This window comes from Salinicola sp. RZ23 (genome assembly GCF_003206675.1).
Lineage (GTDB): Bacteria > Pseudomonadota > Gammaproteobacteria > Pseudomonadales > Halomonadaceae > Salinicola > Salinicola endophyticus.
Window position 1 is genome coordinate 114,095 of the sequence record NZ_PZJK01000017.1, and the last position, 56,596, is coordinate 170,690.

49 protein-coding genes (1 of these 49 only partly in view) are annotated in these 56,596 nt (G+C 65.8%); 31 read left to right on the top strand and 18 right to left on the bottom strand.

The annotated features are described in order from the left end of the window. From DOM67_RS17460 to rsd, 4 genes are all read left to right on the top strand, one after another. A protein-coding gene (locus DOM67_RS17460; protein WP_198651852.1) for a Tex family protein crosses the window boundary here: on the top strand, positions 1-875 show its final stretch. It extends 1,480 nt beyond the left edge of the window; the window shows 875 of its 2,355 coding nt (coding positions 1,481-2,355); its start codon lies off the left edge, out of view; it ends in the stop codon at positions 873-875. Between the two features lie 211 nt (positions 876-1,086). Next, on the top strand, positions 1,087-2,715 hold the full coding sequence (gshA, locus tag DOM67_RS17465; RefSeq protein ID WP_110678280.1) for a glutamate--cysteine ligase: 1,629 nt from the start codon (positions 1,087-1,089) through the stop codon (positions 2,713-2,715). Between the two features lie 70 nt (positions 2,716-2,785). Continuing rightward, positions 2,786-3,331: a disulfide bond formation protein B gene (locus tag DOM67_RS17470; protein ID WP_110678282.1), complete on the top strand. Its 546-nt coding sequence runs from the start codon at positions 2,786-2,788 to the stop codon at positions 3,329-3,331. A 90-nt stretch (positions 3,332-3,421) separates the two neighbouring features. Next, positions 3,422-3,934 carry a sigma D regulator gene (rsd, locus tag DOM67_RS17475; RefSeq protein ID WP_110678284.1) on the top strand — a complete coding sequence of 171 codons (513 nt, stop codon included), beginning with the start codon at positions 3,422-3,424 and terminating at the stop codon, positions 3,932-3,934. 225 nt (positions 3,935-4,159) lie between these two features. Here the strand turns inward: rsd and DOM67_RS17480 are convergent, their stop codons facing one another. Then, positions 4,160-4,819: an HAD family hydrolase gene (locus tag DOM67_RS17480; protein WP_110678286.1), complete on the bottom strand. Its 660-nt coding sequence runs from the start codon at positions 4,817-4,819 to the stop codon at positions 4,160-4,162. A gap of 238 nt (positions 4,820-5,057) precedes the next feature. Between DOM67_RS17480 and DOM67_RS17485 the strand changes: the two genes are divergently transcribed. Both DOM67_RS17485 and ptsP read left to right on the top strand, forming a co-directional pair. Further along, positions 5,058-5,552, top strand: a complete 495-nt coding sequence (locus DOM67_RS17485) for an RNA pyrophosphohydrolase (RefSeq protein WP_110678415.1) — start codon at positions 5,058-5,060, stop codon at positions 5,550-5,552. 143 nt (positions 5,553-5,695) lie between these two features. After that, positions 5,696-7,957, top strand: coding sequence for a phosphoenolpyruvate--protein phosphotransferase (gene ptsP, locus DOM67_RS17490; protein ID WP_110678287.1), 2,262 nt, complete (start codon positions 5,696-5,698; stop codon positions 7,955-7,957). Positions 7,958-7,966: 9 nt separating this feature from the next. Here the strand turns inward: ptsP and DOM67_RS17495 are convergent, their stop codons facing one another. Continuing rightward, entirely contained in the window at positions 7,967-8,734 is a 768-nt protein-coding gene (locus DOM67_RS17495; RefSeq protein WP_110678289.1) for an NRDE family protein, read from the bottom strand. A gap of 354 nt (positions 8,735-9,088) precedes the next feature. Here DOM67_RS17495 and DOM67_RS17505 point away from each other — a divergent pair, with 354 nt between their 5' ends. From DOM67_RS17505 to DOM67_RS17530, 6 genes are all read left to right on the top strand, one after another. Further along, entirely contained in the window at positions 9,089-9,880 is a 792-nt protein-coding gene (locus DOM67_RS17505) for a sulfite exporter TauE/SafE family protein (RefSeq protein WP_110678290.1), read from the top strand. A 36-nt stretch (positions 9,881-9,916) separates the two neighbouring features. Next, positions 9,917-10,723, top strand: a complete 807-nt coding sequence (lgt, locus tag DOM67_RS17510) for a prolipoprotein diacylglyceryl transferase (protein WP_110678292.1) — start codon at positions 9,917-9,919, stop codon at positions 10,721-10,723. Between the two features lie 125 nt (positions 10,724-10,848). Then, the gene (locus DOM67_RS17515; protein WP_110678294.1) at positions 10,849-11,643 is read left to right on the top strand and encodes a thymidylate synthase; all 795 of its coding nucleotides are present in this window, start codon (positions 10,849-10,851) and stop codon (positions 11,641-11,643) included. Then, positions 11,640-12,203: a dihydrofolate reductase gene (locus tag DOM67_RS17520; RefSeq protein WP_110678296.1), complete on the top strand. Its 564-nt coding sequence runs from the start codon at positions 11,640-11,642 to the stop codon at positions 12,201-12,203. The genes DOM67_RS17515 and DOM67_RS17520 overlap by 4 nt, the downstream gene beginning before the upstream one ends. Before the next feature lie 55 nt (positions 12,204-12,258). After that, positions 12,259-13,215, top strand: coding sequence for a ProQ/FINO family protein (locus DOM67_RS20185; RefSeq protein ID WP_232825305.1), 957 nt, complete (start codon positions 12,259-12,261; stop codon positions 13,213-13,215). Between the two features lie 460 nt (positions 13,216-13,675). After that, positions 13,676-14,824, top strand: a complete 1,149-nt coding sequence (locus tag DOM67_RS17530; RefSeq protein ID WP_110678298.1) for a porin — start codon at positions 13,676-13,678, stop codon at positions 14,822-14,824. A gap of 576 nt (positions 14,825-15,400) precedes the next feature. Here the strand turns inward: DOM67_RS17530 and plsB are convergent. Then, entirely contained in the window at positions 15,401-17,803 is a 2,403-nt protein-coding gene (gene plsB / locus DOM67_RS17535) for a glycerol-3-phosphate 1-O-acyltransferase PlsB (RefSeq protein WP_198651853.1), read from the bottom strand. A 191-nt stretch (positions 17,804-17,994) separates the two neighbouring features. Between plsB and DOM67_RS17540 the strand changes: the two genes are divergently transcribed. Next, on the top strand, positions 17,995-19,113 hold the full coding sequence (locus tag DOM67_RS17540; RefSeq protein ID WP_110678302.1) for a phosphatidylserine/phosphatidylglycerophosphate/cardiolipin synthase family protein: 1,119 nt from the start codon (positions 17,995-17,997) through the stop codon (positions 19,111-19,113). Between the two features lie 12 nt (positions 19,114-19,125). Here the strand turns inward: DOM67_RS17540 and DOM67_RS17545 are convergent, their stop codons facing one another. Beyond that, positions 19,126-19,824, bottom strand: coding sequence for a YecA family protein (locus DOM67_RS17545; protein ID WP_110678304.1), 699 nt, complete (start codon positions 19,822-19,824; stop codon positions 19,126-19,128). 375 nt (positions 19,825-20,199) lie between these two features. On the opposite strand from DOM67_RS17545, the gene DOM67_RS17550 reads away from it, so the two are divergent. From DOM67_RS17550 to DOM67_RS17560, 3 genes are all read left to right on the top strand, one after another. Next, positions 20,200-20,820, top strand: coding sequence for a SprT-like domain-containing protein (locus tag DOM67_RS17550; RefSeq protein ID WP_110678419.1), 621 nt, complete (start codon positions 20,200-20,202; stop codon positions 20,818-20,820). Positions 20,821-21,038: 218 nt separating this feature from the next. Next, positions 21,039-22,991, top strand: coding sequence for an acetate--CoA ligase (acs, locus tag DOM67_RS17555; protein ID WP_110678306.1), 1,953 nt, complete (start codon positions 21,039-21,041; stop codon positions 22,989-22,991). Between the two features lie 390 nt (positions 22,992-23,381). Beyond that, positions 23,382-24,047: a response regulator transcription factor gene (locus DOM67_RS17560; RefSeq protein ID WP_106418338.1), complete on the top strand. Its 666-nt coding sequence runs from the start codon at positions 23,382-23,384 to the stop codon at positions 24,045-24,047. A 247-nt stretch (positions 24,048-24,294) separates the two neighbouring features. Here DOM67_RS17560 and DOM67_RS17565 read toward each other — a convergent pair whose 3' ends face one another. Continuing rightward, positions 24,295-25,236 carry a LysR substrate-binding domain-containing protein gene (locus DOM67_RS17565; RefSeq protein ID WP_110678308.1) on the bottom strand — a complete coding sequence of 314 codons (942 nt, stop codon included), beginning with the start codon at positions 25,234-25,236 and terminating at the stop codon, positions 24,295-24,297. Between the two features lie 145 nt (positions 25,237-25,381). Between DOM67_RS17565 and DOM67_RS17570 the strand changes: the two genes are divergently transcribed. After that, complete coding sequence (locus DOM67_RS17570) at positions 25,382-26,764, top strand: L-serine ammonia-lyase (RefSeq protein WP_110678310.1); 1,383 nt, start codon at positions 25,382-25,384, stop codon at positions 26,762-26,764. A gap of 302 nt (positions 26,765-27,066) precedes the next feature. Further along, positions 27,067-27,801, top strand: coding sequence for a Crp/Fnr family transcriptional regulator (locus DOM67_RS17575; protein ID WP_110678313.1), 735 nt, complete (start codon positions 27,067-27,069; stop codon positions 27,799-27,801). A gap of 48 nt (positions 27,802-27,849) precedes the next feature. Here the strand turns inward: DOM67_RS17575 and DOM67_RS17580 are convergent, their stop codons facing one another. Beyond that, positions 27,850-28,785 carry a LysR substrate-binding domain-containing protein gene (locus DOM67_RS17580; RefSeq protein WP_110678315.1) on the bottom strand — a complete coding sequence of 312 codons (936 nt, stop codon included), beginning with the start codon at positions 28,783-28,785 and terminating at the stop codon, positions 27,850-27,852. A gap of 178 nt (positions 28,786-28,963) precedes the next feature. Between DOM67_RS17580 and DOM67_RS17585 the strand changes: the two genes are divergently transcribed. Continuing rightward, on the top strand, positions 28,964-30,073 hold the full coding sequence (locus DOM67_RS17585) for an S-(hydroxymethyl)glutathione dehydrogenase/class III alcohol dehydrogenase (protein ID WP_110678317.1): 1,110 nt from the start codon (positions 28,964-28,966) through the stop codon (positions 30,071-30,073). Between the two features lie 240 nt (positions 30,074-30,313). Beyond that, complete coding sequence (fghA, locus tag DOM67_RS17590; RefSeq protein ID WP_110678320.1) at positions 30,314-31,171, top strand: S-formylglutathione hydrolase; 858 nt, start codon at positions 30,314-30,316, stop codon at positions 31,169-31,171. Between the two features lie 306 nt (positions 31,172-31,477). On the opposite strand, the gene ssuD is transcribed toward fghA, so the two are convergent. The 4 genes from ssuD to DOM67_RS17610 form a co-directional block, all read right to left on the bottom strand. Then, positions 31,478-32,662, bottom strand: a complete 1,185-nt coding sequence (gene ssuD, locus DOM67_RS17595) for an FMNH2-dependent alkanesulfonate monooxygenase (RefSeq protein ID WP_110678323.1) — start codon at positions 32,660-32,662, stop codon at positions 31,478-31,480. Positions 32,663-33,046: 384 nt separating this feature from the next. Then, positions 33,047-34,480, bottom strand: a complete 1,434-nt coding sequence (locus tag DOM67_RS17600; RefSeq protein ID WP_110678325.1) for an LLM class flavin-dependent oxidoreductase — start codon at positions 34,478-34,480, stop codon at positions 33,047-33,049. Positions 34,481-34,588: 108 nt separating this feature from the next. Continuing rightward, positions 34,589-35,161, bottom strand: a complete 573-nt coding sequence (gene ssuE, locus DOM67_RS17605) for an NADPH-dependent FMN reductase (protein ID WP_110678327.1) — start codon at positions 35,159-35,161, stop codon at positions 34,589-34,591. Positions 35,162-35,656: 495 nt separating this feature from the next. Continuing rightward, positions 35,657-36,583 carry a CysB family HTH-type transcriptional regulator gene (locus DOM67_RS17610; protein ID WP_110678329.1) on the bottom strand — a complete coding sequence of 309 codons (927 nt, stop codon included), beginning with the start codon at positions 36,581-36,583 and terminating at the stop codon, positions 35,657-35,659. A gap of 560 nt (positions 36,584-37,143) precedes the next feature. Here DOM67_RS17610 and DOM67_RS17615 point away from each other — a divergent pair. Continuing rightward, positions 37,144-38,382 (top strand): monooxygenase, encoded by a 1,239-nt coding sequence (locus tag DOM67_RS17615; RefSeq protein ID WP_110678331.1) that lies wholly within the window; start codon positions 37,144-37,146, stop codon positions 38,380-38,382. Positions 38,383-38,537: 155 nt separating this feature from the next. Here the strand turns inward: DOM67_RS17615 and DOM67_RS17620 are convergent, their stop codons facing one another. Next, positions 38,538-39,398 carry a class II glutamine amidotransferase gene (locus tag DOM67_RS17620; protein WP_110678333.1) on the bottom strand — a complete coding sequence of 287 codons (861 nt, stop codon included), beginning with the start codon at positions 39,396-39,398 and terminating at the stop codon, positions 38,538-38,540. 427 nt (positions 39,399-39,825) lie between these two features. Here DOM67_RS17620 and DOM67_RS17625 point away from each other — a divergent pair, with 427 nt between their 5' ends. Beyond that, positions 39,826-41,052, top strand: a complete 1,227-nt coding sequence (locus DOM67_RS17625; protein WP_198651854.1) for an acyl-CoA dehydrogenase family protein — start codon at positions 39,826-39,828, stop codon at positions 41,050-41,052. A 93-nt stretch (positions 41,053-41,145) separates the two neighbouring features. Beyond that, the gene (locus tag DOM67_RS17630; protein WP_110678337.1) at positions 41,146-42,081 is read left to right on the top strand and encodes an ABC transporter substrate-binding protein; all 936 of its coding nucleotides are present in this window, start codon (positions 41,146-41,148) and stop codon (positions 42,079-42,081) included. Between the two features lie 27 nt (positions 42,082-42,108). Here DOM67_RS17630 and DOM67_RS17635 read toward each other — a convergent pair whose 3' ends face one another. Next, the gene (locus DOM67_RS17635; RefSeq protein ID WP_110678339.1) at positions 42,109-42,921 is read right to left on the bottom strand and encodes an alpha/beta hydrolase fold domain-containing protein; all 813 of its coding nucleotides are present in this window, start codon (positions 42,919-42,921) and stop codon (positions 42,109-42,111) included. A 108-nt stretch (positions 42,922-43,029) separates the two neighbouring features. Between DOM67_RS17635 and mtgA the strand changes: the two genes are divergently transcribed. Together mtgA and DOM67_RS17645 are read left to right on the top strand one after the other, a co-directional pair. Continuing rightward, positions 43,030-43,737, top strand: a complete 708-nt coding sequence (gene mtgA, locus DOM67_RS17640) for a monofunctional biosynthetic peptidoglycan transglycosylase (RefSeq protein ID WP_110678341.1) — start codon at positions 43,030-43,032, stop codon at positions 43,735-43,737. 242 nt (positions 43,738-43,979) lie between these two features. After that, positions 43,980-44,909 carry a Gfo/Idh/MocA family oxidoreductase gene (locus tag DOM67_RS17645; protein WP_110678343.1) on the top strand — a complete coding sequence of 310 codons (930 nt, stop codon included), beginning with the start codon at positions 43,980-43,982 and terminating at the stop codon, positions 44,907-44,909. Positions 44,910-45,171: 262 nt separating this feature from the next. Here DOM67_RS17645 and DOM67_RS17650 read toward each other — a convergent pair whose 3' ends face one another. The 4 genes from DOM67_RS17650 to DOM67_RS17665 form a co-directional block, all read right to left on the bottom strand. Next, positions 45,172-46,473 carry a TRAP transporter large permease subunit gene (locus tag DOM67_RS17650; protein WP_110678345.1) on the bottom strand — a complete coding sequence of 434 codons (1,302 nt, stop codon included), beginning with the start codon at positions 46,471-46,473 and terminating at the stop codon, positions 45,172-45,174. Positions 46,474-46,532: 59 nt separating this feature from the next. Then, positions 46,533-47,093, bottom strand: coding sequence for a TRAP transporter small permease (locus DOM67_RS17655; RefSeq protein WP_110678347.1), 561 nt, complete (start codon positions 47,091-47,093; stop codon positions 46,533-46,535). A 91-nt stretch (positions 47,094-47,184) separates the two neighbouring features. Continuing rightward, positions 47,185-48,183, bottom strand: coding sequence for a TRAP transporter substrate-binding protein (locus tag DOM67_RS17660; protein ID WP_110678349.1), 999 nt, complete (start codon positions 48,181-48,183; stop codon positions 47,185-47,187). Between the two features lie 75 nt (positions 48,184-48,258). Then, the gene (locus tag DOM67_RS17665; protein ID WP_110678351.1) at positions 48,259-49,221 is read right to left on the bottom strand and encodes a LysR family transcriptional regulator; all 963 of its coding nucleotides are present in this window, start codon (positions 49,219-49,221) and stop codon (positions 48,259-48,261) included. Positions 49,222-49,513: 292 nt separating this feature from the next. Between DOM67_RS17665 and DOM67_RS17670 the strand changes: the two genes are divergently transcribed. From DOM67_RS17670 to DOM67_RS17680, 3 genes are all read left to right on the top strand, one after another. After that, positions 49,514-50,266 (top strand): 5-oxoprolinase subunit PxpA, encoded by a 753-nt coding sequence (locus DOM67_RS17670; RefSeq protein WP_110678353.1) that lies wholly within the window; start codon positions 49,514-49,516, stop codon positions 50,264-50,266. After that, positions 50,263-50,976 (top strand): 5-oxoprolinase subunit PxpB, encoded by a 714-nt coding sequence (pxpB, locus tag DOM67_RS17675; RefSeq protein ID WP_110678355.1) that lies wholly within the window; start codon positions 50,263-50,265, stop codon positions 50,974-50,976. The genes DOM67_RS17670 and pxpB overlap by 4 nt, the downstream gene beginning before the upstream one ends. A 74-nt stretch (positions 50,977-51,050) precedes the next feature. Then, positions 51,051-51,983 carry a biotin-dependent carboxyltransferase family protein gene (locus DOM67_RS17680; protein ID WP_110678420.1) on the top strand — a complete coding sequence of 311 codons (933 nt, stop codon included), beginning with the start codon at positions 51,051-51,053 and terminating at the stop codon, positions 51,981-51,983. Positions 51,984-52,052: 69 nt separating this feature from the next. On the opposite strand, the gene DOM67_RS17685 is transcribed toward DOM67_RS17680, so the two are convergent. Further along, positions 52,053-52,505 (bottom strand): DUF4174 domain-containing protein, encoded by a 453-nt coding sequence (locus DOM67_RS17685; protein WP_232825306.1) that lies wholly within the window; start codon positions 52,503-52,505, stop codon positions 52,053-52,055. Positions 52,506-52,786: 281 nt separating this feature from the next. On the opposite strand from DOM67_RS17685, the gene DOM67_RS17690 reads away from it, so the two are divergent. The 3 genes from DOM67_RS17690 to DOM67_RS17700 all read left to right on the top strand — a co-directional run bounded on the left by DOM67_RS17690 (position 52,787) and on the right by DOM67_RS17700 (position 55,756). Continuing rightward, entirely contained in the window at positions 52,787-53,704 is a 918-nt protein-coding gene (locus DOM67_RS17690; protein ID WP_110678357.1) for a MurR/RpiR family transcriptional regulator, read from the top strand. 67 nt (positions 53,705-53,771) lie between these two features. Beyond that, a complete protein-coding gene (locus DOM67_RS17695; RefSeq protein WP_110678359.1) occupies positions 53,772-55,067 on the top strand; it encodes an aminotransferase class I/II-fold pyridoxal phosphate-dependent enzyme in 1,296 nt (431 codons plus the stop codon). A gap of 308 nt (positions 55,068-55,375) precedes the next feature. Then, positions 55,376-55,756 carry a DUF4168 domain-containing protein gene (locus DOM67_RS17700; protein WP_106418321.1) on the top strand — a complete coding sequence of 127 codons (381 nt, stop codon included), beginning with the start codon at positions 55,376-55,378 and terminating at the stop codon, positions 55,754-55,756. Positions 55,757-56,025: 269 nt separating this feature from the next. Here DOM67_RS17700 and DOM67_RS17705 read toward each other — a convergent pair whose 3' ends face one another. Next, positions 56,026-56,568 (bottom strand): PRC-barrel domain containing protein, encoded by a 543-nt coding sequence (locus DOM67_RS17705; protein WP_110678361.1) that lies wholly within the window; start codon positions 56,566-56,568, stop codon positions 56,026-56,028. Between the last annotated feature and the right edge of the window lie 28 nt (positions 56,569-56,596).

Sequence of the window (56,596 nt, forward strand, 5' to 3'; positions counted from 1 at the left end):
TCGAGGATTGCGTCAACGCCGTCGGCGTGGATCTCAACATGGCCTCCAGCGCGCTGCTGTCTCGGGTCTCCGGCCTGAGCCCGATGCTCGCCGAGAACATCGTCGCGCGGCGTGACCGCGAGGGCCCGTTCCGCAGCCGGCGCGAGCTGCTCGAGGTCGAGCGCCTGGGGCCCAAGACCTTCGAGCAGTGCGCCGGCTTCCTGCGCATCATGGGCGGCGACAATCCGTTGGATGCCAGCGCGGTGCACCCGGAGGCGTACCCGCTGGTGGCGCGCATTGCCGAACGCAACGGCCGCCAGCTCGCCGGGCTGGTCGGCGACAGCCAGTATCTCAAATCGCTCAAGCCCGCTGACTACGTCGACGACCACTTCGGCGTGCCGACGGTGATCGACATCCTCAAGGAGCTCGACAAGCCGGGGCGTGACCCGCGTCCCGAGTTCAAGGCGGCCAGCTTCCGTGAGGGGGTGGAGAAGCTCTCCGACCTCGAGCCGGGCATGCTGCTGGAGGGCGTGGTCACCAATGTCACCCACTTCGGCGCCTTCGTCGATGTCGGCGTACACCAGGATGGCCTGGTGCATATCTCGGCGCTGGCCGAGAAGTTCGTCGAGGACCCGCGCCAGGTGGTCAAGGCCGGCGATATCGTCAAGGTCAAGGTGATGGAAGTGGACCTGCAGCGTCAGCGGATCGGGCTGTCGATGCGCCTCGGCGACGAGCCCGGCGCCAAGCGCGAACGACAGCCTGGCGGCGGGCGCGGCGAGCAGCGCCAGCGCGGCAATCCGCAGCGCAGCGGCCGGGGCGGCGGTCAGGGGCAGGGTCAGAACCCGAGCATGGGCGCGCTGGGCGAGGCGCTGCTGAAAGCGCAGAAGCGTCGCTGACGAAGTCGTTGGCATAGGATTAGGCGAGCTTCGGGCGCTGCGCAACGCAGCCATGCGCGCGCGCAGACCGTTATGCAGTGTTTCGTTAGCCTTGAAAGCGCTATCGCCGACTCCATAATGGGGTTTTGCTCGCGACGTATCGCTGCCGGCGGCCTTTGATGGCCGCCGGCAGCGGTGCACGGACAACGGGAGAGGCGTCTCTCCCCATCGGATGAAGGTGTTGCGCGTGTCTGATCAACTCGCCACGAACGTCGACCGGCTGATGACGCCGGCACGCAAAGGATTGCTTGGTCGTCTGCGGCGAGGCATCGAGAAAGAGGGGCTGCGGGTCGATGGCGAAGGCCGTATCGTGCCCACGCCGCACCCCTACGCGCTGGGCTCCAAGCTGACCCATCCGCATATCACCACCGACTATTCGGAAGCGCTGCTCGAGTACATCACCCCGGTCTACTGCCGGCCGGCGGATGCGCTGGCGTTTCTCGGCGACCTGCTGCGCTTCAGCTATCGCCACCTGGGCGAGGAGTGGGTCTGGCCGGCGAGCATGCCGTCGCGCCTGGCGGGCAACGAGAGCATTCCGATCGCCGACTACGGCACCTCCAACGTCGGCACCATGAAGCACGTCTATCGCAAGGGACTGGATCTGCGCTACGGCCGCATCATGCAGTCGATCGCCGGGATCCACTACAACGTCTCGCTGCCGGAGGACATCTGGCCGCTGCTGCAGTCGCTGGAGGGGCGCGAGGCGGAGTCGCCCAAGGGGTATCGCTCGGCGCGCTACTTCGACCTGATCCGCAACTTCCGCCGCAACAGCTGGCTGCTGCTCTATCTGTTCGGCGCCTCGCCGGCGCTGGACCGCAGTTTCCTCGGCGCCGCCGGACTGGATGGGCGCTGCGACAAGCTGAAGCCCTGGCAGGGGGACGGCGAGACGCTCTACGCACCCTATGCCACCAGCCTGCGCATGTCCGATCTGGGTTACCAGAACAAGGTGCAGTCGCAGCTCAAGATCTGCTTCAACTCGCTCTCCAACTATGTCGGTACGCTGCGCCACGCGATCTCCACCGAGTGGCCGGACTACCAGCGAATGGGGGTCGAGGAGGGCGGTGAGTGGCACCAGCTGAGCGCCAGCATCCTGCAGATCGAGAACGAGTACTACAGCGATATTCGCCCCAAGCGGGTGGCGCGTCACGACGAGACGCCGACCCAGGCGCTGGAAGCGCGCGGGGTGGAGTACATCGAGGTGCGCTGTCTCGATCTCAACCCCTTCCTGCCGCTGGGCATCGACGAGCCGCAGATGCGCTTCATCGATACCTTCCTGCTCTGGTGTCTGCTCTCCGAGAGCCCGTGGATCCCCGATGAGGAGTGCGACCGCCTCGACGACAATCGTCGCCTGGTGGTCGAACGCGGCCGCGACCCGGCGCTGCGACTGCAGGTAGGTGAGCGCCAGGTAGCGCTGGCCGAGCGGGGTCACGAGATCATCGCCGGGATGCGTCAGGTCGCAACGCTGCTCGATGCCATCGAAGGGTCGGATCTGCATCTGGCCGCGGTCGATTCGCTGGCGACCCGGCTCGACGATCCCGAGTCGACTCCCTCGGCGCGTATGCTGCGCGAACTGCAGGCACACGGCGGTGAGTGGGCCGACTTCATGACCGATCTGGCGCGGCGTCAGGCCGAAGCGTGGCGCACGACGCCGATGGACGCAGCAAGGGCATCGCTGTTCGACGAGCTGGTAGAGACCTCCCATCAGCAGCAGCACGACATCGAAGCCGAGGACCAGGTCTCGTTCGCCCAGTTCATCGCCGATTATTTCGCCCGCGCACGGGAACCGCGCCCGGCGGCGTGAGTCCATAAGGCCTGGCGCGCGCGTCGGGTGGCGTCGAGCGCGAGCAGGATGGATAAAGGACATCGAGACTATGCAGATCAAGCAGTGGGCGGCGCAGGCGAGCGTGCGCCAGTGGTGTGGACTGGGCCTGGCGATGTGCTGCCTGATGATGGCGGTGGCGCTCTACCTGCAGTATGGCGTGGGCCTGGAGCCCTGCCCGCTGTGCATCTTTCAGCGCGTGGCGGTGATCATTGCCGGCTGTGTCTTTTTGGTGGGGCTCCTGCACAATCCGCGGCGCCGCGGCGGGCTCGTCTACGGCGTGCTGGCGCTGCTCGCGGCGGCTGGCGGCATCATCGTCGCCGGACGCCACGTATGGCTGCAGACGCTACCTCCGGATAGTGTGCCGAGCTGTGGACCTGGCTTAGACTACATGCTCGGCGCGCTGCCGCTGTGGGACGTAATGTCCCGCGTGCTCTCCGGTTCCGGCGAGTGTGCCGTGGTGGAAGGGTCGCTGTGGGGCGTGACCCTGCCGCAGTGGACCTTGCTGGGCTTTGCGATCATGGCGCTGGTACCTCTGGCACTGATCGTCACCCGGCTTCGGGGCAGCGCGGCGGCGCAACCGGCGGCCGCGGCCTGAGCGTAGATTGCCACGGCCAGACGCGCCGATCATGCCAGGCGCTGATAGGGCCAACGGATATTCGTGAGACACCGCACCAGGAGAGAACACATGCTGGAGCACTGCAAGACGGCACAGGAGCGCTGGGGTGGGGTCCATTCGCTGATCGATCGCTGGCTGGAGCAGCGCTACGACATGCTGGTGACCCTGGTCGACCTGCGTGAGGTGTGCGAGAGCGACCTCGACGCGGTCACCAAGGCGCGCATCGATGCCTTCAGCGAGGCGCTGATGGACTACATCAGCGCCGGCCACTTCGAGATCTACCCGCAGCTGCGCGAGGAGGCACGGGCCTTCGACGACCGCGAGGCGCTGGCGCTGGCCGATGACCTGCTGGAACGGGTCGAGAGTTCGACCCAACTGGTTCTCGATTTCGACAACGATTACGCCACCCCCGCGCGCTGCCAGCACCATACCGCACGCCTGCCGGCGTGGCTGGAGCGTCTGGGGTCGGGGCTGGTGGAGCGTTTCGGCCTCGAGGATCAGCTGATCAGCCGGGTCCACGCGGTGCACGCGCCGGCCGCCGACAAGACAGGCCCACGCCAGGCGCACCCCGTCTCCTCCTGAGTCGCGCCACCGCCCTCGCAGCCTGCCACACGCCCGCGGCGTGTGGCGCCCCCGCTCGCGGGTCTCTGCCGGTGACGGGTTTTCACGGCCGTTTCTCTCCTCCGGCTCTCACCCCTCCGGCCCTCCCCCCGGCGCACCGGCATCTCCTGCCGGCCCATGCTCTCCGATCCCATACCGCTGACCAAAGCACGGACCGTGGTGCCGATGTGCGCCGGTTCGACGGTCTCAGCCGCGCAGCGTGATCACCCGCCAGCCATGCTCTTCGGCGAGGCGACGCAGGGCGTCGTCGGGGTCGACCGCGACCGGATTGGGGACCTTCTCGAGCAGAAAGCGATCATTGATCGAGTCGCTGTAGAACCAGGCATCATCCAGGGTCAGCGCGGGTTGGCTCTCCAGCCACTGTTCGAGCCGGGTCACCTTGCCCTCACGATAGCTGGGGACGCCGGCCACGCGGCCGGTGTAACGCTTGCCGTCGCGTTCGGGTTCGATCGCGATCAGGTCGTCGACGCCCAGGCGCCGGGCGATGGGGCCGGTGATGAAGCGGTTGGTGGCGGTGATGATCAGCAGATGGTCGCCGCGTTGCCGGTGCCAGGCGAGCAGCTCCTCGGCCTGCGGCAGTACATGGGGTTCGATCTTGCAGGCCATGAACTGCTGGTGCCAGGCGTTGAGCTGCTCCTCGCTGTGCCGGGTCAGCGGTTCGAGCGCCATCGCCAGGTAGGCCATGATATCGAGCTGGCCCGCTTGATAGTCCCGCAGGTACTGATCATTGGCCTGGCGGTAGGCGTCGCCGTCGACCGCGCCCTGTTCGATGAGGAACTCTCCCCAGGCGTGGTCGCTGTCGCAGCTGATCAAGGTGTTGTCGAGATCGAAAATGGCCAGACTCAAGGTTGGCTCCCGGTAAGTCGCGATGGTGTGGCGATGGAATGGCGGTCGGGTCGCGATGGCGACGCCGGGCAGTATCGCAAACTCCTCCGCGCTTGCCCATGCCGGGGCCGGGCGCCGGGGCACCGCTGGCGGTCGGTGCCAGGACGGTGGCCAGGGCTTTTGCCCGGTAAGCTTATTGATGCGCTTTCTCGCTTTGTGGAAGAATGGTTTCAACGACAATTGAGTTAAGGTGAACTCCGTGATAGACGCCGATGGCTTTCGGCCGAACGTTGGCATCATCATTGCCAACTGTGACGGCCAACTGCTCTGGGCGCGTCGGGCGGGTCAAGAAGCGTGGCAATTTCCGCAAGGCGGTATCAAGGCCCATGAGTCACCGCAACAGGCACTCTTCCGTGAGCTGGAGGAGGAGATTGGGTTGAAGTCCCATGATGTCGATGTGGTGGCCTGTACGCGAGGATGGCTACGTTACCGACTCCCACGGCGCATGGTGCGAACGCACTCGAAACCGCTGTGCATCGGCCAGAAGCAGAAGTGGTTTCTGCTGAAGATCCGCTGCCATGACAGCCGAGTCTGCGTCGACAGCACGCCCAAACCGGAATTCGACGGCTGGCGCTGGGTCAGTTACTGGTATCCTCTGGGGCAGGTTGTCTCGTTCAAGCGCGAGGTCTACCGCCGTGCCCTGCGCGAACTGGCCCCGGACTTTCATCGTCTGGCGCTGGAGGAGGTGACCTGAAAGGTGAGGTGACCCAAACGGAGGTGACCTGAAAGGGTAACCCGCACCGGCGGGTCAGCCCGCGCGAACACCATGGCGGCCCGGCGCTAGCGGGCCGTCCCGATGCCACCACGAGGATCGCCTCGCAGACAAGAAAAAGGCCCATGCTCGATACCCTTCGCCGCATCGTTCAGGAAGTCAACGGCGCCCGCAGCCTGGATGCCGCGCTCGCCACCATGGTGCGGCGCATCCGCAAGGCGATGCGTACTGACGTCTGCTCGGTCTATCTGTTCGATCGTGAGCGCGAGCGGCTGGTGCTGATGGATACCATCGGCCTGCGCACCCAGGCGGTGGGCGTGGTGGCGTTGGGCTTGGGCGAGGGTCTGGTGGGGCTGGTGGGGCAGCGCGAAGAGCCGCTCAATCTCGAGGATGCCCCGGCACACCCGCACTTTCGCTACTTCGCCGAGACCGGCGAGGAGCGCTTCTCCAGTTTCCTCGGGGTGCCGATCATCCACCAGCGCCGCATGCTCGGCGTGCTGGTGGTGCAGCAGCAGGAGAAACGTCGCTTCGACGAGGGTGACGAGGCCTTCCTGGTGACCATGGCGGCGCAGCTCGCCGGGGTGCTGGCGCATGCCCTGGTATCCGGCGCGCTCAATCGCCGCGCCGAGCCCGACGGCCAGGCGATGTTCTCCGGGGCACCGGGCTCGCCGGGCATGGCGATCGGCGAGATCGTGGTGATCGCCCCGCCGGCCGATCTCGACAGCGTCCCCGACCTGATTCCCACCGACCCCGAGGCCGAAGTCGCCCATCTGCAGGCGGCGATCGCCCATGTACGCGAGGAGATTCGTGAAGCCGGGGCGCGTCTGGCCAGCCGCATTTCGGCCCAGGAGCTGGCGCTGTTCGATGTCTATCAGCAGATGCTGGGCGACGCGGCGCTGGGTAACGAGGTCGAGAAGCGCATCCGCGAGGGGCAGTGGGCCCCGGGGGCGCTGGCCGACGTGGTCCGGCGCCATACCCAGTATCTGGAGCGGGTCGATGACGGCTACCTGCGCGAGCGCGCCGCCGATATCCGCGATCTGGGCCGGCGGGTGCTGGCGCATCTGCAGGAGGGCAGCGAGCGGACCGCCTCCACCTACCCCGAGAACACCATTCTGGTCGGCGACGAGATCAGCGCCGCGACCCTGGGCGAGGTGCCCAAGGATCGCCTGGCGGCGCTGGTCTCGGTGCGCGGTTCGAGCAACTCCCACGTGGCGATCCTGGCACGGGCGATGGGCATCCCTACGGTACTGGGGATGGTCGATCTGCCGCTGCCGCGGATCAACGGTGCCAAGGCGATTCTCGACGGCCACCGCGGACGGCTCTTCGTGCGCCCGGATCCGCAGCTGGCGCAGCGCTACGCGCGGCTGATCAAGGAGGAGCGGGCGCTCGCCGAAGTGCTCGAGCACGAGCAGCACCTGCCCAGTCAGACTCCGGACGGCCACGCCATGCCGCTGATGGTCAATACCGGGCTCGCGGTGGATGCGGTGGCACAGCTCAAGTCGCGGGTCAGTGGGGTGGGGCTCTACCGCACCGAAGTGCCGTTCATGATGAACGAGCGCTTCCCCAGCGAGCAGGAGCAGACCCGTCTCTATCACGAGCAGTTGTCGAGCTTCGCGCCGCTGCCGGTGGTGATGCGCACCCTCGATATCGGCGGCGACAAGGATCTGCCCTATTTCCCGATCAACGAGGCCAACCCCTTCCTCGGCTGGCGCGGTATCCGGGTGACGCTGGATCACCCGGAAGTGCTGATGGTGCAGCTGCGCGCCATGCTGATGGCCTCGCGCGGGCTCGACAATCTGCGCATCCTGCTGCCGATGATCACCAGCGTCGATGAGGTGGACACGGCACTGCGCCTGCTGTCGCGGGCGCGTCAGGAGCTGGCCGAGGATGGGATCGAGGTGGCCTCGCCCAAGGTCGGGGCAATGATCGAGGTGCCGGCAACGCTCTATCAGCTCCCGGCTCTGGCCGAGCGGGTCGACTTCTTCTCCATCGGCAGCAACGATCTGACCCAGTATCTGCTGGCGGTGGACCGCAACAATGCGCGTGTCGCCAGTCTCTACGACGCCTGCCATCCGGCGGTGCTCAATGCGCTGTCGCGGCTCGCCACGGAGAGTCAGGCCCTCGAGGTGCCGGCTTCGGTGTGCGGCGAGCTGGCGGGGGACCCCGCCGGGGCGCTGCTGCTGATGGGCATGGGCTTCGACGCGCTATCGATGAATGCGCCGAGCCTGCCGCGGGTGCGGGCGGCCATCCGTCGGGTCAGTCTCGACGATGCCAAGGCGCTGGTGCAGGAGACGCTGGGCCTGCCGACCACCGCGGCGGTGCGTGCGCATTTGCGTCAGCGGCTGTCGGACTGGCAGATCGCGCACCTGCTACCGCCCCAGGACTGAGCTCTGGCGCTAAGCCGACGTCGACTCGTTCACGCGCTCTCCCAGCGGCACTCCCATGGCAGCGTAGCTACGCTCCGAAATCGTGATAGCGCCATGCGCCGCCGCGCTCACCAGAGTGGTAGCTCGGGTACCGTACGTTTCCCCAACGATGAAGATCGGCGACAGTCGGCGTTCGGTCGCCAAGCCGACGCCGGTGTCGGGCAGCTCGGTATCGGTGGCGGGGCGGTCGTCATTCATGGCCTGCCACATCGAGGCTTGCCAGTCGCTGCCGTCGAGTGCCTGTCGCAGTGCCTTCCGCGCCCGCACCAGCTTGGGCCAGGGGGTGTTCAGCGCGGCGTTGGAGAGCCCATGGAGGCCGGGTGCGACCTCGTCGAGGGTGGTCGCGTCGCGGCCATGGTGGAGTACCCAGAGCCGCTCGCCCTGACACAGCAGCAGATTGAAGCCGGCATAGCGCCGGGTGCCGGCGCTGGCCAGCGCCTGGAGCCAGCGTTGCGGCTCGGTCGCCTGCAGGGCGGCGGTCACCAGATGTCCGCGGCTGGGCGCGTTCTCGGGTGTCGCCATGTGGCCATCGCGGACATTGGTCAGGGCGGCGAAGCGCCCACCGGGGGCGGCGGCCAGCCAGGTGCCGCCGCCCTCGAGATCGCGGCCACCGAGCAGCGGTGCATCCTGCCAGTGATGCAGGGCGGCGCTGGGGCGGGCGTGGAACTCGTCGCGGTTGGCGGCGAGACGCAGCGGCTGGTCGCTATCCGGCTGCCAGTCGAAGACGATCAGACACATGGTGAGGCTCCAGCAGGGTGAGTGGTGGCAGGCGGCAGCCCCGATAGTGGCAGCCATGACAGCGGCAGGCTGGCAGCGTACCATGAGAGGGTGCTTACAAAATGTCTGCGCTCGACAATACGGCGTTGAAATCGACCTCAAAATGCTCATTTACCCCCTGTAAACTCCGCTTTTTCGGCCGATTTCGCCTTGTCTTGCCTTCGCTCGCCGAATTTGTAAACACCCTCTGAGCAGGCTATTCACTTCCCGCCCCTGGATTTCATACCCAAGGATCACCCGCATGTTTCGAGACCCGGCGCTGGTAGCGCTTCCCGGCGAGATCACCTCTTCGCTGTCTGGCCGCGGGGTAGCGCGATGCTGACCGCGGTGGTCATCTATCTGCTGGTGGGCGCCATCGCCGGGCTGCTGGCGGGCATCTTCGGTATCGGTGGCGGCATCGTGATGGTGCCGGCGCTGGTCTTCACCTTTCTGGCCCAGCAGGTCGACCCGGCGGTGACCGCCCATCTGGCGGTGGGGACCTCGCTGGCGACCATCGTCGTTACCGGCGCCTCCTCGGCCTGGGGGCACTGGCGCCGAGGTAGCGTGCGCCGCGACTGGCTGCGACTGATGATCCCGGGGCTCCTGGTCGGCGGTATCCTCGGTGTGCTGCTGGCCTCGGCGCTGCCCGGGGCGGCGCTGACGCGGCTGTTTGGCGTCTTTGCCCTGATCATGGCGCTGAAGATGCTGCTGTCGCGTCCGCCGGCCACCCAGGGGCGTCAGCCCCAGCGTTGGCCGATGGCGGCGGCGGGGGCGGTGATCGGTGGCGTCTCGACGCTGTTCGGGGTCGGCGGCGGCGTGATGTCGGTGCCGTGGCTGTCGCGCTTCACCCAGCGCATGACCGAGGCGGTCGGCACCTCCGCCGCCATTGGTCTGCCGATCGCGCTGATCGGTACGGTGACCAATGTCGTGGTGGGCTGGGGCGAGGCCGGGCTGCCGAGCGGCGCGACCGGTTTCGTGATGTGGCCGGCGTTTCTCGGCCTGATGGTGACCAGCGTGCCGATGGCTCGAGTGGGGGTGAAAGTCGCCCATGCATTGCCTGCCAAGGTGCTGCGACGTATCTTTGCCCTCCTGCTGATCGTGGTCGGGTTCAAGCTGATGCTGGGCTGACCGACGATCTCGACCCCCGCTGCCGAAGGAGCGCGCATGCTGGCCTATCCCGATATCGATCCCATCGCCGTCTCGCTGGGGCCTCTCAAGGTGCACTGGTACGGACTGATGTACGTCGTTGGCTTCGTCGGCGCCTGGTGGCTGGGGCGTTTGCGTGCCGCGCGATTAGGACTCAAGCCCGATGATATCGGCGACATGCTGTTCTACGGTGCGCTGGGCGTGGTGCTGGGCGGGCGCCTGGGTTATGCGCTGTTCTACGGGCTCGACCGCCTGATCGAGAATCCGCTATGGCTGTTCCAGATCTGGGACGGCGGCATGAGCTTCCATGGTGGTCTGATCGGGGTGCTGATCGCCTCGCTGCTGTTTGCCCGCAAGCACGGGCTGGCCTTCTTCCAGCTCACCGATTTCGTCGCGCCGCTGGTGCCGATCGGACTGGGGGCGGGACGTATCGGCAACTTCATCAATCACGAGCTGCCCGGCCGTGTCACCGATGTACCCTGGGCCATGGTGTTCCCCGGAATGGGTGGGCAGGGGCGGCATCCGTCATCGCTATATCAGTTCTTCCTTGAGGGTGTGGTACTGTTCACCATTCTCTGGCTGGTATCGCTGACCCCACGCCGGCGCGGTTTCGTTTCCGGGCTCTTCCTGGTCTGTTACGGCTGCTTCCGCTTTCTGTCCGAGTTCTTCCGTCAGCCGGACCCGCAGCTCGGCTTCATCGCCTTCGGCTGGTTGACCATGGGGCAGCTGTTGTCGCTGCCGATGATCCTGGCCGGCGTGGCGCTGGTGGTATGGTCTCGCCGCAATGCGGTCGACGATGCCCGCGCCGACTCCGCGGCCGGTTGAGCGCGCAAGGTAGCGATGCCGGCTTGGTGAAGCGCTCGATGCGCTGGAGACATGTGATTTCAAGCGCCGCCTGGACTGCGTCATCGGTCTGCGGCGCTGCTAGCTAGTGAAGGAGTGCCAGCCCAATGCGGCCTTATCTCGATCTGATGCAACGGGTGCTGGATAGCGGCATCGAGAAAGCCGACCGCACCGGTGTCGGTACGCTGAGCGTCTTCGGTCATCAGATGCGCTTCGATCTGAGCCAGGGGTTTCCGCTGGTGACGACCAAGAAGCTGCATCTGCGCTCGATCATCCACGAGCTTTTGTGGTTTCTGCGTGGCGACACCAATATCGCCTATCTGCATCAGCACAACGTCACCATCTGGGACGAGTGGGCGGATGCCAATGGTGATCTGGGACCGGTCTACGGTTACCAGTGGCGTAGCTGGCCGGCGCCTGACGGTGAATCGATCGACCAGATCGCCAAGGTGGTGGCGCAGATCCGCCGCCATCCCGACTCCCGTCGGCATATCGTCTCGGCATGGAATCCGGCGCTGGTCGACGAGATGGCGCTGCCGCCGTGCCATGCGCTGTTCCAGTTCTATGTCGCCGAGGGGCGGCTGTCGTGCCAGCTCTATCAGCGCAGCGCCGATATCTTCCTCGGCGTGCCCTTCAATATCGCCAGTTACGCGCTGCTCACGCACATGGTGGCGCAGATCTGCGGCCTCGAGCCGGGGGAGTTCGTGCACACCCTGGGTGATGCGCATCTCTATCTCAATCATCTCGATCAGGCCCGGCTGCAGTTGAGCCGCGAGCCGCTGCCGCTGCCGAGACTCAGGCTCAACCCCGAAATCGATGACCTGTTCGCATTCCGGTTCGACGATATCGCGATCGAAGACTACCACTCCCACCCGGCGATCAAGGCGCCCATCGCCGTATGAGTGATTCGACCCCCAGCAGCGCTTCGCACGTAGAACTCGATACCCCGGTGGCGATGATCGCGGCACTATCGCAGAATCGCGTCATCGGCGTGGACAACCAGCTGCCCTGGTACCTGCCCGAGGATCTCAAGCACTTCAAGGCGCTGACGCTGGGCAAGCCGCTGGTCATGGGGCGCAAGACCTTCGAATCGATCGGGCGGCCGCTGCCGGGTCGGTTAAATATCGTGATCACGCGCTCGCCGAGCTATCGACACGAGGGGGTTCGAGTCTGCCACGATCTGGCCGCGGCGCTGGCGCTCGCCGACCAGCAGGCGTTGATCGATGGCGCCGACGAGATCATGGTGATGGGCGGGGGCGAGATCTACGCCCAGGCGCTGCCGCTGGCATCGCACCTCTATCTCACCGAGGTCGCGGTCACACTGAACGGCGACGCGCACTTTCCGACGCTCGAGGACGGCCAGTGGCAGGAGATCGAGCGTGTGGCCGGGGCTGCCAAGCCGGGTCAACCGGATTATGCTTTTGTCCACTACCGCCGGGCGGGAAGCTCTGGCTGGGTTTGAACGACCTGCGTGCCCGACGCGCGGGTCGCCGCACAAGCGAGGGAGGAGTCAGGCCGTGTTGACGGAACGAACACAGGCGCTGCTGGCGGAGATCGAGCGCAAGATCGATGCCAGCCAGGCAGCGCTGGAGGCCGAGCGGGAACGCAGCAGGACGCTCGCATCGGAAAATCGCGCGCTCAAGGAGCGCCTGCTGGCACTGGCCGAACTCGACCCCATGATCAGTGGCGGCCATGTCCACCCCGAAGACCCCGATGGCGGCAGCCGGGTGCGCGGGCTGGGCAGTCTGGCCTTCCGGCGCTCACGGGCGCGGGAAGAGGGTGCCGAGGAGGCGCCGCGGCGCAGTCCTTCGCCGCTGCAGCGCCTCACTTCGACGCCATCGGTGTCACCCGAGCTGCCTGCTGAGCAGGAGGCGCGGGCTGCGCCGGAGATGTCTGCGGCACCGCAGGCGCCGGCGTCTCACGCCACGCCCCCCTCGGAGCCCGCTGCGGCGAGCGCTTCGCCATCCTCCCCGACGCCACCGCCGCAGGCGAGTGACGACGCCGCTGCAGTTTCGGATGGCGCAGGTGGCGCCGAGCCGGCAGACGGCGGTGCAGCCCAGAACACGCTGGCGTTCGGCGCCGAACATGAGGCGCCTTCGCCCCACGCGCTGCTGGCCCAGTGGTACAAGCGCTACCCCCAGGCCTTCTTCAAGGGGCATACTCGGCCGCTGAAGACCGGGATCCATCTCGATCTCTGCGCTTGCGAGCCCTGGCCCGAGAAGCTGGTGCGGCGGGCGCTGGCCTGCTATGTGCACCTGCCGCGCTATCTGAAGTCGGTGCGCGAGGGCGCGCGTCGGGTCGATCTGCAGGGGGCGGACAGCGACGTGGTCAGCGCTGAAGAGGCCAAGCACGCCAAGCGCCAGCTGGAGGCGTTGCAGAAGAAACAGCAGGTGAAGGAGACGCGCCAGCGGGCCGACAAGCTCGATCGCAAGATCGGCGAACTGCTGGCCAAGCATGGCCGCCGTGATGCCTGATTCTGGGCACCGCTCTGGCCCCAGTCACGGCATCGACGCTGCGTGGCGTGGCGTCGCACCTTTCTTCGCTCGATAGCACTTTCGTCGTATTTTGCCAGGCCGATTCGGACGCTATGGTGCGCCCGGCATGATGTGTCAGTCGCCAGGCGTCGCGCCTATGTCATTGAAATGACATCGGTCGGCGTTAGCGTAATGACGTCTCTCAGCCGTCGATGATGACGCAAAGCATGAGCGCCGGAGGCTCCACGGAAGGTGCGGCGAGCAACGAAAACAGTGTTTTTTTCTTGTTGCGTTCGCTACACGTCCAGTATATGGTTTCTCGGCGAGCATTGGACAATAACAAGGCTTCAGAGTTCCGCAGCCGTCATTCGTTCGCGTGACGAGGCTGGTTGAAGGGTACCGAAGCCGACTGCATCTGCAGACACGATCGAACAGTAAGCTAGTTAAGGAACCTATCGCGATGAAAAAGACGCTCTTAGCGACTGCTATTGCTGGTGCCCTGGGCGCCTCCGCTGCGGCTCAGGCGGCGACTGTCTACAACCAGGACGGCACGCAGCTCGACATCTACGGCAACATCCAGATCGCCTACAAGTCCATCGAGACTGGTAGCTACAACGGTGCTGGCCGTATCACTGGCTCCGACTCCGAAGACGAGCTGTTCGACAACGGCTCCACCGTCGGCTTCTCCGGCCAGCACGTCATCAACCCGGGCCTGACCGGCTACTTCAAGGCTGAGTTCGAGCACCACGCCGACGAAGAGAAGATCAGCAACGGCCTCGGTAACGGCGACCAGGCTTACCTGGGTCTGAAGGGCAACTTCGGTGACGCCCGTCTGGGTTCCTGGGATCCGCTGATCGACGACTGGGTCCAGGATCCGATCTCCAACAACGAGTACTTCGACAACACCGACTCGACTCGTGACCTGGGTGGTCTTTACGGTTACAACACCGCAGAGCGTGTTGACCGTGAAGGCGACAAGTTCCAGTACATGTCTCCGGTCTGGGCTGGCCTGCAGTTCGCCATCGGTACCCAGTACAAGGGTGATGCCGAGAACGACTTCGACGTCAACGGTTACACGAACCGTAACGGTTCTAACGCTTCGTTCTTCGGTGGTCTGAAGTACGCCGTGGGCGCGTTCTCCGTCGCCGCGGTCTACGACGACCTGAACAACTACAAGCTGCAGAACAATGCGACTGGCGACTACTCCGAAGCCAAGGCTTACGGTGTGACCGCTCAGTACACCATCGACACTCTGCGTCTGGCAGCCAAGGTCGAAGACAGCGACCTCAAGGTCAACGGTGAAAGCGGCGACATCATGCGCTACGCCGTCGGTGCGCGCTACGGCTACGCTCTGTCCGACAACTTCGCTGGTGACCTCTACGGTTCCTACCAGTACGTTGACGCTGACAAGAACGTTGCTATCGCCACCAACCGTGGTGCTGTCGACAGCGCTGGCAACTACGCTGGCGACGACAACTTCAACGAATTCATCCTCGGCGCGACCTACAACATCTCGCCGGCGATGTACACCTTCGTTGAAGGCGCCCTGTACGACCGTACCCACGACGTGGGCAACGGCGTCGCTGTGGGTGCTGTCTACAGCTTCTAAGCGATACCCGACTCGGGCGGCCACGGCCGCCCGTTCGAACGAAGCCGGCCCTTGGGCCGGCTTTTTCATATCTCTCTGTTAGATAATTCGCATCTCCTCCCCGCTGGACTGCTTCGCCGGTGTGATCGATCTCTACACCGCGACCCGCCAAATGCCATACCGCTGCCGTTGCTCCATTGGGGGCGTTATTCACCTATCATCCGGGACTTTCCCTGCGCTGAGGCAGGCTTTTCCTGGATTGTCATGGGCATTTTCGACGGCTGACGCGGACTGGATTCGACGCCTTTTATGGCGTCTTTTTGCGCCGCCTTTTCACGACCTTTCTCACCGCAGGGCGACTGTCTTCATCAGGCTAGCGGTTGCGCGTCAGAGGTAGTCGATGCTGCGCCATCACCGTGAAGAGTGCATATCGCAAACTGGTGCAGCGGCAGGGGAGCTGCCTCCGCCGCAGCCGCCTATGAGCGGGGCGCGGTGCTGGCCTGAATGGGAAAGCATCCTTTAGGGCATGTGGGTTCTTGAATGGGGTATTCAAGGCGTAGCCAAACGAGCGCGTGAGCGGAAGGGGGCCGGCCCGGCTCACTGCCGGGTGAGGCGGACCAGGCGATGGCGCAGCTCCGGATCGAACAGGGTGCGGCTACGCTTCTGGGCGCGCATCAGGGCGTCGTCGTAGTGCAGTCGCTCCTCCTCTACACGCAGCCATCCCTGCGCTTCCAGGGTTTCCAGCAGCGCCGAGAAGAGCCGCTTGTCGAAGAACTCCGGCGCGTTGAGACCCGCCAGTAGCGTCAGCCGCTCGGCCAGCAGGCGGCTGTGCTCCTCCAGCGTCTCGCGGGTCAGCTCACCGCTCGGGTAGCGCAGCAGCGAAGCCAGCAGCAGGTAAGTGCGTTCGAGTGTCGGCTGCACTGGCTGGCCGAGCAGACGCAGCTGCTCGCTGGCTTCCAGGTGACCGGGCTGGCGGCGCCACTCGTTGTCACTCTGCTTGAGCAGCCCTTCGGCGCTCAGGGCGTCGAGGGTGGCCGCCAGGTGTTGACGATGATCCGCCACTTCGCGGGCATTGAGCTCGCGAGCGATCAGCGGCCACGCCGGCGCCAGCAGGGTATCCAGCTCGTCGAGGCAGAACGCCACGTTGTTGCGGAAAGCGAAGGCCACCAGCCCGAAGTGGGTGAACAGGTGCAGCACGTTGTTGCGGTACCAGGTGAGCAGCGTGGCCTGTTCGGGGCTGGCGCTGATCAGCTCGCCCAGCGCCTGGGGGCGGCGCTGGATGAAGCCGAGCGCGACCACCTGATCGATCCAGGCGGCGGCGTCACCCGCCGGCAGGCGGCAGTGCGCGCTGCCGGGTGCGCGCTGTTGCAGCCGCACCAGCAGCGCCACCTGATGCGCCAGCAGGTCAGATTCGATGGTGTGGTGCGGCGTCGCCAGCAGGGCCATCGCCACCAGCGAGACGGCGTTGACGGTGGCGCCATCGTTGATGCGTTCGGCCAGCGTGCGACCCAGTTGCGGCACTGCGCGCTTGAGCCACTCGGGGCGCGGCTGGTCGCGCTCCGCGCGCCAGGCGGGGGCGAGGCCATCGAGGAAATCGGTCAGTGACAGCGGCTCGCCGACGTTGACCGCGACCCGGCCGTGCGGCTGGCGCAGATGTCGCAGCACATGTATCAGATCCAGCGGCGACTCCTTCTTCTTGCTGCCGCCGCGCAGCTCGCGCAGATAGGCGTTGCTCTCGAGCACCTTCTCGTAGCCGATGTAGACCGGCACGAAGGCGACGTCGCGGGTGGCGTCGCGCACGAACGAGCGCAGCGTCATCGCCAGCATGCCGGGGCGCGGGTCGAGCATGCGGCCGGTACGGGAGCGCCCGCCTTCGATGAAGTACTCGACCGGCTGGCCGCGGGCGATCAGGCGGTGCAGATATTCGTTGAATACCGCGGCGTAGAGCCGGTTGTCCTTGAAGCTGCGGCGCATGAAGAAGGCACCGCCACGGCGCAGCAGCGGACCGATCAGCGGCATGTCGAGATTGCGTCCGGCGGCGATGTGCGGTGGCATCAGCCCCTCCCGGTAGAGCACGTAGGAGAGCAGCAGATAGTCGACATGGCTGCGATGGCAGGGCACGTAGATCAGGGTGCGCTCGCCGGCGATCGCCTTGACCGCCTCCAGGCCATGCACATCGACGCCGTCGTAGAGCCGGTTCCACAGCCGTTTGAGCAGTTCGTAGAGAAAGCGCAGCACCGGGTAGGACATGTTTGACGCGATCTCGCGCGCATAGCGCTCGGCGCGCTTGCGCTCCTTGAGCGCGTTGCTGCGGTTGGCAGAGGCCGCCTCGTCGATTGCCTGGCGGACCGCCGGGCTGCCCACCACGCCCCGCACCAGGGTGCGGCGGTGCGAGATGTCGGGGCCCAGCACCCGGGCGCGTACGCGGCGAAAGTGGACCCGTAGCACGCGGGCGAGGGTGCGCTGGGTCAGCCGGGTGTGCGAATCGTCGAGCAGCGGGCGCAGGCGAATCGGCTCGCCCAGGTGGGCTTCCAGATGACGACCGTTGACGATCAGCGACAGCAGCCGCCGCAGGCGACCGCTCCAGGCCCAGTCGTCGGCGGCGAGCATCTTCCAGAAGCCGAAGTCCTTGCCCGGGGCGCGGCTCCAGAACACGCTCACCGGCACCAGCTGCACGTCCAGTTCGGGGTCCTGTTCGAGTGCTGCCAGCAGCGGGCCCAGCGGCTCGGCGCCCTGGGTCTTCACGCCGCGCCAGGTGCGCCGCAGACGCGGCAGCGGCAAACAGCTCGGCAGCGTCAGCTCGCCCAGTGCGACCCGGCGGCCGGCGTCGGGCAGGCCCAGCTTGCGGGTCAATTGGGCCACCGCGAGCTCGTCGCTGAGCGACGGGTGCGGAAGAACGTAGAGCGTGATCGGCTCGGGGTCTAGTTCCACCGGGTCGGGTTCGATCAGCCGGAAGCCGAGCCAGCGGCGCACGATGCCACCACTCAGGCGATGCCACATTCGACCTGCGCCGCTGACTGACCGCATGCGTGAAGACCTCGCAAATTCATCAGTATAGCGATATCCGCCGGTGGCGACGATGGTGCGCGGGACGGCGTCGGCCGCGCGCTGAGTGCCGTTGGATAGCGTGCTCTTTTCTGGCGCGGCAAAACGTGCGTCAATCGAGGCCGATGCAACCGGCGGGAGATGCCATGCGCGCGACATGGAAGGGCGGCAATCGCTTCGAGCTACTCCCGGAGGGCAAGCGCTTCTGGCCAGCCATGCGGGCGGCGATCGAAGGCGCTCGAGAGCAGCTGTGGATCGAACTCTATCTGATGGAATCCGGGGCGCTGGCCGAGCGCTTCGTGCACACGCTGGAGGCGGCGGTGGCACGCGGCGTGGCGGTGCGGATGATGCTCGATGGCGTCGGCAGCATGGGGCTTGCGCGGCGTGACCGCCAGCGCCTGCGCGCCGCCGGGGTCGAGCTGCGCTTCTTCAACCCGCTCTCGGTGACCCGTCTGGGGGGCAACCTGATGCGCGACCACCGCAAGCTGGTGGTGGTCGACGGCGAGGTGGCCTTCACCGGTGGCTTCGGCATCGTCGACGAATTCGTCGACGCCTGGTACGAGGTGGCGGTGCGGGTCGAAGGGCCGGTGGTCCATGACTGGATGCGGCTGTTCGCGCAGGTGTGGGATTCGCCGCTGACCCGTGGCGGACGCTCGCGGGCACGGCTCTCGCCGCGGTTGCCGCCGGCGCCGGCGAGCGCGGAGGAGGGCGCCCGCGGGCGGGTGATCTCCGGGCGTGGCCACCGCTATCAGGCGATCCGCCTGTCGCTCCACGGGCGTATCTCAACCGCGCGCCAGCGGTTGTGGCTGTGCACACCCTATTTCGTACCCACCCTGAGCCTGCGCCGGCAGCTGGCCCAGGCCGCGCGACGTGGCATCGACGTGCGTCTGCTGCTCGCCGGCGGGCATCACGACCATCCGGGCATCCGCTATGCCGGGCAGCGCTTCTACGGGCGACTGCTCAAGGCCGGGGTGCAGATCTACGAGTTCCAGCCCAACTTCATCCACGCCAAGTTCTGCGTCGCCGACGACTGGGTCTCGCTGGGCTCGTGCAACTTCGACCACTGGAGCCTGCAGTGGAATCTCGAGGCCAACCAGGAGATCGAGGACAGCGCCTTCGCCGCCGAGGTCGCCCAGCTGTTCATGCGCAACTTCGCCGCCAGCCAGCGGATCGACGCCGCCTCCTGGCGCCGCCGCCCCTGGTGGCAGCGGGTGCGCGAATGGGCATTCGGCACCGTCAACGCCTGGATGACGCGGCTCAAGTAAAGGAAGCGCGCCTCAGCGCTTGCCGCCACGCTGCCGGGCGCTCCCCTTGCGCGCGCCGCCGCGGGACTTGCCTTCGTGCTTGCCGCCCGACTTGCCCGGGCCGCGCTTGGGTGCCTCCGGCGGTACGCGAAAATGCAGGTAGAGGTCGAGGGTCAACTCCGGCAGCTGCGTGGCCAGGGCGCTGAACTGCGCCTCGTCGGCGACCATCTCGGCCATCTCCGGCTCCTCCTCGAACAGTCCCGACAGCGCCATGAAGGGCAGCAGCAGGGCGGCGACGTGGGATTCGTCCTGGGCGAACCAGGTCGTTTCATCGAGAAACACGGCCTGCATGAAGCCGGCGCACCAGTCCTCGATGGCGGCGGCCATCTCGCCGTCGTCGTCGAGGTCGGTGTCGAACGGCAGTTCCAGCCACTCGCCGCGTTCGAGAATGTCGCCGGCCTGGCGTGTCAGGGTCTCCATCAGCGTGATCACTTCGTCGCGCGCTGCCAGCTCGGCGAACGCCGGTGCCGTCTCGAACAGCTCCGCCAGCCACTGCGTCTGGGGCGGCGACTGCGGTGCCACGGCCAGTGCCACCAGGAAGCCGTGAGCGCTGATCACGTCGGGGGCCTCCTCGCCCAGTTGCTCGGGAGCGAGAAGCTCGTCGAGTCTTGCCAGGCCGGTATCGTCCAGCGGCGGATGGCTGTCGATGGCGTCATCGTGGTCGGCTGACATGGGAGCTCCTGGACTGAAGTGAAGAATCGCGGTGCGGGTGCGCTGGACGCTTCCCGTCGTTGGCGGCATTCTACCATCGGCGTCCCGCTCATCGCCTGCCCGCAGCGATCGACCCTAGGTTCTGCACGAAAAGTCAGCGAGCGTAGACAAGGCAAGGCAAAAATCGGCCGAAAAAAGGACCGGGCTGGCGTTCCAGTTTACGGGGTGTAAATGAGCATATTACTCGCTCCGCTCGCCCTTCGGGCCGTCCTTCGGACGTTCTGAACGCTGTTCAGTGAGCCTATTTTTAACGCCGTATTGCCGAGCGCAGGTAGTTTTCGCACAAAACCTAGCGATCGCCGTCATCGAAACTCAGCCATGCCACGCGACCGCCTCATGACTTCGCTCTCACCCTCATCGTGTACGCCCGCACTCGCCCCCGCCGACCCTCACGCCCTGGCGCGGCTCGACCGCGGCGCCCTGCAGCAGGCGCTGGTCGCGCGTGCCGAGGCCGCCTGGGAGCTGGCCCGGGAGGTCCACCCTGGTTTGCCGCGTCCGCGGATCTGGTTCGATCTGCGCGGCCGCAGCGCCGGGCAGGCGCACTATCAGCGCGGTGGGCTGCGCTTCAACGCCACCCTGCTCGACGAGAACCGGGTCGCCTTCATGGAGGAGATCGTGCCCCACGAGATGGCCCACTGGCTGGTGTTCCATCTCGACGAGGGGCGCCGTGCCCGCCCTCATGGGCACGAGTGGCAGCGGGTGATGCGCGGTCTCTACGGGCTGGTGCCGACCGTCACCCACCGTTTCGACGTGGCCCGGGCCAGTCCCATGCCCTATCTCTATCGCTGCCACTGCGTGCAGCCCCACCGTTTCAGCGCGCGGCGTCATGCCGGCGCCCAGCGCGGCACCCGTTATCGTTGCCGGCGCTGCCGTGGTGAGCTGGACTATGCTGGGTACGACGCCGGTGACGCGGTCGGGCTGGGTGGGGCGCAGGCGAGTAGTGGCCCCGGAGATTGACTGACCGCCGCTGGCTCCGACTTTCCCGCTGATCTAGATTGAGGTCAGACGAAGGTCTAATAGGGGGTGACCAGCGCCAGCGTTATATGCTGGCGGTCTTCGTCGCCGGTCCGCTATCACATTGAGCTGATTGAGCTTTCACCGTTACAGCGAGGGCCGAGCGCGCCGCCGGAAGTCGGCGCGTCGACCGTTGAATCCGAGGAAATGGGGAGATCGCCATGAGCGAGCAGCAGCGGGTCTATCCTGTCGACCAAGCGTTGGCAGACAAGGCCTGGATCGATCGCGAGCGCTACGAAACACTCTATCGCCAGTCGGTCGAAGACCCTGAGGGATTCTGGCGTGAGCAGGCTCGGACGCTGGCCTGGAGCCGCGAGCCGACACGCATCAAGAATACCTCCTTCGCCTCGGACAACGTCGATATTCGCTGGTTCGAGGATGGCGAACTCAACGTCGCCTACAACTGTCTCGACCGCCATCTGGAAACGCGCGGCGATCAGACCGCGATCATCTGGGAAGGCGACGACCCCGCCGACCACAAGGTGATCACCTATCGCCAGCTGCATGCACGGGTATCGCAGCTGGCCAACGCGCTGAAAGCGATGGGCGTGGGCAAGGGCGACACCGTCACCCTCTATATGCCGATGGTGCCGGAGGCGGCGATGGCGATGCTCGCCTGTGCGCGCATCGGCGCGGTGCACTCGGTGGTGTTCGGCGGCTTCTCGCCGGATGCCCTGGCCGGGCGTATCGTCGACTCCCAGTCACGCCTCGTGATCACCGCCGACGAGTCGGTGCGCGGTGGCAAGCAGGTGCCATTGAAGGACAACGTCGACGCGGCGCTGACCCGTGACGGCACCGATGTGGTCGAGCATGTACTGGTGGTCAAGCGTACCGGCGGCGAGATCGCCTGGCACGAAGGTCGCGACCAGTGGTTCCACGAGCGAGTCGATGAACAGTCAGAGGAGTGCCCGGCGGAGACCATGAACGCCGAGGACCCGCTGTTCATCCTCTACACCTCCGGCTCCACCGGCACGCCGAAAGGGCTCAAGCACACCTCCGGCGGTTATCTGCTCTACGCCGCCCTGACCCACCGCGCCGTCTTCGATTATCACGATGGCGAAGTCTACTGGTGCGCCGCAGATGTGGGCTGGATCACCGGCCACAGCTATATCGTCTACGGGCCGCTGGCCAACGGTGCCGCCACGCTGATGTTCGAAGGCGTGCCGACCTATCCCAGCCATGGGCGGATCGGCCAGATCGTCGATAAGCACGAGGTCTCGATCCTCTATACCTCGCCCACTGCGATCCGCTCGCTGATGGCCCACGGTGAGCGCATCATGGACGACAGCCGGCGCGAGACGCTGCGCGTGCTGGGTACCGTCGGCGAGCCGATCAATCCCGAGGCGTGGGACTGGTTCTACCGTGTGATAGGTAACTCGCGCTGCCCGATCGTCGACACCTGGTGGCAGACCGAGACCGGCGGGCACATGATCACGCCGCTGCCGGGCGCCACCGATCTCAAGCCGGGCTGCGCGACCAAGCCGTTCTTCGGCGTGCAGCCGGCGCTGCTCGACAACGACGGCCATCGCCTCGAAGGGGCGACCGACGGCAACCTGGTGATTCTGGACTCCTGGCCGGGTCAGGCGCGCTCGATCTGGAACAATCACGAGCGCTTCGTGCAGACCTATTTCTCCACTTACGAGGGCGTCTACTTCACCGGCGATGGCTGCCGCCGCGATGCCGATGGCGACTACTGGATCACCGGGCGTATCGATGATGTGCTCAACGTTTCCGGCCACCGCATGGGCACGGCGGAGATCGAGTCTTCGCTGGTGGCCCATCCGGACGTGGCCGAGGCCGCGGTGGTGGGCTACCCCCACGACATCAAGGGGCAGGGGATCTACGTCTACGTCACGCTCAACGACGACGTCGACGCCAGCGATGAGCTCAAGCAGACGCTCAAGCAGTGGGTGCGCAAGGATATCGGGCCGATCGCCACCCCGGATGTCATCCAGTGGGCCCCGGGGTTACCCAAGACGCGTTCGGGCAAGATCATGCGCCGTATCCTGCGCAAGATCGCGGCCAATGAGTGCGATGGTCTCGGCGATACCTCGACCCTGGCCGATCCCAGCGTGGTCGAGGATCTGATCGAGCACCGCCATATTAAGTCTTGATCAGGTGTGGATGCCGGACTTCCTCGGGAAGTCCGGTTTTCATCTATATGAGTGAATGAGTGGTTCGTGGTGCTGTCGATACCCACGCTTTTAATAGGGTCGTCACGAATAAAGACGGAGTCTCGGCGTTATCCTGGGTTAAGTCGCTAGTGCGGGAGAAGCCCCTTCTTTATCGCTGAGATAGCGGCTTTTTTACGCCGGGGTTTCAGCCTGGAGGAGCGCCCCGAGGCAACGTCAGGTGACGGTTTTTTTTCGCCTCGATTTGAGGCTTGGGAATCGACGATTGCATGGGGTAACATGCCATTAATCCAAAGTTGAACCACTTTGTCCGTTGACGAGCCACTACGCCCCGAACTCGCTCGACGTTTCGACAGTCCCGGAGGAGATTCAATGGCTTTTGCCCAGAAATTCATCGTTGCCGATGACCACCCACTCTTCCGGGCGGCGCTCAATCAGGCGCTGCGCCAGGTATCACCGCAGGCGGAAATCGTCGAGGCGGATACCATGGAAGCGACCACCGAGGTGGTGACGCGTCACCCGGATGCCGACCTCATCCTGCTCGATCTGCACATGCCGGGCGCGCACGGTTTTTCCGGGCTCATTCAGTTGCGCGGACAGATGCCGGATATCCCGGTCACCGTGGTCTCGGGTAGCGAGGAGCTCGATGTGGTGCGTCGCGCCATCGACTACGGCGCCTCGGGTTTCATTCCCAAGTCGGCCTCGCTCGACGCCATCGCCGAGGCGATCGGTGAAGTGCTCAAGGGAGAAGTGTGGCTGCCCGCCGAGATGGCCGACGCCATGGGCGAGGGCAACGAGGAGGATGCCCGCTTCGCCGAGGCGATCGCCTCGCTCACCCCGCAGCAGTTCCGCGTGCTCAATATGCTCACCGAAGGGTTGCTCAACAAGCAGATCGCCTACGAGCTGAACGTCTCCGAAGCCACCATCAAGGCTCATGTCACCGCCATTCTGCGCAAGCTCGGTGTGCACTCCCGCACCCAGGCGGTGATCGCGGCGCAGAAGCTCGAGATCGACCCGCCCAAGGTGGTCGACAACTGATCACCGTACAACTAGGTCACGGTACGACGAAGCCACGGTACGACGAAGCCACGGTACAACCGAGCCAAGACACGGGCCACGGCCCAACCGAATACCGGCGACGCCCGCACGTCGCGCCCTCATCAGGCGTGTCGTGCGGGCGTCTTGCGTAGGAGCGCTCTTCTCTAGGTCCCCTCAGCCCTGTCGCGGGGTGGGCGCCAGGCTTCGTACGACAAGTCGACGAGCGTCGGCAGTTCCCGGGCAAAGCCTAAGGCGTCGTCGGGGTCTCTGCATCGCGGCCGCGCTCGGCCTCCTCCACCAGCCAGTCGTGGATCGCGCGAACGCGGCGATCGTCGAGGGCGCCCTGTTGATAGACCAGGCCGTAGCGCTTGCCGGTGGTGACCGAACCGGCGAAGGGGGCGATCAGGCGGCCGCTCTCCAGCTCGTCGCCGATCAGCGTGCGCCGGGCGATCGCCACGCCCATCCCGGAGATCGCCGCCTCCACCGTGAGCTGGTTACGGTTGAAGGTGTAGCCGCGGCGAACATTGACGTGCTCGCCGCCGATCGCCGCCAGGTAGTGCTCCCACTCGGCGTAGTCGTGGCTGCCGCGCCAGGCGGTGACATCGTGCAGCAGCGGGTAGTAGCCCAGCGCCTCGGGATGGGTCAGTGGCGGGCGCCGGCGCAGCAGCTGCGGCGAGCAGACTGCGAAGATGCGCTCGTCGATCAGCGGCGAGGTCTGCAGTCCGGGATAGTGGCCGTCGTTGAGATCGATCGCCAGGTCGAACCCGCCGTCGAGCAGCGACAGATTGCTGTCCTCGGCGCTCAGGTGCAGCTCGATGTCGGGGAACCGCGCCTGCAGCCGCGGTAATCGTGGCATCAGCCACTTGGCCAGGAACGAGGGCAGACAGCGTAGGCGCAGTACGCCGCTCATCACCCCGCCGCGCAGGCGGTCGATTTCCAGCCCCACCGCATCGTAGGCCTGCGATACCACACCGGCCAGGCGCTCTCCCTCCTCGGTGAGCGCCAGCTGCCGCGGCAGGCGTCGAAACAGCCGGAACCCCAGGCGCTCCTCCAACTGCTTGATCTGCTGGCTGACCGCACCGGTGGTCACGTGCAGCTCCTCCGCCGCCCGGGTGAAGGAGAGATGCCTGGCGCTGACGGCGAAGACCTTCAGCCAGGCGTGGGTCTGAGCATTGAGAGACTGGGCCATGATTTAGCCTGACTAAAACCCTGGGCAGATATATTCGATTGAGACCGGTGTAACCGGCGAGCACACTGAAGTCAAACTACATCAAGCATCGGTTCTCGTGACGACGCTTTCTGACTCCAGTGCGACACCTCCAGGGGGGACGACCATGACCTTCAGCGTGTTTGACCTGTTCAAGATCGGTATCGGGCCCTCCAGCTCGCACACCGTGGGGCCGATGCAGGCCGCGCACACCTTCGTCACCACGCTGCGCGAGCAGGCGCTGCTGCAGCCGGTCAAGCAGGTGAAGGTCACCCTCTATGGCTCGCTCAGTGCCACCGGCAAGGGCCACAACACCGACAGCGCGGTGCTCGGCGGGCTGATGGGTGAGCAGCCGGTGAGCGTCGATCCCGACGAGCTGGCGCTCAAGCTCGCTGCCGTCGAGCGCGACCATCAGCTGTCGCTGGCCGGTGTGCACAGTATCGACTTCGATCCCGCCCGCGACGTCGAGTGGTGCGACGAGATCCTCGAGTATCACACCAATGCGCTGCGCCTGGTGGCCAGCGATCGCCGCGGCGCGACGATCTACGCCAACACCTACTACTCGGTCGGCGGCGGCTTCGTGGTCGACGAGGAGCAGGCCGAGCATGGCGAGAGTGCCACCCGCGGCGTGCGTCTACCGTTCCCGTTCCGCAATGCCGTGGAGCTGCTAGAGATCTGCCGCCGCGAGGAGCTCTCGATCAGCGACGTGATGCTCGCCAACGAGAGCGCCTGGCGTAGCGAGGCCGAGACCCGTGCCGGCCTGTGGCGCATCTGGGAAGCGATGAAGGCGTGCGTCGACAGCGGCCTGGATCAGCAGGGCGTGCTGCCGGGGGGGCTCAACGTGCGTCGGCGCGCGCCCAATCTGCATCGGCGCCTGATGGCCCTCGACGACGACAAGGGGCTGATCGCCAGCACCTTCTCGGCGATGGATTGGGTCAACCTCTTCGCGCTGGCGGTCAACGAGGAGAACGCCGCCGGGCGGCGCATGGTCACGGCCCCCACCAATGGCGCCGCGGGGATCGTCCCGGCGGTACTGCACTACTACATGAAGTTCCAGCCCGGGGCGTGCGAAAAGGATGTGGTGCGCTTTCTGCTGGCGGCCGCCGCGATCGGCATCCTGTGCAAGACCAACGCTTCGATCTCCGGGGCGGAGGTCGGCTGTCAGGGGGAGGTGGGGTCGGCCTGCGCCATGGCCGCGGCGGGGCTGGCCGAGCTGCTCGGCGGTAGCCCGGCGCAGGTCGAGAACGCCGCCGAGATCGGCCTCGAGCACAACCTGGGGCTGACCTGCGATCCGATCGCCGGGCTGGTCCAGGTGCCCTGCATCGAGCGCAATGCGATCGCCTCGGTCAAGGCGATCAACGCCGCCCAGATGGCGCTGCGCGGCGACGGCGAGCACTTCGTCTCGCTGGACAAGGTGATCCGCACCATGCGCGACACCGGGCGCGACATGCAGGACAAGTACAAGGAGACCTCGCGCGGCGGACTGGCGGTCAATACCATCGAGTGCTGAGCGCTGGAGTCGACGCCGCGTCCGGGGCGTCAGCGGCGGTGCCCCGTGCTGCGTGAAAGATCCCGATATCAACGGTGATAAGGACATTGAGCTAGAGCTGTGCCACTATCAAATCCCTGAATCCAGGAGTCCCTGCAGCGAGGGCATCGGTGCGGCCACGGGCCGTGCATGAGGCTTCTCGGGGCAGTCTGGTGCGCGTCGCGTGATCCGTGATGATGGCGCTCTGTCGTCTCGTTAGACTCTGTCGTCTCGATAGACAAGGCGTGCACCACGTTGCGGGTTAGATCACAAGGCCAAGGGAAATGAGCAAAGACAGCTGCATCATTCGTCACTTCAAGCACTACGGTGAAATTTCCAAGAACGACGAGGCGCTGCTGGCGGATCTGGAGAAGAGCCCGAGCGAGGTCAAGGGCGACCAGATCCTGTGGCAGGAGGGCGACAGCGCCCGCGAGTTCTGCACGCTCAGCCGCGGCTGGGCCTACTCCTTCCGTCACATGGAGGATGGTTCGCGTCAGATTCTCGAGATCTACCTGCCCGGCGACATCATCGGCCTGCGCGAATTCGCCTTCAAGGATCGCCTCACCGGCGTGGCCATGCTCGAGGATGGCGTCATCTGTCACTTTCCGCATCGCCGCCTGATCAACGTTTTCCGTGAATCCCTCACTCTCTCGGCGATCTTCTTCGCCATCTCCTCGCATCAGCAGGCGCTGCTCACCGAGCGGCTGGTCAACCTGGCCCGGCGCAGTGCGCGCCAGCGCCTGGCGCATCTGATCTATGAGATGTTCGTGCGCCTGGAGCGCACCAAGGCGCGGGACGGTAACAGTATCCGCCTGCCGCTATCGCAGCAGCATCTCGGCGATGCCCTGGGGCTCTCGTCGGTTCATGTCAGCCGCACCCTGACCACCTTCCGCGAGGAGGGGCTGGTACTGCGCTCGCGTCAGCGCATCGAACTGCCCGACCCAGCCGCGCTGGCGCGCGAGGCGGAGTTCGGCGACGCCTATCTCAACGACGGCATCGATCACTTCTTCACCCATTGAGCTCGGCCGTGAGCCGTCACCCGCCGTGCAGGCGGCGGGCTACGGCCATCACCTCGCTGTCACTGGCGTCTCGTCCCGCTCGATGCGGCTGCCGGCCGCCCAGCCGGCGATGGTCGCCGGTAGCCGCGCGACCAGGAAGTCGACCAGCAGACGGATTTTCGACGACAGCTGGCGATGGCGTGGGTAGACCGCCCACACCGCGGTGTCAGTGAACTGGTAGCGGTCGAGGACCGAAATCAGCTCGCCGCGCCCCAGCGCCTGCTCGACGTAGTAGTCCGGCAGCTGAGCCAGGCCGATGCCGCGGCGTGCCGCGTCCAGCAGCGCCGGCCCCGAGTTGCCGCGCCAGTTGCCGGAGACGCGGATCTCGCGCTGCTGGCCGTCGACCTGGAACAGCCAGCTATCGCGGGAGCCGCTCAGGCAGTTGTGGTGGCCCAGCTCCGACAGGCTGTGCGGGGGCGAGATGCGCTGGAAGTAGGCCGGCGAGCCGACCACGTACTCGCGGCGTTCGCACAGGCGCCGCGCCAGCAGGCTGGAGTCCTTGAGTACCCCCATGCGAATGGCGATGTCGAAGCCCTCGTCGATCAGCGCCACGGCACGGTTGGTGAAGTGGAGCTGGACGTCGAGCTGGGGGTGGCGGCAGTGGAACTCGTTGACCAGCGGCGCGATGTAGCGCTCGCCGAAGGTGGTGGCGCAACTGATCGCCAGGCGCCCCTGGGGCAGCGGCTGCAGCGCGTTGAGCGCATCCTCGGCTTCGCGGAAGCCATCGAGCAGGGAACGACAGTGCTCGTAGTAGACCGCGCCGCCGTCGGTCAGGCGGATCTGCCGCGTGGTGCGGTAGAGCAGCGGCGCGCCGAGACTCTGCTCCAGCTGGCTGACCAGCCGGCTGACATGCGAACTGGAGACCTTCAGCGACTCCGCGGCACGGGTGAAGGTGCCCAGTCTGACCACGGCCACGAACGCCTCGATTCCTTCCCAGCGCGACATGACGTCTCCTCGATTGTTGCTGTGCAGCAATGATTATGTGTCTTTGTTCCGGTTTATTGCCAGCCAGCGAGCGCCTAGACTGGGTTCAAAGCAGAAATGCTGGGTTCACATCAAAGACGATCGCCAGACCTCGCCCCGGTGAGGTGAGCGAATCGACATCCTAAAAGGAGACCAGAAGATGAAATCGCGTGCTGCCGTAGCCTGGGAAGCGGGCAAACCCCTCTCCCTCGAAGAGATCGACGTCCAGGGCCCCAAGGCGGGTGAAGTTCTGGTGCGCATGGTCGCCACCAGTGTCTGCCACACCGACGCCTACACGTTGTCGGGCAAGGATCCGGAAGGGCTGTTCCCCTCGGTGCTGGGGCATGAGGGCGCCGGTATCGTCGAAGAGGTGGGCGAGGGCGTGACCGGGCTGGTGCCGGGGGATCACGTCATCCCGCTCTATACCGCCGAGTGCGGCAAGTGCAAGTTCTGCCTCTCGGGCAAGACCAACCTGTGCAGCTCGGTACGTGCCACCCAGGGCAAAGGCCTGATGCCCGACGGCACCTCGCGCTTCTCGCTGGATGGCAAGCCGATCCACCACTACATGGGCTGCTCGACCTTCTCCGAATACACCGTGCTGCCCGAGGTATCGCTGGCCAAGGTCTCCAAGGAGGCCCCGCTGGACAAGATCTGTCTGCTCGGCTGCGGTGTCACCACCGGTATCGGCGCGGTGCTCAATACCGCCAAGGTGGAGCCGGGCGCCACGGTGGCGGTATTCGGTCTGGGGGCGATCGGCCTGGCGGTGATCCAGGGGGCGCAGATGGCCAAGGCGTCGCGCATCATCGCCATCGACGTCAACCCGGACAAGTTCGAGCTGGCACGCCAGTTCGGCGCCACCGAGTTCGTCAACCCGAAGGATTACAGCGATCCGATCCAGCAGGTGATCGTCGATCTGACCGACGGTGGCGTCGACTACTCCTTCGAGTGCATCGGCAACGTCAACGTGATGCGCTCGGCGCTGGAGTGCTGCCACAAGGGCTGGGGCGAGTCGATCATCATCGGCGTCGCCGGTGCCGGCGAGGAGATCTCGACGCGTCCGTTCCAGCTGGTGACCGGTCGGGTCTGGAAGGGCTCCGCCTTCGGCGGCGTCAAGGGCCGCAGCGAGCTGCCGGGCTATGTCCAGCGCTACATGGATGGCGAGATCAAGATCGACGAGTTCGTCACCCACAACATGGCCTTCGATAAGATCAACGAGGCGTTCGAGCTGCTGCACGCGGGCGAGAGCATCCGCACCGTGCTGCACTATTGATACGCGCCCGAAGCCGCGCGAAACGCGTTTGATACGCGCCCGGGACTGCTCGGGTGATACGCGCCCGAAGCCGCGCGAAACGCGTCCGGGACTGCCCGGGGGATACGCGCCCGAAGCCGCGCGAAAGGCGTTCGATACGCGCCTGAAACCGCGCTAAGCGCGTCCGGACTCGCGTGAAGCACATTTGAGACGTGCCCAACCCACCGGCGGTGATACCGCCGGTGTTGCAAGGAGAAAACCATGTCGATGAGCGAGCAGTTGGAGCTGGTCTCCGCCACCAAGAGCTTCGGTGGCTGGGTCAAGCGCTACAAGCACTACTCGCGGGCGCTGGATTGCGACATGATCTTCGCGATCTATCTCCCGCCGCAGGCCGAGGAGGGCAGGGTGCCGCTGATGTGGTGGCTCTCCGGGCTCACCTGTAACGATGAGAACTTCATGCAGAAGGCCGGCGCCCAGCGCCTCGCCGCCGAACTCGGCATGGCCATCGTCTGTCCGGACACCAGCCCGCGTGGGCTCGATCTGCCCGGCGAGCACGACAGCTACGACTTCGGTTCCGGTGCCGGGTTCTATCTCAACGCCAAGCGTGAGCCGTGGTCGCGCCACTACCGCATGTACGACTACGTCACCGAGGAGTTGCCGTCGGTGGTACGGCTGCACTTCCCGGTCAATGGCCGTGAGTCGATCAGTGGCCACTCCATGGGCGGGCACGGGGCGCTGGTGCTGGCACTGCGCCAGCCGGGGCGCTACGCCGCGGTGTCGGCGTTCGCACCGATCGTCAACCCGAGTCAGGTGCCCTGGGGCCAGAAGGCGTTCGAGCACTATCTCGGCGAGGACGTCGGCCTGCGCACCCAGTACGATGCCTGTGAACTGGTGGCCAAGGGGTCGTCGCGCCAGCCGCTGTTCATCGACCAGGGCGAAGCCGACAACTTCCTCGACGAGCAGCTCAAGCCGGAGCGCCTGGAAGCGGTATGCGAAGCGCACGACCACCCGCTGACCCTGCGTCGCCATCCCGGCTACGACCACAGCTACTTCTTCATCGCCAGCTTCATCGACGATCACCTGCGCTACCACGCCGAGCGGCTGCACGCCAAGCGTTGAGCGGGTTCGTCGAGTCCTCTCTCGCCGACCCCTCATCCGCCGACTCTTCTGTCGCGCGATAGCGGCCCCTCCCGGGGCCGTTTCTCTGTGTGGCGACCTCTTGTGTCTGCCATCCGTGGTTGCGCCGGCGCCGACCGATCGCGTGGGGCGCCCGCCCTCATCGGCCCGCGCCGATGCTTTCGACAAAGCGCGCCCACTGGCCTTTGCTGACGACGATGGTGCCGGGAATCAGTCAGATAGCGTGGCGGGTGTCGGCCGCTGCCAGGCCGGCGAAGGCGGCTGCCGGAGCAGCGATCAGCACGACGCTCAGGCGCGACGTGCTGCCGTGGGGGCTGGCCGTTCGGTATTGGCGATGGTCTCGCCGAAGGGGCCCATGTTGACTGCCGCGGCGGGCCTGTCGGTGTGGTTCTCCAGCGGCAGCAACGGCAGCACGGATTCTCCGAAGCGCCAGGCTTCTTCCAGATGCGGGTAGCCGGAGAGAATGAAGGTGTCGATACCCAGCGCCTGGTATTCACGCATGCGTGCCGCCACCGTCTCCGGGCTACCGACCAGAGCGGTACCGGCGCCACCGCGTACCAGGCCGACACCGGCCCACAGATTGGGGCTGATCTCGAGCTGGCTGCGATCGCCACCGTGCAACTGCGACATGCGCGACTGGCCCACCGAATCCATGCGCGAGAACACCTTCTGGGCGGCGGCGATGGTGTCATCGTCGAGGTGGGAGATCAGCTTGTCGGCGGCGCGCCATGCCTCTTCATCGGTCTCTCTGACGATGACGTGCAGACGAATGCCGAAAGTCACCTCACGGCCGACCTGGGCCGCCGCCGCGCGCACGCTGGCGATCTTCTCCGCCACCTGGGCTGGTGGCTCGCCCCAGGTCAGATACTTGTCGACGGTTCTGGCGGCGACGTCGATCGCCGGCTGGGACGAACCGCCGAAGTAGAGCGGCGGGCCATGGGGCGTCACCGGCGGGAAGATCAGCTTGCCGGCCTCGAGGTGCAGATGTTTGCCGTCGTGGTCGACGGTCTCGCCGGCCAGCAAGCGCCGGTAGACATCGAGAAACTCACGGGTCACCTCGTAACGCTCGCCGTGGTCAAGGAAGAGGCCATCACCACGGTTCTCGACCGGATCGCCACCGGTCACCACATTGATCAGCAGACGGCCACCGGAAATACGGTCCAGGGTCGCGGTCATGCGTGCGGCGACGGCGGGCGACTGCAGCCCAGGCCGGACCGCGACCAGAAAGCGCAGCCGCTGGGTCAGGGGGGCGAGCGCCGAAGCCACCACCCAGGCATCTTCGCAGCTGCGGCCGGTGGGCAGCAGTACACCGTAGTAGCCGAGCTGATCGACGGACTGGGCGATCTGGCGCAGGTACTGGATATCGACGTTGCGTCCACCCTCTGAGGTGCCGAGATAGTGGCCGTCGCCGTGAGTGGGCAGAAACCACAGCACCTTGAGGCGCGTGGCATCGCTGGGGGGCAGTGTCGTCATATGGGTCTCTCCATGAGCCTGGGGTGAGGTAAGGGAAAGCGGTACCACTCCGCCATCGGGTGAGATAGGGCCGAACTCGAGCGGCAGGCACCGGGTCTCCAGCGTGCAGCGATGTCTCGATGCCATCTGCCATACCTCTCGGATTCGGGCCAACAGCCGGTGGAGTATGGGGAAGAAATTAACAGGGGTGAGCGGTGTCGAATAAATAAGAAATTGAGAAATGGGTATGAATAATTCCCAGATTGGCCAGTCAATAAACCAGAGAGATTATCGTTTTTTTATCGGGCTTTTCCGAAAAATGGGCGCCAAGTGATGCTGCCGGCTAGCCGGCCGTGACGCCACGCTGCCGAACTCGTCTGGGGCGTTTGACAGAAGTGATCCGCGCTATCCGAAGGGGGAGGAGTGGCTGGCATCGGCGACGCTTTCGCGCCCCACGTAGTGCTGACGCCAATGGGCGGCCGGGTGGCTTTCGCGAACTCGCCCACCGCTATCCCCCAACAGTTTCTCGCGCAGTGTCCCAGGAGCGTACTCGCGCTGCACCCGGCCGCGCTTGCGCAGTTCGGGCACCACGAAGTCGATGAAATCGGTGGTCGATGCTGGCGTGACGGCGTAGGCCAGATTGAAGCCATCCACGCCGCCTTCATCGACCCAGCGTTCGAGTTGATCCGCAGTGGTCTCGGGGCCGCCCACCAGCACGGGGCCCAGTCCGCCGATCGCGCGTTTTTGAATCACGTCTCGCACGGTCCAGGTATCGCCGTCGGCGGCGAGGGATTCCAGCGTCGTGCGCAGGCTGTCGTTTGCTACCGCGGTCAATGGCGTATCCGGGTCCAGCGAGGAGAAGTCGAGCCCGGTCCAGCCGCCGTAGAGCGCCAGCGTCCCCTCGGCGCTGGCGTAGCTGAGATACTCTGCGTACTTTTGCTGGGCGGCCTCATCCGTGGGGCCGGTGATGATGGTCAACAGCGCAAAGATCTTCACACTGTCAGGTTCGCGACCGTTGGCCGCCACTTCGCTGCGGATCTTGTCCGTCAGCGCCCCGGCGGTCTCGACGCTGGTGGCGAGAATGAACATGGCTTCAGCGTGACGGGTCGCGAACTGGCGACCTCTTGCACTAGCGCCCGCCTGGAAGATGACCGGCGTGCGCTGCGGCGAGGGTTCGCACAGATGAAACCCCGGCACGCGGAAGTACTGACCTTCGTGCTGGATCGGGTGCACCTTGCCAGCATCGGTAAAGACACCCTGAGTACGGTCGCGCAGCACCGCTCCCTCCTCCCAACTGCCCTCCCAGAGCTTGTAGGTGACCTCCATGTACTCTTCGGCAAGAGCGTAGCGATCGTCGTGGGCAATCTGACGGTCGAGGCCGATATTGCGTGCGGCGCTATCCAGGTAGCTCGACACCACGTTCCAGGCGACACGGCCTTGGGTCAGATGGTCCAGCGTCGACAGCCGGCGGGCCAGCAGAAAGGGGTGCTCGAACGTCACGGCGGCGGTGATGCCGAAGCCGAGATGGCTGGTCACCGCCGCCATGGCCGAGATGGCCCCGAACGGGTCGTTGACCGGCACCTGTGCGGCGTCCTGCAGGGCGGCTTCCGCCGAGCCGCGATAGACATCATAGACCCCGACCACATCGGCAATGAACAGGGTGTCGAAGCAGCCACGCTCCAGTTCCACGGCCAGATTCGTCCAGTACTCCAGGTCGTTGTACCGGGCAGCCTGGCTAGCAGGGTGACGCCAGGTACCGGCGGCCTGATGGCCGACACAGCTCATGTCGAAGGCGTTCAGGATGATGCGTTTTTTCGCGCTGGAGGGGGTGTCGCTCATCGTCTTGTCTCCGGTGGGATCCATAGGCCGCTGTCGGCGGCGTGTCGGGGGCGCTGCGACAGGCGAGGAGCCTGGTCTGCTGCATCGCTTCGAGCCTCTCCCTGAGCGCTAGGCCAGGGCGAGCCGGGCTAGGTCTCTGGTACGGGACTTGGCCACGGGCGCGAGCGATTCGATGAGTTCATCGATGACCTCGTCCAGGCGTTCTCGCACGCTCTCGCCGAGTCGGTAGCGACCGTCCGCTGTCTTCTCGATATGCAGCGGTGAGGCGTAGACACCGGCGAGCTGATGGCGGGCACCCAGCGACGACAGCACCGGCTTGAGCGCGTAGTCGAGCATCAGCAGGTGGTGGTCGCTGCCGCCGGTGGCAAGCGCCAGCACCGTCTTGTGGGTCAGCGCATGCTGAGGCAGCAGATCGAGCATCAGCTTGAGCCCGCCGCTGAAGGAGGCTTGATAGACCGGGGTGGCAATGACCACGGCGTCGGCAGCCGCCACCGCGTCACGCAGCGCCACCACGCCGGGATCGTCCCAGCGCCCCTGCACGAGCGCGGCGGGATCGAAGTCGTCCAGCGCGAAGGACGAGAGTTGCCCGTGGGTCGCGCCGATTCGTTGCTTGACGTAATTGAGCATGCAGCGAGAGCGAGAGGTGGCGCTCGGGCTGCCGGCAAGTGTGACGATAGGCATGAATGTCCCTCCGAAGAGTTGTTCGCAGTGACGTCGAGCCTAGCAAGGCAACTTTGGCCCGATAAGTGAGAAGTTCTGCAGAGGTTATCGCGATAAAGATGTCTTGAGAGTGGCCCGTATGAGCGTCGAATCTGCAGGGAAAAAGGGCGGTAAAAGCACAAGCGAAAAGAGGGTGTCAAGCGTCTTGACAATAGGTTTCAGGTCGCTGGAGTCGCGTTTATGAGCCTCGCCTCGCACGCTTGATGACACCAGTGCAGGTATTGAATATCGATGCAGGCTGTCTCGCCGATACCGGTGTCGTAAGGGCGCGCGAGGGCATTCTGGCTCGTCGTCTTCTGAAGGATCAGAAAGCGCGTCCACGGCGGAGAGATCGAGAGCGCTCGATAGCAGGTACCGACATCGGCAGAAGTGATAAAAGCGACGTTGTCTATCACTTCTGCGTCTATCACTTCTGCATCTATCACTTCTGCGTTTATCACTTCTGCCGATTCACCATCAGCGCGCCCCCAAGGCCCGCTGAATGGTGGCTTCATCCAGCGCGTCACTGCAGAGGTGCAGAAATTCATAGACGAAGGCGTGCAGGAAGTGGCCCCGGCGCAGCGCCAGATAGGTGGTGTTGCGCGGGAACAGCGTGTCTCCCGGCAGCAGGGTCAGGCCGCGATCGCGCTCGGCGTTGTAAGCCAGTGAAGCGATCACGCCGATGCCCAGGCCGAGTTCGACATAGGTCTTGATCACATCGGCGTCGAGTGCCGTCAGCACCACGTTGGGTACCAGGCCAGCGGCCTGGAACGCCTGATCGATACGCGTCCGGCCGGTGAAGCCTTCGTGGTAGGTGACGATGGGGTAGTCGGCGATATCCTCGAGCCGCAGATCGTCCACCTGCGCCAGCGGATGCCCTTCTGGAATGACGATGCTGTGATGCCAGTGATGGAAGGGGAAGCGTACGAACGAGGAGCCCTCATCGTTGACGCCCTCGGTGGCGATACCGATATCCACGCTACCACTCTTGAGCAGCGAGACGATCTCCGACGGGCTGCACTGGTGGAGCTCCAGACTCACCTTGGGGAAGCGCTCCTTGAAGCTGGCGACCACCGGCGGGAGCGCGTAGCGGGCCTGGGTGTGCGTCGTGGCGATGGCCAGCCGCCCCTGATCCTGATTGGCCAGCTGCTGTGCCGAGCGTTTCAAGTTCTCGGCATCGAGCAGAATACGCTCGATGATGTCGAGCAGGGTGCCGCCAGCGGTGGTCAGGCCCAGAATGCGCTTGCCGCGTCGCTCGAAAAGTTCCACACCGAGCTCATCCTCGAGATCGCGGATGTGCTTGCTGGCGCCGGACTGGGAGGTGAATAGCGCGTTTGAGGCTTCGGTCAGGTTGAAGCGCTGGCGCACGGTCTCGCGCACGATGCGTAACTGTTGCAGATTCATCACGGACTCGGCTGGATTTGTATGTCGAGGAATATAAATTCCTTTCGGGGGCGCGAAAAATAGCGATTACTCATACCTATATCGAATGAAGGGTAATTCCTATATGTGTTTTTGGTATATGCCTTCAGAGTATATTCGAGGCTTGCCGTCGGTCGCCCGCGGGTCCGCTGGGCGGTGAATATCGCGGAGGCCATGGCGTCTTGAGGCTGGCCCTGGAGCGTGTACGAAAACTGCCTGCGCTCGCCGACATTACGTACCAACCCCGGCGCACCTTTCGACACGCCGGTCAGACCTCTGGCTCTTTCAGCAACGGCGTATCTGTTCCGACTTTTTGGGCGTGGATTTTTGATGTCCTGATTTCTAGAAATCAATATCGATGATTGTTGTTTGTTGGCTGTGTGCTGACGTCATATAACCGTTCTCACCCGATAACCGGTGGGGCGTGACATGAGCGAAATACCCTTCGAGGCGGTGTCCGTTCCCCATCGACTTTCTGCGGGCGATATGAAAGGGACCGATACGCCAGGACCTCGACGACAACGCCATGTAAGGACACGGATATGAGTCAACTATCAACGGGCGCCAGCCAACAGACACTGATTGCCACTTTTCGACCGATCTTCGACCGTATCGCGGCCGGCGCTGTGGCGCGGGAACGGGATCGAGCGCTGCCGCATGAGCCCATCACATGGTTGAAGGAAGCCGGATTTGGCGCGCTACGAATTCCCCGTGACAAGGGCGGCTGGGGCGTGTCGTTGCCGCAGCTGTTCGGATTGCTCAGCGAACTGGCAGAGGCTGACGCCAATCTGCCACAGGCGTTACGGGGGCATTTTGCCTTCGTGGAGGATCGTCTCAACCAGCCCGATAGTGCCGAGCGCGACCGCTGGTTTGGACGCTTTGTCGAAGGCGACCTGGTGGGCAATGGCTGGACGGAAATCGGGTCGGTGGCGCTCGGTGATGTGAACACCCGGGTAACCCCCTTGGAGAGGGGCTGGTCGTTGAGCGGAGAGAAGTTCTACAGCACCGGCACGCTGTTTGCCGACTGGATCGATGTCTTCGCCCGCCGCAATGACACCCAGGGTGATGTCATTGCGCTGGTCAGCACCCACCAGCCCTCGGTACAGCGCGAAGATGACTGGGATGGTTTTGGCCAGCGTCTGACCGGCAGCGGTACCACGCGCTTCAACGAGGCCTTTGTCGAGCAGGCGCATCTGTTCGACTTCGCCGACCGTTTCCGCTATCAGACCGCGTTTTATCAGCATGTACTGCTGGCCTCCCTGGTGGGCATTGGCCGTGCGGTCGCGCGGGATGCGACCCAGGGCGTGAGGGCACGCTCGCGCATGTACAGCCACGGCAATGCCTCGGTGTCGCGTCAGGATGCGCAGGTACTGCAGGTGGTCGGCGAGATCAGCAGCCTGGCCTTTGCCGTGGAGGCCACGCTGCTGCGGGCGACCCACTCCCTGCAGGAGGCCTATGAGGCCCACACCAGTGACGACGAGACCCTGTTGACCGAGTGTAATGTCCTCGCGGAGGCCGAGGCCGGGCAGGCACAGGTCATGGCCAGCGAGCTTGTGCCGCGGGCGGCCACCTTGCTGTTCAATGCGCTGGGCGCGTCGGATACGCGGCTGTCCAAGGCGCTCGATCGCCACTGGCGTAACGCACGCACGCTGGCTTCTCACAATCCGGTCATTTACAAGGCGCGCGATGTGGGCAACTGGCGGGTCAATGGCGTGCCGCCCACCGGTGTCTGGCAGATCGGCAACGCCAGAGAGCCAGAGCGTCACGGCGCCAGGGCGTAGCCAGGGCGTCACGATGCCAGGCAATCCGGTGGCATCCCGAATCGGGCCCGGCCGGGGGCGCTGCCTCTGGCGTCCACGGCCGGGGCGTTTTGGGGGCGGTGACAGGGATACTTGGGCGAAGACCGGTGGTCGATGAAGCGCGGTCTTATGCCCTGTCAGGCGCTGGCTGCCATGGCCTGCTGTCTGTCGTCGGGCCAGCCCGCTTGCCCCTCTCCGAGGGTGTCTTCGTCGCTGTCGAGGCTGTGGGTGCCGAGGCGGCGACCGGCGTGGAACAGCGCCAGTTCACCCTTGCCGAAGCGCTGCCACCGATGTCCTTCGGTGACGGGGTGGGTGGCGACGATGACGAAGCGTTCGTCGGCGCAGTGCAGGCTCCCGGTGTCCACCTGTTCGTCGCAGTCGATCAGGCGGACCCGCGGGGTGCCCGGTTCGTGCGCCGTCCAGTGCAGATCGGTGGTGGCGTGGGCGAACATCAGGTCGTCGACGGTCAGGATGAAATTGAAGGTGCCGTGACGGGCGATATCGGCTGCGATGTCCTGAAGTGCATCGTACAGGGCCGGAAGCGGCGGAAAGGCGTCGCCGAAGCGCTCGACGAGTCGCGTGAGTATCGACGCGAACGCCATTTCACTGTCGGTCGTGCCGAAGGTACGAAAGCGTGGCGCGATCGCCGGGGCGAACGCCTTCAGGTCACCGTTGTGGGCAAAGAAGACATGCCGCCCCCACAGCGTGCGGGTGAAGGGGTGGCTATTGGCATCCTCCACCGCGCCGATCGTCGCCTTGCGGATATGTGCCATGAGGTTCCGCGAGCGTGTGCTGCCGCCGGCCAGCATATGGGCGTGCTGGCAGCGAAAGGCGCTCGAGGTGTACACCTTGAGATGCGGCTGGCCATTCTCGGCGCGGTAGGCAATGCCCCAGCCGTCCTTGTGGTCGCTGGTGCCGCCACCGCGGCAGAAAAATCCCCGCAGCAGATAGTTGGGCGCGATGGGGCGGAGACTGTTGACACCGAATATCTGACACATTGGAGACGGCCCTCATGATCACATCCCAGATGTTGGACCATGGCGGCGTCGACGTTAACCAATAAAATCGACTATCCATATGAACGCTGGTGTTCCTCGCCGGCGGCATCGAGTTTCCCTGTCGAAAAAGCCCGGCGGCGGCGTGAAAGCGAGACGTCGCGAGTCGTCACGCCCAGGGTACTCGGTCGGGTCGTCGTCGGATGAGGCCAGTAGGCGTGCTGGAGATGAGAGGGAAGTCATCGCCTCTGCCGCCGCTGATTTACTCATCCCAAAAACTGATTTGTCTTCCCTCTCGACGGCTGTAATCGTACGCCCACTCCTCTTCACTTCCCGTGCCAAGGACCCGCGGGCGTCGATCGATTCCGTCGTGTCGAATCATGCGCTCTCGGGACAAGGTTTCCACCTCATGCCAGGGATCTCTTCCGATATGTCAGATAGCACTGCTTCCCTTGTCGATGCCATGAGCGGCTACGAGACGCCTCACGATGACGCTCGCCACTGGCTGGCGGTGGCCGATGCAGTCGCCAGCACGCTCGCGACAACGGCGGTCGCACGAGACCGCGAGGGAGGGCATGCGGCCAGCGAGCGTGAGCTGCTGCGCGAGCATGGATTGCTGCAGCTCTCCGTGCCGGCCTGGGCGGGCGGCGTGGGGGCTCCCTGGTCGCTGATCTATCGCGTCGTGCGGCGAATCGCGCAGGCCGACTCGGCCTTGGCGCATCTTCTCGCCTTCCATCACCTCCAGGTAGGCTCGGTGATCCTCTACGGGTCCGAGGCGCAACGCGCGAAGCTGCTCGTGGGTACTGCGCAGAAGAACTGGTTCTGGGGTAACACACTCAATCCGCTCGACAAGCGCACGCGGGCCCTGGACCGAGAGCGCGGGGGCTGGGTCTTCACCGGGGACAAGGGCTTCTGTTCGGGCGCGTTGGGGTCGGACTATCTGCTCGCGTCCGCCTGGCACGAGGCCAGTCGGAGTCTGGTGGTGGCGGCCATTCCGACCCAGCGCCGCGGCATTACCGTGCACGACGACTGGGATGCCATGGGCCAGCGTCAGACGGACAGTGGCACGGTGACCTTCGACTCGGTCGTGGTCGAGCCGGAGGAGGTGTTGATCGCGCCCGGCGCCCCCGGGGCGCCGGTGGTGCCATTCCGCACTTGCCTGGCTCAACTGGTGCTGGTCAATCTTTACCTCGGTATCGCCGAGGGCGCGTTCGAGGAGGCGCGTCGCTACACCCGGGACGAGGCCAGACCCTGGTTGGCCTCCGGCGTGGAACGGGCCGGCGATGACCCGTTCCTTCAGCGCCATGCCGGTGAGCTGTGGGTGAAGCTGCGCGGGGCGCAGGTGCTCGCGGATATCGCCGGCGATGTCGTCCAGCGCCACTTCGCGCAGGGCAGCGAGATCACCGCCGCAGCGCGCGGCGAGACCGCGATCGCCGTTGCCGAAGCCAAGGTCGCCGCACACCAGGCGGTACTGGAGATCACTAACCGGCTATTCGACATGACCGGCGCCAGGGGCACCCAGCGGCGCTTCGGTTACGACCGTTTCTGGCGCAACGCGCGCACGCACACCCTGCATGATCCGGTCGATTACAAGATCCGCGATCTCGGTCGCTGGGCACTATACCGACAGTTTCCGGAGCCGACCGCCTATTCATGACGTTTCGTGCCAACTTTTTGTCTCATCGTGTGAAGTTCTCGGCTTGCAGGGGCGCAGAGTAAGGGGGTCTCTGGCAACCCTCTCGGACCCACCATGAATGACCATCGATCGCTACGTCTGTTTTCCCTGCTGCCCTTGGCGCTGCTCACCGCCGGCCCGGCCCACGCCGATCTCGACCAGGTGCGTTTCGGCGTCTCGCCCTGGCCCGGGGTCACGGTCAAGACCGAAATCGCCGCTCAGCTGCTCGACGCCATGGGCTACCACACCGAACAGAAGGAGCTGGCGGTGGGGGTCATCCTCAACGGGCTGGCCAATGGCCAACTGGATGCCTACCTGGGCAACTGGTATCCGGTGCAGCAGGAGATGACCGAACCGTTGCTCGATTCGGGGCGCCTGGCCCACGCCGCGGCCAATATCAGCAACGCGACCTCGGGGCTGGTGGTGCCCTCATACGTCCATGAGGCGGGGGTCGACAGCGTGGCCGATCTCAACCGCTACCGTGACCGCTTCGATGGCAAGATCCAGGGTATCGAAGCGGGTACCGGCATCAACGATGCCATTCTGAAGGCGATCGCCGAGAACAAGGCCGGCCTCGGCGACTGGCAGTTGCAGGAGAGCTCCACCGCGGCGATGCTGGCCTATGCCGGGCAGAAGATCGCCGATCATGAGTGGGTGACGTTCGTCGGCTGGGAGCCGCACTGGATGAACGTCAACTACGACCTCTACTACCTGAAGGATGCCGACGACAGCGGTGTCGCCGATATCGTCAGCACGGTCTGGACCCTGGTGCCGGGCGACCTGAAGCAGCAGGACGCCAATCTCTATCGCTTCTTCTCCCAGTACCGGGTCGATATCGCCGACCAGAACGACTGGGTCTACCAGTACAGCCACGAGGAGCGCCCCGCAGACGAGGTGGCCAGCGAGTGGATTCACGGTCATGAGGCGACCGTGGCCAAGTGGCTCGAAGGTGTCACCGCCAAGAACGGCAAGCCGGCGATCGACGCGGTCAAGGCTGAGTTCGCGAACTGAGTCGCGTTCGCGAACGGGTATGCGCGTTCAGGCGATGCGCCTGACCAGCGCTTGGCAGAACGCCTGCCAGGACTCCCGCATCGCCGGCAGCTCGGCGTGGCCGTGCAGCGCCGAGTGCACCATCTGCGGTGCGCAGCGATAGCCCACGTCGGCGCCGGCGTGGCGCCACGCCTCGACCGCCGCCTCCAGCGGCCGGGTGAGCGGGTCGCGCGCCACCGCCAGCACCTCGATGGCGGGTGTCGGCGGGCGTTCGCCGGGGATGGCCGGCACGTCGTCGGCCACGCTCTGCCACAACGCTAGAATATCTGCCCGTGACAGCAGCGGGGCATCGTCGCCCAGCGTCTCCGGCGTGGGCACGCCCACCACCGGATAGATCAGTCCCAGCGGTCCCTGCCAGCCGTGATGGGCAACATCGATCGCCAGGCGCCCGCCGGCACTGTCGCCGACCACCGCCAGGGGCGCGCAGGCGGTGACCACCGCGGCACACTCTTCGAGCGCCGCCGCGTAGCTGGCCTCGGGCACGCGGCGGTAATCCACGCTCACCACCTCACGGCCGAGGCGCGCGGCCAGGTCGGCGGTGATGCCGTGGTGGCTCTCCACCGAACCCAGGTTCCAGCCGCCCCCGTGGAGATAGACGACGCAGCCGCTCTCCGCCCCCTGTGGCCTGAAGCGGCGCACCGCCACCCCCGCGATGTACGTATCCTCGAACCGCAGCCCCGCCGGATCGGGCGGACGATGCTGGCGATGCAGACGCTCATAAGCCTCGCGGCGCTCGCTCAGCGGTGCGTCGGGCTCGGCATCCAGGCGCTCGAGACGGCGGATGAAGGCGTCGATCGGCATGCGGCTACTCCTCTTGGCGGATGCGGCTCCACGATAAAGCGCCGCCGCCCCCCTGCGCCAGCCACACGTTGTTATACTGTGCGCCCCTGACCGACGTGAGCCCGAGGCATGCAGACAGGCTGGCCCCGCAAGCTGTTGCGCTACTTCTTCATCGCCATTGCCGCTTTCGTCGGCCTATCGGTGTTCCTCGTGCTGGTGTTCCGTTTCGTGCCGGTGTTCGGCTCGATGGTGATGGTCGAGCGCAAGGTGGGGGCCTGGCTGCACGGCGACAATCTCGAGATCCATCAGCAGTGGACCCCGTGGTCGCGGCTCTCCGACAACGCCAAGCTGGCGGTGATGGCGGGAGAGGATCAACGCTTCCCGGAGCATTGGGGCTTCGATACCGACCAGATTCGCCGCGCGCTCACCTCGTGGTCGGATGGCGGCGATCTGCGCGGTGCCAGCACCATCAGCCAGCAGACCGCGCGCAACCTGTTCCTGTGGACCGGGCGCAGCTGGGTGCGCAAGGGGCTGGAGGCGTGGTTCACGCTGCTGCTCGAGGCGCTGTGGCCCAAGCAGCGCATTCTCGAGGTCTATCTCAATATCGCCGAGTGGGATACCGGGGTGTTCGGCCTGCAAGCCGCCGCCGAGCACTATTTCGGCACCTCCGCCGCCAATCTGAATGTCACCCAGGCCAGCCGGCTGGCGGCGATCCTGCCCAACCCGCGCGGCTGGAGCGCCTCGCGGCCCTCGCCCTATGTGCTCAAGCGCTCGGCCTGGATCCAGCGTCAGATGCGCCAGCTCGGGGGCACCGCCTTCCTGCAGCGGATCGAGTGAGCGCCGCCGACACCGCGATGATTCGTCTGTCTTTCACCCCCGCCAGGGCCGCCACCAAGAGGGGATTGGAGCGGATGGCCGGGGATGTCATGATCGGCAGCGCCGGCCCGTCACCAAGGTGACGCGTGGCAACTGTCATGTCAGATTGCGTTCGGGCCAGGCCTGGCCCGGCAGAGTGGCGCGCCGGCGTCGGGCGCGCTGCGTATCGTCCACGCATCACGTCAGCGGGAGAGTTTCACGCCATGGATACCATTCGTCTCGCCATCGTCGGCTACGGCAAGATCGCCCGCGATCAGCATCACCCTGCCATTGATGCCAACCCTGCCTATCGGCTGAGCGCGGTCGCCAGCCGCAATGCCGCCGTGCCCGGGGTGGCGCATTTCGAGACTCTGGAAGCGCTGCTCAAGGAGGGGCCGACAGTCGACGCCGTCGCCCTGTGTACCCCGGCCGGCGTGCGCACCGCCCAGGCCCGGCTGGCCATGTCCCACGGCAAGCACGTGATGCTCGAGAAGCCGCCCGGGGCGACCCTGGCCGAGATCGAGACGCTGCGCGAGGATGCCGCGCGTAGCGGCGTCACCCTGTTCGCCAGCTGGCACTCGCGCCATGCCCACTGCGTCGCCCCGGCGCGGCGCTGGCTGTCGACGCGCAAGATCCAGCGGGTCGATATCGTCTGGAAAGAGGATGTGCGCGAGTGGCATCCCGGCCAGGCGTGGATCTGGCAGCCGGGCGGCATGGGTGTGTTCGATCCCGGCATCAATGCGCTGTCGATCGCCACCGCCATTCTGCCGCGGCCTTTTCATCTGATCGATGCCCAGTTGCAGGTACCGGGCAACTGCCAGACCCCGATTGCGGCCTCGCTCGATTTCGTCGACGGGCTCAAGGTGCCGATTCACGCCGAGTTCGACTTCCGTCAGGTCGGCACGCCACCGATCTGGGAGATCCATGTCGAGACCGATGACGGTCGCCTCACCCTCGAGGCCGGCGGTAGCCGCATGCGGGTCGACGGCGAGCTGAGGGAAGAGGGCCCGGACGCCGAGTACGCCGGACTCTACGAGCGCTTCGCCGGGCTGATCGGCCGCGGCCAGTCGGATGTCGATGTCAGTCCCTTCCGTCACGTTGCCGATGCCCTGATGCTGGGGTATCGCCATCCGGTCGACGATTTCACCGAGTAGCTCACCCGGCGGGGCGGAGACAGCCTGCCGCGGGACGCAAGACGATAACGCCCCCTGCGGCNNGCAGGGGGCGTTTTGCTTTTTGCTAGTGAGTGGCTTTCTGAGAGGGTGTTTACAAAATCGACGAGCGAAGGCGAGACAAGGCGAAATTGGCCGAAAAGACTGAGTTTACGGGGTGTAAATGAGTACTTTGAGGTCGATTTCAACGCCGTATCGTCGAGCGCAGGCATTTTGTAAACACCCTCTGAGGCCGGCAAGGCGCTCAGCGATTCATTGCCTGGGGCAGATAGAGCACGATCTCCGGGAACAGCCGCAGCAGCAGAATCGCCAGCAGCATCAGCAGAAAGAACGGCAGCGTCGCCTTGGCGATGGTGAAGATGTTCTTGCCGGTCAGCCCCTGGATCACGAACAGGTTGAAGCCCACCGGCGGCGTGATCTGCGAGATCTCCACCACGATCACCAGATAGATGCCGAACCAGATCGGGTCGATGCCGGCGGCATTGATCAGCGGCATGATGATCGCGGTCACCAGCAGGATCAGCGAGATCCCGTCGAGGAAGCAGCCCAGCACCAGCAGGAACAGCGTCAGCACCACCAGCAGCAGATTGGGCGAGAGCCCCATGTCGGCGATGGCGGTGGCCAGCTGCGTGGGCAACTGGGTGAAGCTCATCGCCGAGGAGAGGAAGGAGGCGCCGGCGATGATGAAAGCGATCATGCACGAGGTGCGCAGCCCGGCGAACATCGATTCGAGGAAGATATGCCGGTCGAAGTGGCCGTTGAGCCGTGCTATCAGCATCGACAGCACCACGCCCACCGCCGCAGCCTCGGTGGGCGAGGCGACACCGCCGTAGATGCTGCCGAGAATCCCGCCGATCAGCGCCAGCAGCGGCAGCAGGCGCCAGCTGTTGCGCAGCTTTTCGCCCAGCGGCATCGATGGCTCGGCGTGGCCAGCGCCACCGCGGCGCCCGGCACTGAGCGACCACACCACCAGATAGAGCATGAACAGCGCCAGCAGCAGTAGCCCCGGGCCGATGCCGGCCATGAACAGCCGCGAGATCGACTGCTCGGTGACCACGCCGTAGACGATCATCATGATCGAGGGCGGGATCAGCAGGCCCAGCGTCGAGGCGCTGGCGAGCGTGCCTAGCGCCAGGGTCTCGCTGTAGCCGCGGCGCTCAAGCTCCGGCAGGGTCATCTTGCCGACCGTGGCGCAGGTGGCGGCGGAAGAGCCGCACACCGCGGCGAACAGGCCGCTGCCGATGATGTTGGCATGCAAGAGCCGGCCCGGCAGCCGGTTGAGCCAGGGCGACAGCGCGCGGAACATGTTATCGGCGAGCCCCGAGCGAAACAGGATCTCGCCCATCCACACGAACATCGGCAGCGCGGTCAGGTCCCAGCCGTAGCTGGCGCCCCAGAAGTCCGAGGCGAGAATCGGCCCGACCTCGAAACTGGAGAAGCCGGTGAGGGCCAGCCAGCCGGTACCGAGCAGGGCGAAGGCGATCCAGACGCCGCCGCCGAGCAGCAGCGCCAGGGTGAACAGGGTGGCGAGGCTGAGCGTCAGCATGCGAGGCCCTCGAAGTCAGCGAACGGAGAGGTGGCGGTAAGGCTGCGCGGCATCGCGTGTCACTCCCCGCCGTGGGCGTCGTCGCCCGGCGCCACGTAGGCAGACGGGGCGGTCACAGCCTGGCGCAGTGTCGCCAGCAGCGCTTCGGCCAGCGCCAGACAGAGCAGCGCGATGCCGCTCACCAGCACGCTCTGCGGGATCCACAGCGGGATCGCCATCAGCCCAGAGGAGACGTCGCCGTAGTCGAGACTCTCCCGCACCAGGCCGATCAGCTGCCAAACCAGCAGGACGCTCAGCGCCAGCGAGATGGCCAGGCAGGCTGCCTCGAACCACACCCTCAGAGCCGGCGGCAGGCGCCCGATCAGCAGGGTGACGCGGATGTGTGCATGGTGGGTGAAGGTATAGGCCAGGCTCAGGAAGGTCGCGCCGACCAGCAGGTAGGCGGCGATCTCGGAGACGCCGCTGATCTCCAGGCCCAGACGGCTGGCGCCGACGGCCTTGAGCAGGGCATCCAGGCAGCGCAGTAGCACCTGCAGGGTGACCAGGGCACAGATCGACAGCATGCAGGCGGCGGCGCCCCAGGCGCCGAGGCGGTAGAGGGGGTCGAGTCGGAACGTCATCGCGCTAGCTCACGGAGTGGCGGTAGGTAACGAGGGCCCAACGGCGGATGGGCCCGGCAAGGACCGCCGCGCGGGCGGTCCTGTGGGAGGCTTACTGGGACTGCTGGGCCTGGCGCTCGCGATAGCGTGTCACCAGCTCCTTGGCCTGGTCGCCGGCGCGGGCCTGCCAATCCTCGAACAGCTTCTGACCGGCGGCCTTGAGCTGCTGCTGGAGCTCGGCGCTGGGCTGGCTGATGGTGATGCCGTGGGCCTCCAGCGCCTTGGCGCTCTTGGCGGCATCCGCCTTGCTCATCTGCCACCCGCGCTGCTCCGCCTTGGCAGCGGCGTCGAGCACGGCCTGGCGGGTGTCCGCGTCGAGGCGGTCGAAGGCGCGCTTGTTGACGAACACGATGTTCTTGGGCAGCCACAGCTTGGCGTCGTTGTAGTTCGAGACATAGTCCCACGCCGACATCGAGTTACCGGTGGAGACCGAGGTGATCATCGCATCGACACGGCCGGTGCTGAAGGCGGTGGGGATGTCCGCCTCTTCGGTCTGGGTGGGAATGCCGCCGAGGTTCTCGACGAAGCGCTGGGTGTTGATGTTGGGCGCACGCACGCGCAGGCCCTGGAACTGCGACGCGTCGGTCAGGGTGAAATCGGTATAGATCCCCTGGGCCGGCCACGGCACCGCGTAGAGCGGCATCAGCCCCTCCTTGGCGAACAGCTCGGTGATGATCGGCTTGGACGCCTGCCACAGATCGAAGGCGTCCTGGTAGCTGGTGGCCAGGCCGGGCAGGGTATCGACTTCGTAGATCGGCGACTCGTTGGAGAGAATGGAGAGGAACACCTCGCCCGCCTGCACTGTACCGCGGCGCACCGACGGCTTGATCTCGGCATGACTGATCAGCGAGCCGCCACTGTGGACATTGATGGTCAGCTTGCCGTCGGTGGCCGCGGCGACATCCTCGGCGAACGCCTTGGTGTTCTGGGTGTGGAAGCTGGCATCGCCGTACGGCGTGGCGAGGTTCCACTGCTCGGCGAAGGCCGGCGTGGAGAGGCTCAGGGCGCCGACGGCGGCCAGCATGCAGAGGGAAAAGACGCGATTGGGCATGAGACGGTCCTGATTATTATTGAATGAACGACATCTGAATCATTCTTCAAGCAGGCCGCCGATGGCGTCAAATCGTTAATTCTTATCCGCAGTATCGGTCCAGACTTTCACCCCTGGCAGCGGCGTCTCTGGCTGCTCGGCGTCCGCCCGGAAGTAGTCGGCGGCGCAGGCCTGGGCCAGCTGCGACACCCGGCGACAGAAGCTCGGATAGTTGCTGGTGCGCCAGGTGGCGTCGTAGTACATCGCCGGCAGCGGGCTCGGCAGCGCCAGCCGCAGCAGCTCGCCGCGGGCGCAGGCATCGGCCACGGTGGCCACCGGCAGCGACCCGATGCCGACACCGTCGACACTCATGCGCACGATGGTCATCAGCGTGGTCGAGCAGTGGATCTTGGGGTCCTCGAGGCCCTGCTCGGCGAGATAGGTCACTAGTTCGCCATAGGGGCGGGCGAGCTTGCTGAACGAGACGAAGGGGAAGCGCGCCAGCGCCGCGTTGCCGCCGCCCTCCAGCGCCGCGCGGTGCTGCGGGGCGACGAACAGGCCCATCTCGTAGGTCGCCAGCGGCAGCTGCTCCACCGCCAGGTTGGGCGCCACGCCATCCATGGCGAAGATCATGTCGAGGTCGTTGTCGGCCAGGCGCTGCTGCAGGAACGGCGAGATATCCACGGTCAGTTCGATGGTCAGCTGCGGGTGGCGCTCCGCCAGGCGGTTCAGGAAAGTGTTGAACCAGCTGTGGGCGATGGTCTCGATCACCCCCAGACGCAGCGTGCCGGAGAAATCCTCCTGATTCTGGAATAGGCGCAACGCCTCCTCGCGGCTCTCCAGCAGGCGCTCGGCGTGGGCGTAGAACTCGCGTCCGCGCAGGGTCGGCTGTACCGGCCGTGCCGAACGATCGAGCAGCGACTCGCCCACCGTCGCCTCCAGTCGCGTGATGCGGTCGGAGATGGAGGGTTGGGTCAGGTGCAGGCGCGTGGCGACCTTGCGAAAAGAGCCCAGTCTGACCACCCAGACGAAGGCTTCCAGCTCCTTGAAATCGAACATGCAGGGCCCTCGAGCAGACGGAAAAGGTGATCGATTCTTGGACGGCGGGGCGCAGGCGTCAACCGAGAGGGGCATCGGCGCGTCAACCATCCGATAGGTCCGGGGCATGAAAGGTTGCGCCGATACTGCACATCGCGAAAAACGATTGGACCCTGACGTGAGCGCTTTCTTACAGTGCCATCAGGCAGCACTACCAAGCGTGATAACGCAAAGTCATCACCGCTAGCCATAACGACAAGCCATAACAACAAGTCACGACAGCGAGTCATGACGATAGCCAAGAGGTGATTCGATGCGCGTCCCCCTGCTCAACTGCGACATGGGCGAGAGCTTCGGCAACTGGCCCCTGGGGCTCGACGAACAGGCGATGCCCTACGTCGACTGTGCCAATATCGCCTGCGGCTTCCACGCCTCCGATCCTGACGTCATGCGCCGCACGGTGGCGCTGGCGATCGCCCATGACGTGCGCATCGGCGCGCATCCCGGCTATCCCGATCTGGTCGGTTTCGGCCGCCGCTCGCTGGCCTGCTCGGCGGCGGAGGTGGAGAACCTGATGCTCTACCAGATCGGTGCCCTGGAGGGCATGTGTCGGGCCGAGGGCGGGCGGGTCAGCTACGTCAAGCCACACGGCGCGCTCTACAACGACATGGCCCGCGACCCCGAGCTGCTGCGCGCGGCGATGGGCGCCATCGTGCGCTACGACCGCGAGCTGCCGCTGCTGGTGATGTCCACCGCGGACCCCGCGCCGGCGCGGGCGCTGGCGGAAGAGCTGGGCGTGACGCTGTGGTTCGAGACCTTCGCCGACCGCGCCTACGACGCCGATGGCCATCTGGTCTCGCGGCGCCAGCCCGGCGCTGTCCACCATGCGCGCGAGACGATCGTCGCCCAGGCGGTGACCCTGGCTCGGGGCGAGGCTCTCACGGCCAGCGATGGCAGCGCCTTGACGCTGGCCGCGGATACCCTCTGCGTGCATGGCGACAACGCCGAGTCGGTGGCGGCGGTCAAGGCGATCCGCGAGGCGTTCCAGGCGCTGGAGGAAGCATGAGCCCGGCGCCCACGCCGCGGCTCGAGACCGTCGCCATGGATGCGCTGATGGTGCGCCTGTTCTCGCGCATCGACGAAGCCAACATGCCCTGGACCCTGGCCGCCGACAGCGCCCTGCGCGAGCGTTTCGGCGCCGCGCTGATCGATCTGGTGCCCTCCTATACCACGCTGTTGATCCACTACGACGTCACCCGGCTGACCCACGCCGAGGCGCGCGCGTTGGCCCTGGCGGCCCTCGACGGCCTGGAGCCGGCGGCGGCGAGCACAGCACGCGAGCACGTGATTCCGGTGTGGTACGACCCGAGCGTCGGCCCCGAGCTGGAGACCATCGCCGCGCGCCTTGAGATCTCCCCGCAGGAGGTGATTCGCCGCCACTGCGCGCGGGACTACTGCGCCTTCGCCCTGGGCTTCGCCCCCGGCTATGCCTTCATGGGGCTGGTCGACGAGACGCTGGCCACGCCGCGGCTCGAGACACCGCGCCAGCGCGTGCCGGCGGGCAGCGTCGGTATCGCCGAGCGCCAGACCGCGATCTATCCGATGCGCTCGCCGGGGGGCTGGAACATCCTCGGGCGTACCGCGGTCAAGCTGTTCGACCGTGACCGCGAGGAGATCAGCCTGTTCCGGCCCGGGGACCGGGTGCGGTTCGAAGCGATCGATCGCGCCACCTTCATCGATCAGGGCGGTGACGTCACCCCGATGGAGGAGCGCTGATGGCCGGGTCGGACAACACAGCCGGTCTGCAGGCGAGCGCACAGCAGACGGCCGAGCAGCAGACAGGAGCGCACATGGCGCAGGAGACAGCGGGTGGCGCGCTGGTGGTGATCCAGGCCGGGCCCCAGGCGCTGGTGCAGGATCAGGGGCGCTTCGGCGTGCGCCATCTGGGGGTGACCCAGGGCGGTGCGCTCGACTGGGTATCGCTGGGCTGGGCCAACTGGCTGCTCGGCAATGCGCCCACCGCGGCGGGGCTGGAGGTCGCGGTGGGCGGACTGACGCTGGAGGCACAGTCGCGGTTGACGCTGGCGCTGGCCGGCGCGGATCTGAGCGCGCGGCTCGACGACACGCCGATCGCGCCCTACACCCACTTCGTCATCGAGGCCGGCCAGCAGCTGGTGTTCGAGCGCCCGCGGCACGGGCTGCGCGCCTACCTGGCGCTGCCCGGCGGAGTCGCCGCCACGCCAGTGATGGGCAGCCTCGCCAGCGTGATGCGTGAGCAGCTGGGGGGCCTCGATGGCCAGGGCCGAGCGCTGGCCAAGGGGGACCGTCTGGTCGCCCGCCACGCCGAGTGCCGGACGCGCCGGCTCGACACGCCGCCGGACCCGGTCGCGGCCGGTGCGCCGCTGGCGCTGGTCACCGGCGCCCAGATCGCGCATTTCGACGGCAGCAGCCTGTTCGACGCCTTCAACCGGGCGTGGCAGGTCGACAGTCGTGCCGACCGCATGGGCGTGAGGCTCACCGGCCCGGTGCTGCGCTGCCGACTGGGCGGCATGATCTCCGAGGGGATCCCCCTGGGCGCGGTTCAGGTACCACCGGATGGCCAACCGATCGTACTGCTCAACGACCGCCAGACGGTGGGCGGCTACCCCCGGCTGGGGGCGCTGTCGCCACTGGCGTGTGCTCGGCTGGCGCAGTGCCAGCCGGGGGATAGCGTGCGCTTCGCGGCGGTCACCCCGCAGCGGGCCCGGCGTGACTATCTGGCCCAGCTCGCCCGTTGGCAGTGACCCCGAGCGGGCAGTGATGCCGACAGAGCGGCGGCGCCCCGGCACTGGCCGGGGCGCCGCCGGTAGAGGTCAACTGCCTGCGCGACGCATCGGCATGCGGTCGATGGTGTCATAGATCTGCTGCAGATTGACGTCGCCCTCAAGCTCCACTTTCTTGCCGCCATCCTTGCCCACCAGGATGGTGGTCACCCCCCGGCTCGGGTCGACCCCGAGTGCGTTGATCAGTGCGCGGGTCTCGTAGGGGGTCATCGCCACACCGTGGCGTGTCCCCTGGTCCCCCTCCACCGTATAGAGCAGCATCTCGCGCTCGTCGAACTGTGCCTGGGTCGCCGCCAACTGGCGGCGCAGGTCGCGGTAGGCGGGGGCCTGGGCGTCGGGCGTGACCACGATCAGCGGCCGGAACTGCCAGCGATCAGTGATCAGCGGGTTGGCCGGGTCGGCGCCTTGTGTGGTCTGTGCCTGGGCGCTGCCAATGCACATGGCAGCGCTCAGCGCGAGGGTGGCGATCCACCGGGTTTTCATGGCTGTCTCTCCCTGGGTTGGGTCAGTCGTGTTGAGATCTCTCATCGCGGCTCGCCTGGGAAATCTCGACAGGCCCAAGGTGGGGTGGCGCGAATCATCAACCTGGACCATGAGTGTGTAGAGCCCTGGCGCGTGAGGACTATCCGACGATGGCGTGTCGGGATACAGCCTAGCGTGTCTCCATCACGGCGGGGAGAGTCCCGCATCGTTGCAGGTTTGCAAATAAATTTGCAAAAAAGGAAATCAAGGGTTAGCGTCACTTCATTACAGGGAGGACGGTCATGACCGCCACCGCCGGTTTCGAGATGCCACCCACCTCCATCGCCGCGCTGCAGGCGCTGGCGATTGCCGCACGTCGCGGCGAGGCACAGGCGCCCAAGCTCACGCCGGGCGCGCTCAAGCTGCTGGAGCAGCTGCTGGGCGCCCCCGAGCCGGCCGCGACCCTGAGCATCTCAGGGCTGGCCGAGCGCAACGGGGTCAACGCCTCCAGCCTGACCCGCCTGGCCCACGCCCTGGAGCTGAGCGGCTTCAAGGCGCTGCAGGCGCTGTTCCGCGCCGATGCCGCCAGCGGCGCCTTCTACTCTACCCGCGCCGAGCGCCTGCTCGATCTGAGCCACAGCGCCGCGAGCGAGGCCCGGGGCCCGCAGCAACAGCAGCTGTGGGACGAAGAGTCGATCAACCTGGCCCGGACGCTGGAGCACTTGAGCGAAAAGAGCCTGGCGCAGGCGGTGCAGGCACTGATCGAGGCGCGGCGCATCCATGTGGTCGGACAGCGTGCCTGCTTCGCCGGGGCCCACTATCTCGCCTACTACCTCGGCTATCTGCGCGGTGACGTACGTCTGGTCGACTCCCTCGGCGGCACCAATCTGGAGCTGGCGCGGGAGCTCGGCGAAGGGGACCTGGTGGTGGGTATTGCCTACCGTCCCGAGACCCGGGTCAGCGTGGATTACTGCCAGCAGGCGCAGGAGCAGGGTGCGCGACTGCTGGCGCTGACCAACCACCCTGCGTCACGCTTGGCCGAGATGGCCGGGCTGACGCTGGTGGCCCAGGCCCAGGGGCCGTTCTTCTTCAACCCCATGGGCAGTCTGTTCGTCACCCTGGAGACGCTGCTGGCGTGCATGGCCCATGAGATGGGCGCCGATGCGGTAGCCTCGATCCGGCGTCGCGAAGCCATGATCGCGCGCTGGCAGGTGGAGTGAGCGTGCGCCGCGATTTCGCGCCACCCCATCACGTCCCCCCCCTTCAATCCATAGGAGCCATCTGCACATGACCGCCTCTACCGGGCTCGCTGCCGACTGCCTGGCCGCCGCCTACCGGCAAGATGCCAACGCCACCCCGGCATCGGATACGCTGCTGATCAACGAGCAGTCGCGCCTGCGCGAGTCGCAGGGGCAGCGCATCGTCAAGTTCGGCTTCGGCCAGTCGCCGTTCCCGGTGTTCGGAGCGGCGGTGGAGGCGCTCTCCATCCACGCCGCCAGTAAGGCTTATCTACCGGTGCAGGGGTTGGCGGCGCTGCGTGAGCAGGTGGCAGCGTTCCACCGTGAGCTGGACGCCACCGAGTGGGTGGCGGAGCGGGTGCTGATCGGCCCCGGCAGCAAGCTGCTGCTGTTTGCCCTGATCAAGGCGCTGCCGGCGGCAGAGATCCTGATTCCGGCGCCGGCCTGGGTCTCCTATGCGCCCCAGGCACGCCTGGCGGGGCAGCCCGCGGTCAAGCTGGAAGCGAGCTTCGCCTCGCGCTGGCAGATCTCGCCGCAGCAGCTCGACGAACACTGCCGCGCCGGCGGTCCGCGCCTCCGGCTGTTGATCCTCAACGCGCCGGGCAACCCCACCGGGCTGTCGCCGGACGCCGACCATCAGGCGGCGCTGGCCGAGGTGGCGCGACGCCATGGCATCATCGTGCTGGCCGACGAGATCTACGCCCCGCTGCATCACCAGGGCGCCCACCGGGCGTTCGCCCGCGACTATCCCGAGGCCACGGTGACCACCAGCGGTCTCTCCAAGTGGTGTGGTGCCGGCGGTTGGCGTCTCGGTGTGATGCAGGTACCGCCGGCGCTGGGCGAGGAGCTGATGGCGCGGCTACTGGGCATCGCCTCCGAAACCTGGTCGAGCGTGGCCAGCCCGGTACAGGAGGCGGCCTGCGTCGCCTACCGCTACACGCCGCAGCTCGTCGCTTATCTTCGGCGTCAGCGCGTCTGGCTTTCACTGATCGGGCAGTGGTGCAGCGCCGAGCTCAATGCGGCGGGCATTCGCACCCACGCCCCGGACGGCGGCTTCTATCTATTCCCCGACTTCGAGGCGCAGCGTGACAGGCTCGCGGCACGCGGCATTCATACCAGTGCCGAGCTCACCGCCCGCCTGCTCGAGGAGACCGGTGTGGCGCTGCTGCCGGGATCGGCCTTCGGCTGTGCGCCTGAGCAGTTGAGCGCCAGGCTGGCCTATGTCGACTTCGACGGCGAACAGCTGCTGGGGCAGGACCCGGCGCGACTCGAGGCGCCGCTGGAGGAGGCGGCCCTGGCGCGGGTCCGCGACGGTATCCACGCGCTCGTCGAGTGGCTATCCTGAGAGGGGTGGGCGCTGCCACCAGCATGACCGAGGCTGCTGGCTGATGAATTCAGCGTTTTCTCGGCCTGCCGGAGAGGGTGTTTACAAATTCGGCGAGCGAAGGCAAGGCAAAGTCGGTCTAAAAACGGACCGGGCTCGCGTACGCGGCCGATGTTAACGCCGTATTGCCGAGCGCAGACATCTTGTACACACCCTCGGAGGGCACGAGACACATTTCATTGCCGAGAGAAACACTTTCTACGGGAACTCTTGGCCATGTGAGGCATCCCACTTAGGCACATGCAGAAAATCGATATCTGGAGGATTGAATGCAACGGATCACTGCGTTTCTCGCGGCAGCCATGATGACCACCGGTCTGGCCAGCGCGCCGGTCATGGCTCAGGATACCGCCGACAGCGCCGCCAAGACCCAGGCGCCGGCGAAAAACTTCTCCGACGCGCAGCTGCAGCACTTCGCTGACGCCTCGCAGCAGATCGCCTCGATCTCGCAGGACTACACCGAGCAGCTGCAAAATGCCTCCGACGAGGGCGAACAGCAGAAGATTCGCCAGCAGGCCAACGACGAGATGGTCCAGGCCGTGAAGGACAACGAGATGAGCGTCGAGCAGTTCAACGCCATCGGTCAAGCCATTCAGCAGGATCCGCAGCTGATGCAACGCGTGCAGGGCATGGTGCAGAAGAAGCAGTAAGCGACTGCTGCCAGCGCCTTCAGCGCCCCGCCCCGGCTTGCCCGGGGCGGGGCGCTCTGTTTCTGGGCCTGATAGGTCTAGGTTGTTGCCAGCCAGGGGTGGCAAGGCACCAAGATAGTGCCGAGAGTGATGCTGGACGCCGAAGGGGTGCGAAGTCTGGCGGGCAACCTGCGCCAAGGAGGGCAGGGCACAAAAAAACCGCCGATCGCAGGATCGGCGGTCTGGTTTTCGGCAACCCATGATGTCATTTCATGGGCTGCGGCGACGGCTCAGTTGTTGCCGTCGATGGCGTTGCTGGCATCACGCAGCAGATTGGAGGTGGCCTCCTTGGTGCTCTGCCAGGCGCTGGAGGCACCCTGTTTGGTCTGCTCCCAAGCCTGTGCGGCGTTGGTCTTGGCCTGCTGCCACCAGTCGTTGGTGTACTCGGGCTGCTGCTTCAGCGCGCTCTTGTCGATATCCAGCACCACGCGATACTCGATGTCGTCGAGGTTGTCGGCGTGGACCGTCTCGACGGTGAAGTCGCCTTTCTGTACCACGAACTCACGATCGCCCATGTCGAGCACGCCGCCAGCTTCGATCACCAGCGCCTGAACGCCCATGTCTTCGCCCAGCAGGATGTCTTCGACATCGCCGATATCATCTTTGGGTGCGCTCTTCAGATAGACGTCGGCGTCCATCAGCTCCCCGGCGGAGTAGAGTCCCTGCAGGTCCTGCTTGGCGGTATCCTGGGCCAGGGCGGCCTGGGACATGCCAGCGGAACCGGCGACCAGCGCGGCGGCACCCAGAGTCTGCTTCCATGACAGTTTTTGCATCTTCGTCTCCTTGCCTGAAGGCTCCATT

What these genes read in the sequence shown, in the direction of transcription:
- lgt (WP_110678292.1), top strand. Translation starts at nt 9,917, where the DNA reads ATGCTGGCCTATCCCGATATCGATCCCATCGCCGTCTCGCTGGGGCCT.
- DOM67_RS17700 (WP_106418321.1), top strand. Translation starts at nt 55,376, where the DNA reads ATGCAACGGATCACTGCGTTTCTCGCGGCAGCCATGATGACCACCGGT.
- DOM67_RS17635 (WP_110678339.1), bottom strand. Translation starts at nt 42,921, where the DNA reads ATGCCGATCGACGCCTTCATCCGCCGTCTCGAGCGCCTGGATGCCGAG.
- DOM67_RS17665 (WP_110678351.1), bottom strand. Translation starts at nt 49,221, where the DNA reads ATGTTCGATTTCAAGGAGCTGGAAGCCTTCGTCTGGGTGGTCAGACTG.
- DOM67_RS17655 (WP_110678347.1), bottom strand. Translation starts at nt 47,093, where the DNA reads ATGACGTTCCGACTCGACCCCCTCTACCGCCTCGGCGCCTGGGGCGCC.
- rsd (WP_110678284.1), top strand. Translation starts at nt 3,422, where the DNA reads ATGCTGGAGCACTGCAAGACGGCACAGGAGCGCTGGGGTGGGGTCCAT.
- DOM67_RS17690 (WP_110678357.1), top strand. Translation starts at nt 52,787, where the DNA reads ATGACCGCCACCGCCGGTTTCGAGATGCCACCCACCTCCATCGCCGCG.
- DOM67_RS17650 (WP_110678345.1), bottom strand. Translation starts at nt 46,473, where the DNA reads ATGCTGACGCTCAGCCTCGCCACCCTGTTCACCCTGGCGCTGCTGCTC.
- DOM67_RS17695 (WP_110678359.1), top strand. Translation starts at nt 53,772, where the DNA reads ATGACCGCCTCTACCGGGCTCGCTGCCGACTGCCTGGCCGCCGCCTAC.
- fghA (WP_110678320.1), top strand. Translation starts at nt 30,314, where the DNA reads ATGTCGATGAGCGAGCAGTTGGAGCTGGTCTCCGCCACCAAGAGCTTC.
- ptsP (WP_110678287.1), top strand. Translation starts at nt 5,696, where the DNA reads ATGCTCGATACCCTTCGCCGCATCGTTCAGGAAGTCAACGGCGCCCGC.
- DOM67_RS17680 (WP_110678420.1), top strand. Translation starts at nt 51,051, where the DNA reads ATGGCGCAGGAGACAGCGGGTGGCGCGCTGGTGGTGATCCAGGCCGGG.
- DOM67_RS17615 (WP_110678331.1), top strand. Translation starts at nt 37,144, where the DNA reads ATGAGTCAACTATCAACGGGCGCCAGCCAACAGACACTGATTGCCACT.
- DOM67_RS17560 (WP_106418338.1), top strand. Translation starts at nt 23,382, where the DNA reads ATGGCTTTTGCCCAGAAATTCATCGTTGCCGATGACCACCCACTCTTC.
- DOM67_RS17550 (WP_110678419.1), top strand. Translation starts at nt 20,200, where the DNA reads ATGACTTCGCTCTCACCCTCATCGTGTACGCCCGCACTCGCCCCCGCC.
- DOM67_RS17515 (WP_110678294.1), top strand. Translation starts at nt 10,849, where the DNA reads ATGCGGCCTTATCTCGATCTGATGCAACGGGTGCTGGATAGCGGCATC.
- DOM67_RS17610 (WP_110678329.1), bottom strand. Translation starts at nt 36,583, where the DNA reads ATGAATCTGCAACAGTTACGCATCGTGCGCGAGACCGTGCGCCAGCGC.
- DOM67_RS17530 (WP_110678298.1), top strand. Translation starts at nt 13,676, where the DNA reads ATGAAAAAGACGCTCTTAGCGACTGCTATTGCTGGTGCCCTGGGCGCC.
- DOM67_RS17495 (WP_110678289.1), bottom strand. Translation starts at nt 8,734, where the DNA reads ATGTGTCTGATCGTCTTCGACTGGCAGCCGGATAGCGACCAGCCGCTG.
- DOM67_RS17580 (WP_110678315.1), bottom strand. Translation starts at nt 28,785, where the DNA reads ATGTCGCGCTGGGAAGGAATCGAGGCGTTCGTGGCCGTGGTCAGACTG.
- DOM67_RS17505 (WP_110678290.1), top strand. Translation starts at nt 9,089, where the DNA reads ATGCTGACCGCGGTGGTCATCTATCTGCTGGTGGGCGCCATCGCCGGG.
- DOM67_RS17625 (WP_198651854.1), top strand. Translation starts at nt 39,826, where the DNA reads ATGTCAGATAGCACTGCTTCCCTTGTCGATGCCATGAGCGGCTACGAG.
- DOM67_RS17565 (WP_110678308.1), bottom strand. Translation starts at nt 25,236, where the DNA reads ATGGCCCAGTCTCTCAATGCTCAGACCCACGCCTGGCTGAAGGTCTTC.
- ssuD (WP_110678323.1), bottom strand. Translation starts at nt 32,662, where the DNA reads ATGACGACACTGCCCCCCAGCGATGCCACGCGCCTCAAGGTGCTGTGG.
- DOM67_RS17670 (WP_110678353.1), top strand. Translation starts at nt 49,514, where the DNA reads ATGCGCGTCCCCCTGCTCAACTGCGACATGGGCGAGAGCTTCGGCAAC.
- DOM67_RS17660 (WP_110678349.1), bottom strand. Translation starts at nt 48,183, where the DNA reads ATGCCCAATCGCGTCTTTTCCCTCTGCATGCTGGCCGCCGTCGGCGCC.
- pxpB (WP_110678355.1), top strand. Translation starts at nt 50,263, where the DNA reads ATGAGCCCGGCGCCCACGCCGCGGCTCGAGACCGTCGCCATGGATGCG.
- DOM67_RS17630 (WP_110678337.1), top strand. Translation starts at nt 41,146, where the DNA reads ATGAATGACCATCGATCGCTACGTCTGTTTTCCCTGCTGCCCTTGGCG.
- DOM67_RS17600 (WP_110678325.1), bottom strand. Translation starts at nt 34,480, where the DNA reads ATGAGCGACACCCCCTCCAGCGCGAAAAAACGCATCATCCTGAACGCC.
- DOM67_RS17705 (WP_110678361.1), bottom strand. Translation starts at nt 56,568, where the DNA reads ATGCAAAAACTGTCATGGAAGCAGACTCTGGGTGCCGCCGCGCTGGTC.
- DOM67_RS17685 (WP_232825306.1), bottom strand. Translation starts at nt 52,505, where the DNA reads ATGAAAACCCGGTGGATCGCCACCCTCGCGCTGAGCGCTGCCATGTGC.
- DOM67_RS17620 (WP_110678333.1), bottom strand. Translation starts at nt 39,398, where the DNA reads ATGTGTCAGATATTCGGTGTCAACAGTCTCCGCCCCATCGCGCCCAAC.
- mtgA (WP_110678341.1), top strand. Translation starts at nt 43,030, where the DNA reads ATGCAGACAGGCTGGCCCCGCAAGCTGTTGCGCTACTTCTTCATCGCC.
- acs (WP_110678306.1), top strand. Translation starts at nt 21,039, where the DNA reads ATGAGCGAGCAGCAGCGGGTCTATCCTGTCGACCAAGCGTTGGCAGAC.
- DOM67_RS17520 (WP_110678296.1), top strand. Translation starts at nt 11,640, where the DNA reads ATGAGTGATTCGACCCCCAGCAGCGCTTCGCACGTAGAACTCGATACC.
- gshA (WP_110678280.1), top strand. Translation starts at nt 1,087, where the DNA reads ATGAAGGTGTTGCGCGTGTCTGATCAACTCGCCACGAACGTCGACCGG.
- plsB (WP_198651853.1), bottom strand. Translation starts at nt 17,803, where the DNA reads ATGTGGCATCGCCTGAGTGGTGGCATCGTGCGCCGCTGGCTCGGCTTC.
- DOM67_RS17545 (WP_110678304.1), bottom strand. Translation starts at nt 19,824, where the DNA reads ATGTCAGCCGACCACGATGACGCCATCGACAGCCATCCGCCGCTGGAC.
- DOM67_RS17585 (WP_110678317.1), top strand. Translation starts at nt 28,964, where the DNA reads ATGAAATCGCGTGCTGCCGTAGCCTGGGAAGCGGGCAAACCCCTCTCC.
- DOM67_RS17645 (WP_110678343.1), top strand. Translation starts at nt 43,980, where the DNA reads ATGGATACCATTCGTCTCGCCATCGTCGGCTACGGCAAGATCGCCCGC.
- DOM67_RS17470 (WP_110678282.1), top strand. Translation starts at nt 2,786, where the DNA reads ATGCAGATCAAGCAGTGGGCGGCGCAGGCGAGCGTGCGCCAGTGGTGT.
- DOM67_RS17540 (WP_110678302.1), top strand. Translation starts at nt 17,995, where the DNA reads ATGCGCGCGACATGGAAGGGCGGCAATCGCTTCGAGCTACTCCCGGAG.
- ssuE (WP_110678327.1), bottom strand. Translation starts at nt 35,161, where the DNA reads ATGCCTATCGTCACACTTGCCGGCAGCCCGAGCGCCACCTCTCGCTCT.
- DOM67_RS17570 (WP_110678310.1), top strand. Translation starts at nt 25,382, where the DNA reads ATGACCTTCAGCGTGTTTGACCTGTTCAAGATCGGTATCGGGCCCTCC.
- DOM67_RS17575 (WP_110678313.1), top strand. Translation starts at nt 27,067, where the DNA reads ATGAGCAAAGACAGCTGCATCATTCGTCACTTCAAGCACTACGGTGAA.